We start from the raw sequence: 57671 nt of genomic DNA on the forward strand, positions 1-57671 counted from the left end.
GCGGCAAGAATACGTAAAACCGCGGTCACAATACCTTGTGCGCCGCCGATCATTAGAGAAACGGTGTCGGTCAGTGAAACACCACCAATCACACCGCCGATAAGAGCGCCAATGATCATGCCGTACGCGGGTGGGACTTTTTTCAGTATGAGCGCAATGGCAACCACTAAGGCAGCTAAGGCTCCGAGGGTAGAGACTTCAATCATGTTCCATTTCCATATTATTGATAAGAGTATTTTTTGCTCGAATATAGAGATGGAATCTGATCGGGTCTTTAGTCGTTACAACAAATTTCACCCAGCTGACTGCTTTATTTTTTGTACATCTGCACAATTTCTTTGTTTTGAGGAGAACAACTCTAGCGCGATATAGAGTTGGAAGGTGTTATTTAAGTTGTTGAAATTTAGTGAGGTTATATCTTCAATCCTTTCAATTCGATAGCGGAGGGTATTACGATGGATATGAAGCACTTGGCAAGTTCGACATGCATCACAGTTCTGAGCAAAATATGCGGTGAGGGTTTTGAGTAGCACGCCTTTGCTGTCTTTTTTTTGCAGTTTCAGTAATGGATCCTGCAATTGTTCGGCTTTCCAAGGTTGTGAAAGGAGATCGCTCATCAACACAGGTAGCTTATGATCTTGGTAGAAGAAAACCGTGCCAGATTGCTCAGCCATCAATTGCATGGTGAGTTTGGCGGTTTCAAAAGATTGGGCTAATCCTGCCAATCCCTCAAAGTAGTCTCCGAGCGCAATTTTGATGGAAAAGTTTCCTTCTTTATTTACCCGTTTCAGTAATTGGTTGATGCGTTTAGTTTCCACTTCTTTGGACCAACCGTGGTCTGTGAGACTTATTGGTTTTAACACCACCACTTCGTTATTGGAAACGGATAAAATGCCTACAAGGTTATCACGCTCAGGATACTCAAGTAGGTGAACGATCTGCTGTAAGTGCTCTAACGAGAGCGAGGTTTGTTTGTCGGGAAAGACCTTTACCACAGCAGCAATTCTTGGCTCACTCAAATTTAAGCCAAGTCGCTCAGCGATGGAATTCAACTGGTTGTCATTCAGCGTCGCGCCAGAGATAAGCTGCAGAACCAGCTCTTCCCTGTGTCGCTTATTCCATTGCACTTGAGACATGAGGGCTGCTTGCTCAACGATGAGCTCTGCGGTCATCTTAACCAGTTCACCATAATGCTTCACTTCGTCTGGTGCGCCGGATACGCCAATGACGCCAATGACTTGTTCTAGAAAAAGGATCGGTAAGTTGATCCCAGGCTTAACCCCTTTAAGATGGCTAGCGGTGGCTTTATCGATCTCAACCACTCGACACTCCGTAATTGCGAGCACGGCACCTTCATGTTTTTGTTGCAGTCGCGATGCATCCCCCGAACCAATAATCCTTCCTTGATCGTCCATCACATTGACGGAATAGGGGATGATCTTCATGGTGCGTTCGACAATTTGCCGTGCAATAGTTTCGTTCAGTTTCATGCTTGAGAGTGGAGTCCAAGTGAGAATTTGTCGATAATAGTACCTGATCTCGTTATCAATAGAGAAAAACATGGATTACGAATTTAAGAAAAACATCCTAGATGGTCACTATTACTGCCATTGCTCAATGGACCATGAAATTGTTGGCCGTTGGGTTCAAGAAGAAATCGGCAAAGAGAGCACTAAAATCGCCCAAGTGCTGGCTTTAATTGCCGCCGCAAGAAGTAACCCGACAGAAGAGCTTTGCTTAAATGGCACCGAAATCAGCTTGATGATTTGTGGCGACGAAGTCACCGTGCAAGACAATGCACTGCTGCACAGTTACGAGCTTGAGGCAGAGAGCGAGTTCGAACTGTATGACTGTGAGAGTGTCGCATGTTGTGGTTTAGAAGACTTTGAACAGCTCATTCAGCAGTGGCAGTTGTTCGTTCGTCGTTGATGGATAGCTTGTTGCACGTTTATTGAACACTTGCTTTATATTTGTGAATGGAGCGCACTATTATGGTGCGCTCCATTTTTATTTTTGTAATTTTTAAAATTAATTTCATTTAAAAACAATAGGATAAAAAGTTGGCACGTTGCTTGGATTATCTAAAGCGTTACAGGATGAACGCTTTCAGAGAGGATGCAATGAAACTAATTAACGCCATTATCAAACCTTTTAAGCTCGATGATGTTCGAGAAGCGCTGGCGGATGTCGGTATTGAAGGCATGACCGTTTCCGAGGTCAAAGGCTTTGGTCGTCAAAAAGGTCACACTGAACTTTACCGTGGTGCGGAATATCAAGTGGACTTTCTACCTAAAGTCAAACTGGAGATCGCAACGCAGGCTGAGAATGTTGACCGTGTGATTGAAGCGATCACCAAAGCAGCCCACACCGGAAAAATCGGTGACGGTAAAATCTTTGTTTACGACTTGAGCCATGCCGTACGTATTCGTACTGGTGAAACTGACGTTGAAGCACTTTAACGATTCAAAGGATTGGAGAGATACATTATGGAATTAACAACAACAGTCTCGGAACTACGCTACGCGCTCGATACCTTTTTCTTCCTTATTTCTGGGGCGCTGGTGATGTGGATGGCAGCAGGTTTCGCCATGCTGGAAGCGGGGTTGGTTCGTTCAAAGAACACCACGGAAATCTTAACTAAAAACTTCTGCCTATACGCGATTGCGTGCACCACGTATTTAGTCGTGGGCTACAACATTATGTACGTGGATAACAGTGAAGGCGGTTGGTTGCCTTCGATTGGCGCATTAATTGGTAGCCAAGCAGAAGGGGCCGATCACTCACTTGAGTCCGATTTCTTCTTCCAAGTGGTGTTTGTGGCAACGGCGATGTCAGTGGTATCTGGCGCGGTAGCAGAGCGTATGAAGCTTTGGTCTTTCCTACTGTTCTCTGCCATTTTGACTGCCTTTATCTATCCGGTAGAAGGTTATTGGACTTGGGGTGGCGGCTTCTTGTCAGCGGTGGGTTTTAGTGACTTCGCAGGTTCGGGTATTGTGCACATGGCCGGCGCTGCGGCGGCTTTAGCTGGTGTACTGCTGTTGGGAGCGCGCAAAGGTAAATATGGCAAAAATGGCGAAGTATATCCAATCCCTGGTTCAAACATGCCATTGGCAACGTTAGGTACCTTTATTCTGTGGTTCGGCTGGTTTGGTTTTAATGGTGGCTCACAGCTAATGGTGTCTGACTTTGAAAACGCGACGGCGGTTGGGCAAATTTTCCTTAACACGAATGCTGCAGCTGCAGCGGGTGCTATTACCGCGCTATTGGTGTGTAAAACAACTTGGGGCAAAGCCGATTTAACCATGATTCTCAACGGCGCGCTTGCTGGTTTAGTTGCGATTACTGCGGACCCTCTTTCACCATCACCTTTGTATGCGGTGGCGATTGGTGCGGTAGCGGGTGCCTTGGTTGTGTTCAGTATCGTTGGTCTCGATAAGCTAAAAATTGATGATCCAGTGGGTGCGATCTCGGTTCACGGTGTGTGTGGCTTCTTTGGTCTCATGGTCGTACCAATCAGCAACGGTGATGCGAGTTTTCTTTCGCAACTATTTGGCGCAGCAGTGATTTTTGCTTGGGTATTTGGTGCAAGCCTTGCGGTTTGGGCAGTACTCAAAGCCACCATCGGCATCCGAGTATCGGAAGATGAAGAGATGGAAGGAATGGACATGCACGACTGTGGTGTTGGTGCGTACCCAGAATTCGTTACGGTAAAATAAGTTAATTAAGACATACTTTTTTACAAATAAAAATATCAAAAACCTGCTCATACCAGCAGGTTTTTTTGTTTTCCGTCATTGTTTTCTAAACTATGATGAATATAATAACGCTACTGATAAACGTTATCATTACGAATCTAAAGGATTGAATCAATGAAAAAGCTGCTTACTCTTTCTGCGCTTGCATGTGCGACGCTTGCTCCTACAGCAATGGCTGCTGAAGAGGTCAATGTTTACTCTTACCGTCAACCTTTCCTTGTTGAGCCAATGTTCAATGAGTTCACAAAGGAAACCGGCATCAAAGTAAACGTGATGTTTGCAAAAACTGGTATTGCAGAAAAACTCGCGCAAGAAGGCGAATACAGCCCTGCTGACGTAATTCTAACCGTAGATATCAGCCGCCTTGCAGAGCTAACAGACAAAGGTCTTGTTCAGCCAGTCAACAGCGAAATCATTGAAGCCAATGTTCCTGCTCAATACCAAGACAAAGAAAACGAGTGGTTTGCACTAACGACTCGTACTCGTAGCGTTTATTCTTCTCGTGATCGCGTTGGTAAGTTAGGCGATGCTTTCACTTATGAAGATCTTGCTAAGCCAGAATTCAAAGGCAAAATCTGTACTCGTAGCGGTAAGCACCCTTACAACATTTCGCTGGTCTCTGCGATGATTGCACACCACGGCGAAGCTGAAACCAAGAAATGGTTGGAAGGCGTAAAAGCAAACCTAGCTCGCAAACCTCAAGGTAACGACCGTGGTCAAGTGAAGGCAATTAAAGAAGGCCTTTGTGATGTTTCTCTAGGTAACAGCTACTACCTAGGTGCAATGGTTAACGATAAAGAGCAGAAAGCGTGGGCGGATGCGGTTTACATTAACTTCCCTAACCAGCAAACCACGGGTACGCACGTGAATATTTCTGGTATGGCGATGGCGAAATACGCACCAAATAAAGCCAATGCGCAGAAGCTAATGGAATTCCTAACAGGCGACAAAGCACAGCACATGTATGCGGAAGTGAACTACGAATACCCAGTGAAAGCGGGTGTGGAGCGTTCTGAACTTGTGGCTTCTTGGGGCGATTTCAAAGCAGACACCATTTCTCTAGATGACATCGCATCACATCACGCAGCAGCAATCAAACTGATTGATGAAGTGAAATTTGACCTTTAAATGAAACTAGGGGTATAACTATACCCCTATTTATTAAAGTGATATGAGATGTATTTGCAAACGCATCTGTGTTTCATACGCCCGTGCAGTTATTAGGCGATGAAAGAAAAAAAATACACATGGAAAACCAGTAGTGGGGCATTGGCTTTACTGCTGGTTTTGCCGATTTTGGCGATCTTCTATACCGCTGTCGGATACAGTGATGAGCTGTTTGCTCATTTGATGTCGACGGTGATGCCATCTTACATATTGAATACCATTCTTTTGACGACGGGCGTGTTAGTTGTCTCTCTCATTTTGGGTATTCCTAGTGCGTGGTTCATGGCCATGTGCAAACTTCCCACTGAAAAATGGTTGCAATGGGCCTTAGTACTGCCATTGGCTATGCCGGGGTACATCATAGGTTATATTTTTACCGATTGGTTTGATTTTGCTGGCCCTGTACAGATTTTACTGCGAGATCTCACAGGGTGGGGGCCAGGAGACTATTGGTTTCCTGATATTCGAACGGTAGCAGGGGCTACCTTCGTGCTGTCGCTCGTGCTCTATCCATATGTTTATTTACTCTGCCGCGCTGCTTTTATGGAGCAAAACGTCTCTTTACTGCAAAGTGCGCGACTCTTGAAGTGCAGTGCATGGGAGAGTTTTTGGCGTATTTCTATGCCACTTGCTCGTCCTTCGATTGCGGTGGGTTTGTCGCTGGTGGCGATGGAGACCATTGGTGACTTCGGCACTGTGAGCTATTTTGCCGTCAACACGCTCACCACTGCGGTGTATGACACTTGGCTTGGTTACTCCAACTTAAACGCGGCGGCAAAAATTTCAGCCTTAATGCTACTGATTGTCATCTTATTACTCAGTGCGGAGCGTTATAGCCGACGTAAGCAAAAGCTCTTCCAAGCGCAGTTCAATAGCCACGAAGATTTCCGCTATGAACTCAAAGGCTGGAAAATGTGGGCAGCACTGATTTGGTGTTGGGGTTTGGTCGCCATTGCCTTTATTTTCCCGTTGTTGCAGTTGGTGGACTACTCGATTACCTATTTTGAACAAAGTTGGACCAATGAATTTCGTCGCTTTGCCATGAATAGCCTTAAAGTCTCGATTGCAGCGGCCATCGTTGCGGTGATTGTCGCATTGATCGTCAATTTCAATCATCGTTTACACAATCAGAAAACCAGCTTGGCGTGCATTCGTTTATCGTCATTGGGGTATGCGGTGCCAGGCACCGTATTGGCGATTGGCATCATGGTGCCAGTATTGTCTATGGATCACTTGGTCAATGATGTTGCGAAATACATGGGATGGGGCAGACCAGGTCTGATTTTCTCAGGTACCATTTTTGCGATCATTTTTGCTATGGTCGTGCGTTTTTCTGCGGTGGCGATTGGCAGCATTGAAAGCAGCTTGAACAAAATCTCCCCTTCGCTTGATATGGCATCACGTACTATGGGCTGCCATGCCAATGCCATGTTGTGGCGTGTGCACTTCCCGCTGATCAAACGCGGCATGCTGATTGCTGGATTGTTGGTGTTTATTGAGTCGATGAAAGAGTTGAACGCTGCGCTGCTACTGCGCCCATTCAACTTTGAAACCTTGGCCACCTATGTATACAACTACGCCTCCGACGAGCGTTTGGAACTGGCTGCATTGCCGGCGGTGTTGTTGGTGTTGGTTGGATTGATCCCCCTTGTTATCGTTAACCGTTCACTGGAGCAGAGTCACTAATGAGTTGCGCACTATCGATTAAAAACCTGACTTGTCAATACGATGCTCAAACGGTGCTTGAGTCACTCTCTCTGGAAGTGGAACAAGGGCAGATTGTTTGTTTACTTGGGGCCAGTGGTTGCGGAAAAACCACTTTATTGAAAGCCATTGCAGGGCTGCTGCCTCTCTCTTCGGGAGAGATGAGTTTAAACTGCATGATGATCGATAATGGTGAGCATTGGGTGCCACCTGAGCAGCGTAATATCGGCATGATTTTCCAAGATTATGCGTTGTTTCCTCACCTGACTGTGGTAGAGAATGTGGCGTTTGGTTTGCGCGGTTGGAGCAGTGAAGCTCGCCAAAGCAAAGTCAAAGAAATGCTAGAGTTGGTGCATTTGTCTCCTTTTGCCGATCGTTACCCGCATCAGCTCTCGGGGGGCCAACAGCAACGAGTGGCGATTGCGCGTTCGTTGGCGTACAAGCCAGATTTGCTTCTGCTCGATGAACCGTTCTCGAACATCGACACACAAGTACGCCATGAACTGATTGCTGAGATTCGTAAAATCTTTAAGCAGCAAGGCGTAACAGCAATTTTCGTTACGCACAGCCGTGAAGAAGCGTTCGCTTTTGCCGATAAAATGGCGGTAATGAATCACGGTGTGATTGAACAATATGGCACGGCGTCTGAGTTATATTACAAACCGTCGAGCAAGTTTGTCGCGGATTTCCTTGGCGGCGGCAGTTACCTCCCAGCTAAGCGTTTATCGGAATCCGAGTTTGAAACCCATTTGGGCGTCGTTGAAGCCACTGCGCAGCAATCGATTTTGATTAATGATCCGTGTGAGTTGTTGTTGCGTCCTCAGCATATTCAAATCAGTGCCGCAGAGGAAAGCAGTATCCGTATTATGGAGCAGCAATTTATGGGTGATCACTGCCGCTATGTGATCGAAGCCAATGGCAATAAATTGTTAGCCAGTTCGGCGGAAGCGCTCAATATCGGACAAATGGTCTCGGTGAAAGTTGATACCCAAGGCATCTTGGCGTTTTAAACGAAAAAAGCCCGACCTAGGGTCGGGCAAATGGTACGTCATGTGAACAACCGTGAGGTTGCGTTTAAAGAGCCAGAAACTCTTTAAACTGATGAACGACCAGTTCGGCAGTCTCTTTATCCTGCATCTCAGCAAAAATGCGCAGCAGTGGCTCAGTACCGGAGAAGCGAGCAATGACCCAGCCTCCGTTTTTGAAGTACACTTTCGCCCCATCGTCATAACTGACTTTTTCGATCTCAAAGCCAAATTCAGGCAACTGTTTTTTGACATAAATTTTGTCGTACAGCGATTGTTTGGCCGCTGGTTTGAACTTGCAATCACCTTCTGCCATGTAGGCATAGCCGTACTTGCTGTAGATCTCTTCTAATAGCTCAGAAAGCTTTTTGCCCGTCACGGAAATCATTTCAACTAATAGGCTCGATGCAAACACGCCATCTTTGCCTTTGATATGACCACGAATGGTTAAGCCACCCGAACTCTCACCACCGATCAAAGAGTCGTCCGCTTCCATCTGTGAACTGATGTGTTTAAAGCCTACAGGCACTTCAAAACACTTCTCACCATGATCGGCAGCGATTTTATCCAACAGGTGCGTGGTGGCGATGTTGCGAACCACAGAACCTGTCCAGCCTTTGTATTTGAGTAGGTAGTAATACAATAGGATCAACACTTCGTTCGGATGAATGAAGTTGCCTTTTTCATCGATAATGCCCAAACGGTCTGCATCGCCATCGGTACCAATGCCGATGTCGTAGCCTTGTGCCGACACAAGGTGTTTCAGACGATAAAGAGTCGCTGCGCTTGGGGATGGCATTAAGCCGCCAAAGTCAGGGTTCTTGCCATCGTTGATCACGTCGACATCACAGCGTCCATTGATCAACACCGTTTGCAGGGCGTTCTTCGCTACACCAAACATAGGATCGATCAACACGCGTAGGTTGGCCTTTTTGATTGCTTCGATGTCGATGAAGTTGATGATGGAATCGACAAACTCGTTCATCGGGTTGATGATGACAATTTGTTTGTCTTCTACCGCTTGTTCGAAATCGACACTTTGCACTTGATCCAAGGTCAGATGAGCAATTTGCGCTTCGATTTTCTGCGTGATCACTTCGTCCGCATCACGGCCACCTTCAATGAACACTTTCACGCCATTGTAGTCGGCAGGGTTGTGAGAAGCGGTAATGCACGCCGAGTATGCGCAGCCCATTTCTTTGGCTTTGAACATGACGATAGGCGTTGGGACAAACTTGTTGATGAAGCTCACCACAATGCCATTCGCGGCAAGGACTTCGGCAAACCAAGCGCCGGCTTTATCCGATAGAAAGCGACGGTCATAGCCAATCACGAAACCGCGTTCAGCAACTTGTTCGTTATTGATGATGTTGGCTAGGGCCTGTGCGACCAAGCGAACGTTATCTTTGGTGAACTCTTCGCCAATAAAAGCGCGCCAGCCACCGGTTCCAAATTTGATCATAATTCGATCTCCCTTAGGAAATGGCCCGTGGGCCATTTCCCAAACTATTTGCTAGCGATAACGTGATGGGATTAACCCAAAACGACCATAACCTCATTCACGGTGCCTTCTGCCTGCGCAGGAACGGCACCTTCGATCGCTTGACCATTTAACGTGATGGATTTAACGCCCTTAGAAACACCTTGTGGGTTTTCTACTTTGATTTGGTAAGTCGCGCCACGCCATTGACGAGTCACTTCAAAACCAGGCCACGCTGTTGGAATACATGGGTCGATCTCAAGTGAATCAAAACCAGTACGCACACCGAGAATGAAGTTGGTGGTCGCGTAGTAAGCCCAACCTGAGGTTCCCGTTAACCAAGGGTGGTTTGCACGACCATGGTCTTGGTGGTCACGGCCCATGATGAACTGAACGTACGAGTACGGTTCTGCCATGCGCGTTTCAATGATGTCGTTTTGGTTGTATGGGTTGAGTGAGTCGTAAAGCTCCATTGCGCGATCACCACGGCCCAGTTTCGCTTCCGCTACCCAAGCCCATGGGTTTGGATGCGAGAAGATAGCGCCGTTTTCTTTCACGCCTTGGTAAACGCGAGTGACGAAACCAATATCATCGTTTGGTGTCGCGAACGATGGTGCGTTTAGGTGTAGGCCGTATTTCGAGAACAGGTACTCGTATACCGCATCCATCGCCTTGATGCCACGCTCGTGGCTGACTGCGCCAGACAGTACTGCCAGCGAGTTTGATTCAAGGTGCACTTTGCCTTCCACTTGGTCGAAGGTACCGATCTTGTCGCCATCTTTGGTCAAACCACGGATGTACCATTCGCCTTTCTCATCCCACAAATGAGTTTCACACGCTTCACGAACGCCGCTTGCCATCGCTTGGTATTTGTCTGTCGCCGCTTCGTCATTACGGAAGCGAGAAAGCTCTAGGAAGGCTTCCAGTGCCCAGAAATGCAGGAATGACACCATGGAAGACTCACCACCACCTAGGTTTAGACAGTCGTTCCAGTCTGCGCGTAGACCTTTACAGATACCCGTTTGACCAACGTATTCTGCGGAGAAATCCAACGCCGCCATCATGTGCTCATACACAGTCGCGTTGCCGCCGTCTGCATAAGGAATCACTTCATCAATAAAGCCGATATCGCCCGTCTCTTTCACATAGTTCAAGATGGTTGGCACGATCCATAGGTGGTCGTCTGAACAGGTGTCTTTGATACCGTGGATCTTGTCATCGTCAGATGGTGTTGGGACAACGGTTGGTGATTTTGATGGTTTGACATCGGCTTTTTCTGGATCGAACCAATCTGGATCAAATAGGTGCAAACCGTAACCCGCTTTCACTTGGCCGCGAAGCAGATCAACTAAACGCTTACGCGTCATCGCTGGGTTGGTGTGAGGAACCGAAATTGCGTCTTGCGCGGTATCGCGGTAACCCAAGCCTGTGCGGCCACCCACTTCAATGAAAGAGGCAAAACGAGACCACACCACACACGTTTCTGCTTGGTATAGAGTCCATGCGTTGATCATGGTATCCAAACCTGCGTTTGGTGATTTCACTTGGAACTTCTCACAACGCTCATCCCAGTGTGCTTTGATACCAGCAAAGGCCTGATCGACTTTAGCAAGATCTTGGTATTTCTCGCGCAGTTTCGCGCCGTTCCCTTTACCAACACCAAGAATTACAGCAAAGCGGACTTTTTCGCCTGGTTGTAGAACGAATTGTTTGTGCAAAGCGCCACAGTGGTTGTAACAGGTTTGTGCAGTGTTAGAACATTTGCCTTGTGCCACAGCGATTGGGTTTGCTTCGTCACGGTACATACCTAGGAAGACATCGCGTTGGCCGTCGTAGCTGTCAGCATCAAACGTGGCTGTTAGGTAGTAGAAACCTAAGAAGTCGTCGGTGTTGTAGTATAGATCGTACTCAATCACGCCATCTTTGTACTCGGTACCTGCAGAGTACAAGGACATCTGATGGTTTTGGTTATCCGACTTAATGTGGCTGAAAGAAAACTCTACGTAGTTGAAGGCACTGATGGTGCGCACTTCGTCAGAGGTGTTCTCGATTTCAACGTCCCAAACTTCCGCGTCTTCACCTTTTGGTACAAACAGGGTTTTGTTGGCAACGATGCCATTGTATTCACATTTGAATTTTGAGTAAGACAAGCCATGACGTACTTCGTACTTAGCTTGTTCCAGGCTTTTCGCCACTGGCTGCCATGAAATTGACCAGTAATCACCCGTTGCATCATCGCGCAGGTAGACATAGTGCCCCGGACGATCTTGAGTAAAGTTTGGACGGAACTTGGTCACACGGTTGTACTCAGGAGAGTGATAGAAAGAGTATCCCCCTGCGTTGTGTGAAATAACGGTACAGAATTTTTCGGTACCTAAGTAGTTGGTCCATGGTGCCGGTACATCCGGGCGAGTGATGACGTATTCACGATTGTCATTATCGAAATAGCCGTATTTCATTGTCATTTCCTTTTCAACAAACTGCTTGGTAAGGCAGTCAAAAACTAAAGCTAGTGAAAACTTAGGAAAGCGAGGCTTTCATTCGGTTGTTCATTTCCATGGCTGGCGATACTTGATGCCCTGTTTGTCCAGTAGCGGCAAGTGACCTTTCAGCCTTGATAAAAAGTCGTTCCAATCACGATGTTCTTTCTGTGTCCAACACGCTTCGGCGAGTGCAATAATGCGTGGGAAGACCATGTAGTCCATTCGCTCAGGGTTATTGATGATTTCGCACCAAAGAGCCGTTTGGATTCCCCAAATTCGCTTATGAATTGGGTCGTCAGCCGGAATATTGGCAAGCGGCTCGTAGTTGTAGGCTTTTTCGAGTGGCAGTGGATTGGCCCAATCTACCCCCGGCTCTTCCGGTGCGTAATCTTGTGTCATATCGAGATAAGTGGTTTGAGCGGGTTGAAGTACCACATCAAAGCCTTGACGGGCGCAGTTCACCGCCGCTTCTTCACTTAACCACGAGTAAATCACGGTGTCCTTACTCACTTTGTCACCGTGTTGTGCTTCTTCCCATCCCAACATTCGTTTGCCAAGACTGCGCAGCTTTTGCTCGGCGTGACGCAGTAAGTGACCTTGCAGCTCCTTGTAATCCTGATAGCCATGTTGCTTCATCAAGGCTTGACAGCTTGGGCTGTTTGACCAAACCCCGTGAGGTACTTCGTCGGCACCAATATGAACGTAGGGTGCCGGGAACAGTTGGGCGATTTCTTCCAGCACACCATCTAAAAATTGATAGGTGGTGCTTAAGCCGGGATTAAGAACGTTATCGGAGTAATTTTGAATACTGCGATAGACGGTGTCGTCTTCTGCTTCGACCAGCATTTCCGGCAGCGATTTAATCGCTGCGCGACAGTGACCAGGAACGTCAATTTCAGGAATGACCATGATGCTGCGCTGCGCGGCATAGGCGACCACTTCTTTGATCTCTTCTTGGCTATAGAACCCGCCATAACGCTGCGAAATATGGGTATATTGGGGCTCAATCGCTTCATCGACACCACGCCAAGCACCAACCTCTGTTAATGCTGGGAATGCTTTGATTTCAACGCGCCAGCCTTCATCGTCCGTTAAATGCCAATGAAAGGTATTGAACTTATAGTGGGCGAGGAGATTAATTAGACGCTTGACTTGCTCAACCGAGTGGAAGTGGCGAGAGCAATCCAACATCATGCCGCGATAGCGAAAACGTGGGCTGTCAGAAATTGAACAGCAAGCCAACTGGGCCTCTTGCGTGAGCGAGTTGTAATCAAGCAGTTGTAACAGGCTAGCGGTAGCGTGGACAAAGCCAGAGCTAGAGCCCGCTTCAACGCGTACTTGCTCTTGGCTAATTTTGAGTTGATAAGCTCCTTCATCCAGAGTTGGGTTGCTGCGGTAAATGATTTCTCCCACTTCGCTGGTGGCAAGTTTAAACTGATGCAAACGCGCCATTTCGTCCATGAGCCAAGTCACCGCGGAGTCTGCCAATGCGGATTGGCAAGTGATGGCTGACGATGGTGTGAGAGAAAAATGCCCAGCATCAACATGCAACGCATTTGATTTAGGTAATAGTGAATAGGCGCTGGCTAACGTAGGAGCGATGGTTTCGCGTTCACGGTAGGGTGAAGCAAGAACGATCGGGGTGACATCGACGTTAGAGCGCACCCGCTCACCTTCATGGTGATACTCGACAAAAGCTTCATTCAATCCATCGGAATAAAAACGGAATGGATTGGTCAGTACGGTGAACTCACAATAGAAGTGATGATTGGCCGGTAGCACCAAGCTATCTGGTGTTAACTGACAGAAACTCCCAATTTGCGTTAAGGTGCCATGCGAAATGCTGCCTGGCTGAATAAAACGAGTAAAGGCAAAGGTTAAAGACCAGTTGGGTAAGTCTTGATCGCTGAGGTTATGCAGCGTCATACCAAAACGGCAGTTTTGCTTTTGTTCTGAAAGGACAACCAGGTCGATACGATATTCCATAAACGATTCCTAATTTGTTGCCACAGCATAGAGGTTATGTTCGCTTTTACCTGCAAACATGAGTGCGCCCTCTATGGCGTCATACTGAGCTTCAACGATCCACTGTTGTACTGGTGGAGAGAGCCACTTAACAATACGCTCGGCAATGCTGCCCATTAGACAGATGCGTGTTGCCCCGCGTTTATTTAAGGCAATCAGGAACATTTCAATGTCTTGCGCTGTTTGTTTTAGCATCTCGATCGCCAGTGCGTCGCCTTGTTCGGCATGCTGGAAGATCGCAGGAGAAAATTGGCCATAATCACGAGGTAAAGCGGTTTTTGACCACTCAACAATGGCATCCACGTCATGATGGAAATGCGTCATAACATGCTCACATAACGGTGTGTTTTCGCGGATCCCATCTTGAGCTAGGAGTACTTGTTGAATAAGGCGAAGGCCCATGACAGCGCCGCCCCCTTGATCCGAAATAGGGAATTCGCGGCCGCCTACCACGTGTTGAGTGGTGCCTTGCAGATAGATGCCACATGAACCCGTACCTGCAATCATGATGGCACCATCTTGACCATTATGTGCACCAATACAGGCGCCGTAAGCGTCGGTATTGAGTGTCATGCTGGCAAACGGATGTGTTTGTTGCATAAAGCTTTGCCAAGAGGCTTTATGTTCTGCTCCGGCTAAAGCCAATCCTACATGCATGCGAGAAAAATCTTGTGTGGATAAACCGCCTTGTGTGGCCGCGTCTTGAATGGCAGAAAGAATCGATTCCATTGCCACAGAGGCGCCCAGCATAATGTTGGCACTGCCGCTTTTGGCTTCACCAATAAAGTGCCCTTGAGCATCTTTGATGCGTGCTCGGCAAGAAGTGCCGCCCCCATCGATTCCTACGTATAAATGCGTCATGTTATTTTCCTAGCGTGGCTGAGTTGTAGTGTGTCTGGCTCATGATCGCGAGAAGATACCAAGCCCCATGAGGGATCCATTGCTCTCCCCAGCGCCAGTTTTGTAATAAGTCGTCTTTTTGTTTTTCAGGATTAAAGGCAATGTCGTTTTCATCATCAAAGCCTGAAGTGATGCCGTTACAGACGCCCCCTTTGGCGTTGAAGAAACCGAATTGAGGCAAATAGTCAGGATTGTTACGACCATGCCCATCCAGCATACACATATCGTAAGGGTTGAGACCCAATACCCAATCGAGTGAGCGCTGAGCCAATACGGCCATCTCATGACTGAGGCGAGCATCTTGCAGATGAGGTTGCACCAAGTAAGCCATTGAGGCGATGGAGCCTAAACGCGCATTCTCACCTTGCCACCAGTACCCAGACTCATTGTTTTGGGCGACAAAAAACGCATCACGCTTATTTTCGTTTACGCCTTTGACATATTGTCTTGGGTAGCTAAATGGGTTATTCACTTTATGAGTAATGTTTAGCTCAAATTCACATGCTTGGTGCACGACTTCTCGCGCTTGTTCCATTAGTTCAGAGTTGTGTTCAATCGAGAGGTATTCGCACAGGGCAATAACAGGTAGGCCTGCTTCCGCTGCGTGGAAATAGGGACGAGAACCATCCAGATTGGCAGACCAATAATGGGCAAACTGCTCATCACTTTGCTGTCGAGTACACAAGCGTGATGCCCAAATTCGGCTTTCCGCGAGATAACGCTCTTCTTGAGTGGCACGATAGAGCTCAACAACAGCGAGCAGAGCGCAATACTCATCAATGATGTTTTCTTGACCATCGTTGAGGTATTGAGGGTTGTACTCTTTGAGATGCCAGTAACCATTCTCTGCAGCATTGAGGTATTTTTGTTGGTCAAATTCACCGTGTACATCGAGACGAGAGGCGGCCGCTAGAGCTGCGATGCTGACGCCGCCGCCTTGACGAAACCCAGCTTGATAGTCATCAGATTTATGACCTTGCTGAGTTTCGTAAGAGCAGATCTCGCGTTGTTTGATGTCTTTACTCCACTTATCGAACACCGTGGTATAGAAGAAGCCTTGGCTGTCTTGCATTCTGACGAGGAAATCCGCGCCATGCAGCGCTTCTTCTTTCAAACGTACTTGGCTGAAGGCGGGTAGGATCTCATGACCAGAGAGCAGTTCTAGCCCTTTAAGCATGTTCCAAACCACCATCGGCGTTTGCTGTGGGTTGAGATAATTGGCATACGAAAGATGGCTGAGGTATTTGCTCACGTCGCCAGATGCGTCGTACCAACCGCCGTGTACATCGACGGTTTTATTACTGTTTAACAGTGGTGCGTTGCGATCTTGCAGGTCAAAAATGCCGCCACAGCGCTGTGATTTAAAGTAATGCAGTACATCGGAAAAAGTTTGCTGCATCAACAGCGATTGGCCGATAGTGAAGTTTGCTGAACGATGATTATCAAAACGAATATAGAACTCGCCGACTTGGTCGAAGTCTGAAAAATCAATCGTGTAAAAGTAACCTTGGTGCCAATTGGCGACTTTGCCTACTTTTTCGATTTCTAATGATGCCACGGTCTGATGGCCATTGGCGCACACCAATAAGGCAGCATAAGACGACAAACGCGACTTATTACTTTGAATGACCGCATGTTTGGGTCCACTCAGTTCGTAGCCTAGGTGATTGGTGAGTAGCAGCATTACAAATCTCCGACATGTCGCAAAATAATAGGTAGTAACAGTGAGAGCCAAGGCAACGCCTTGGCTCAATTAGGTTTAGTTTTCGAATAGGTAACAACGAACAAAGTGGTTTTCAGACAGTTGAGTTACTTCAGGCAGCTTCTCACGACATTTCTCTGTTGCGTGTTCACAGCGGCCAGCGAAAGGACAGCCAACGGAATCTGGAGTCCAAAGTGGAATTTCCCCTTTGTTGCCTTTGAGTTTTTCATGAATCGATTTCGATGGATCTGGCACCGCAGAAACCAACAACTGCGTGTATGGGTGTTGAGGATCGTGAATGATCTCATCGGTATCACCCCATTCCACCATGTGTCCCACATACATTACCGCCAGATCTTCCGCGATGTAACGAGCCGTTGCGATGTCGTGCGTGATGTAAAGAAGAGACATCTGTTTTTCGAACTTCATCTCTTCCATCAAGTTAAGGACACCAGCACGAATCGATACGTCCAGCATTGAGGTCGGTTCGTCGGCAAGCACCACTTCTGCGCCTACAGCAATGTTACGCGCCAAGTTGACACGCTGACGCTGACCACCAGAAAGCTGATGCGGAAACTTTTCTGCAGTGGCTTTCGGTGGAATCAAGCCCACTTGTTCAAGCAGGTCGTATACGCGTTCTTCCAACTCTTTCTTGTTGCCCGGTGCGACCTTTTTGTGGATCAGTAGCGGGCGCGCAATATGATGGAAGATATTGTGTGTTGGGTTGAGTGAACCAAATGGGTCTTGCCACACCATTTGGATCCCTTCGCGATAGGTCATGAGATCTTTCTTTGATGTGATCTCTTGAATATCACGCCCTTTGTACTCAATGACGCCATTCGTTGGGGCGTACATCTTGGCAATCATTTTGGCTGTCGTGGATTTGCCTGAGCCAGATTCACCCACGACAGACAGACCACGTGCTTTGTACATTTTGAACGACACGTCGTTGATCGCACGCATCTTGGTTTGTTTTAGAGCATTACTGTTGAGGGGAAAGTCTTTGACGACATTTTTACCTTCAATCAGTAGCTCGCCATATTCTTTGCTCATAATTGTCTCCAGTCTTCTTACTGCTTATTTCGTTGTGTTACAGCTTGTTTTGAGCAATCGGTTCGCCATAAAGGTGGCAGTTTGAGAAACGGCCTGGCTCGATTTGTCTTAAGCTAGTAGCGACTTTGGTACAGGTGTCATGCACTCGATCACAACGTGCCTGGAAACGGCAGCCCTGAGGAACCTCTAGTAAGTTAAGAGGGTTACCTGGGATACCTGTTAACTTGGTTTTTGGACCCGTTAACGGAGGGAAAGAGCTACCCAACCCTTTGGTGTAAGGGTGGTAAGGACTTTCCAAAATTTGTTTAGCGGGAGCGACTTCAATCAGTTCACCGGAATACATGATGCCAATGCGGTCTGAAAACTCGACCATCAACGACAAGTCATGGGTAATGAACAGAATCGAGAAGCCGAACTCTTCTTTCAATGCGTAGATTTTTTGCAAAATCTCACGCTGTACAACCACGTCTAGTGCTGTGGTTGGCTCATCCATGATGATCATTTTCGGATTGAGAGCCAACGCGATTGCAATTACCAAGCGCTGACGCATGCCACCAGAGAACTGGTGAGGGTAGTCATGCAAACGGCTTGGGTGAATGTCCACGATCTCCAGCAAACCTTCTGCGCGGCGTTTTGCCTGCTCACGCGTCATATTGGTGTGGCGCATGATGACGTCACAGAATTGATCTTCCATCGTCAGCACTGGGTTCAGCGCGTTCATTGCACTTTGGAAAACCATCGACATTTCGCTCCAGCGGAATGCCTGCATGCGCTCATCACTGTATTGCAAGATGTTTTCACCATTGAAGATGACTTCCCCGCCAGTGATAAACGCTGGCGGCTTGTGTAGACGCATCAATGAGAACGCAACGGTGGATTTGCCACAGCCTGATTCGCCCGCTAGGCCAAATACTTCGCCTGGTGCAATATCAAAGCTAACGTTGTTACAAGCGCGGACATCGCCCGCGTCTGTGATGTAGTCAACGCAAAGGTTGCGGATTGAAATAAGTGGTTCGGTCATGATTATTTATCTCCGCTCCAAAGTGCATTTTGCGGTGCCATTTCAGGCTCACGCTCTTTCTTGTCTTCTTTCGCTAGCTTCTGCCAGCGCTTCATTCCTTTGTGAGAACGAAGTTGTGGGTTCGCAATCTCATCGACCGCAAAGTTCAGTAATGCAAGGCCAGTGACGAGTAGTGTCAGTGCGATACACGGAGCAAGCAGTTCCCACCATGCGCCAATCAGCATTGAAGAGGAGGTCTGTACGTTGTACAGCATGATGCCCCAACTGATGGTGTTTGGATCGCCCAGACCAAGGAAGGAAATGATCGATTCCATGGTGATGGCGTACATTACCGAGCCGATGAAACTCGCACCCACAATTGGAATCAGGTTTGGCAGAATCTCAACAAAGATGATGCGCCATGAAGATTCGCCCAGTACTTCTGCGGCTTTAACAAATTCTTTTTCACGTAGTGCAAGGGTTTGAGAGCGGACAACCCGCGCCCCCCAGGCCCAGGAGGTACAGCCGATGATAATGGCAATGGTCATTGGCCCTGCTTCACCGATAAAGGCGGCAAGAACGAACAGCAATGGATACTGAGGAATAACCAGCATGATGTTCATCGCAGCGGTGAGAATGTCATCAACACGACCACCAAAGTAACCCGCTGAGATACCAATAACGGTTGCGAGGAAACACACGGTGATACCCGCACCAAAACCAACCGCAAGTGACACTCGTGCACCGTAAGCTAGTTGTGACCATACGTCACGCCCCATACGAGAAGTACCCAGTACGTGATCGGCTTTCTTCGACAGAAGAAGAGTACGACGGTCATCGGCAAGGTTGGTAGCAATCCAACCATTTGGATCTGCTTGCGCGGCTTTGACGACGAAACTTGGGTATTCGTGTGGGTTACCAGTACGTTTATCTGGAGCATGTTTGGTGATCAGTGGCGCTGCGACCGCCATAAAGATAAACAGACAAACAATGACCAAACCAACGCGAGCAATCGCATTACCTAGAATCAGCTTAAATAAGTTGTTCATGATTATTTGCCTCCCTTGCGTAGGCGAGGATCGAGTACGACATACAGCATGTCGGCAATCAGGTTAAATGACAGCATAAACAGAGTCATGATTAACAATTGGCCTTGTAGTACTTGGTAGTCACGTGCATTGATCGCATCAAGCAGGACTTTACCCAAACCTGGGTAGTTGAAGATGATTTCAACAATCAGCTGACCACCGATGGCCATACCGAGTGACATGGATAGAGCAGTCACACTTGGTAGCAGTGCGTTACGAGCTGCGTAGTTGAACACCACGCGGTTTTCGCTTAAGCCTTTGCCTTTCGCCATAGTGATGTAGTCTTCTGCTAGCAGGTTGATCATGTTGTTACGCATGTTCACCAAGAAGCCACCAATTTGAACGATAGACGCACAGAAGAGAGGTAGGACGGCGTGATAAGCAACATCCTTGAAGTAGGCCCAGCTCGTCCAATCTGGAATGGTACCAGGCGTGTATGCATAGCCCGTCGGGAACCAACCAAGACCGATTGCAAAGATAAATAGGGCTAGCATTGCGATAACCACCTGAGGTACAGCTTGAATAATCAACATACCTGGTGTGATGAATGCATCGTATTTACTACCACGACGCCATGCTGCGAAAATACCCAGAATAGAGCCGATTGAGAATGAAAGAATAACCGCAGTACCAGCTAGGAAGAGGGACCAACCAAATGCGCTGCCTAATAGGTCATTAACACTCAGTGGGTAGAATTTAATAGAAGTACCAAGTTCCCAGCTTAGAATGCTCTTAATGTAAGTGAAATACTGAACATAAAGGGGACCATCGACAAAACCTAGCAGTTTCTTCATTGCCTCAATACGTTCTGGCGTTACCTGTGTGGTTGCATTCGCAAACATCATGGTAACTGGATCGCCAGGCATTGCTCGAGGAATAATAAAGTTTAATGTTGCCGCGACTAGCAGCGCGACCATATAGAACGACAAACGTCTTAAAAAATAACCCATAACTCACACCTTACTCACCCAGACTTTTTCCCTGTTTCTGGTTTCAGGTCGCTCGTGACCAAATTCAGAGCGAAAAATCCCCTGACGACTGGCGCCATAAACAAACTAGGTCTGAGAGGGATTTTATAGCGGCGCACGGGATGCGCGCCGCGGGAGATGAACTTCTACTTATTTAACTGGTTTTAGGTCCAGTACGTGTAGTAGACGCTCTGGGATGCCTGCCCAAATGTTTGGACGGCCCTTCGGATTTTCTTCTGTCCACCAACCAGTGAAGCGCTTGGTGTTGTATTGGTACATGTAAGCACCAGACATTACAGGGATAGTAACTTGATCCGCTGCGATGATTTGCTGGATGCCATGAGCAATGGATAGCTGCTCTTTCTTGTCAGCCGTTTTGTAGAAGCTGTCAAGTAGGTTGTCCAGTTTGTCATTGGTGTAGAAGTGCATCGCGAAGCGTGGCATGCCTTCACCTTTCTGTAGTGCAGAGTTGTATGCACTGTTCCAGTATAGGTGTGGATCCGCACCGTGGAAGTAGTTGGTGTACGCCACGTCGTAAGTACCATCAAGCATTGCTTGGTTGTACACTGCGAACTCAGGAGTACGAGCACGTGCTTTAATACCTACTTCAGCAAGCTGCTCAACCGCTAGTTGAACTGTGTTGTTGAAGTCAGTCCAACCGTTTGGAGATTGGATGAGTAGCTCAAATGGTTTGCCAGATGGAGTATCAACGAAACCGTCTTTGTTCACATCTTTAAAGCCAGCTTTCGCTAGAAGCTTCTTCGCGCCTTCAACGTTGTAGGTGTTGTAGCCTTTGTACTTGTTGTGAGTCTTTTCGTCAGACCACGCTTCGAATGCATAGCCAAGGCCAGATGCGAAGTCGTTCACTGTACCGCCACCGTAGAATGCGATGTCGATGATAGTTTGACGGTCAAGAGCCATTGAGAATGCACGACGGAAATCAACGTTAGTCAGAGCTTCGTTCTTCGCTGCATCTGGGTTCTTGAAGTTCACAACGAACGCTTGAGTACCTGATGGTGGGTACCAGTACTGATGGTTAGGGCTCGCTGCTGCGTAAGTACGGTCAATATCTGGAATGAAAGAAGAAGTCCAGTCTAGCTCAGAGTTAACGATTTTACCCAATAACTGGTCGTTGTTTGCGATCTGAGGTACACGCAGACAGTCAACTTCTAGGTTCGCAGAATCCCAGTAGTTAGGGTTACGACACTGAATGTATAGCTGAGGAGTGAAGGTGTCGATAACCGTAAATGGACCAGTACCTACAGGGTTTTCGTTCGTGAATGTTGTTGGATCTTTCACTTCTTTCCATACGTGCTCAGCAACGATAGGAACAAGAGAAATTTCGTAAGGTACGTTTGAGTTAGCTTCGCTTAGACGGAAACGAACTTGGTAGTCATTCAGTTTCTCTACGCTAGTTACCCACTTGTTGATACCACGTTGGTCAAGTTCTGGTTTGTTCTTAAGTAGAGCATAAGAGAACACAACGTCGTCAGCATTGAATGCTTGACCGTCAGACCATTTAACACCTTTACGGATGTCAAACGTTACGCTCATTAGGTCATCAGACATGCGGAAGTCTTCAGCAAGACGCATAACTGGCGTGTTGCCGTGCATCTCATTGAAAACAACTAGTGGCTCATAGATGAAGTCCGTTGTTGTGCGAAGGTTAGTCGCCAAGTACGGGTTAAAGTTACGTACCATTGTAGGGTAAAAATCAGGTACGATGGTCAGCTCACTACGAGCTGCCGCTGGTGCTGAAATGCTGGTCGCTGCTGCGGCGATAACTGCAGTTGCTAGAGCTGTCTTTTTAATATTGGCAAGCATAGCTGTTCCTTACTATTTTGCTTTCATTTCACAATGTTTGGAATGTCATCAATTGATAAACACTCTCCAAGACCTACCTCTGATAATCATTTACCAAAGTGGCCTGTAGGCCTTAGGCAAGGCTAAGAAAACACCTTAGCGAGAAAATAATCAAATAGCATTCCCGTTAAAAACGTTAAAACTCCCAATAACTCCGTTATAAACGTCATTTTTTTTATCTGAGTTGGTTTTTTGAGCAAAAAATGGACATTGATGTGTGTCGCATTGTTCTTAATGTAGGTAGGTGCTTGTTAGTGGTTACTTACTTCTTTGGCTCTTTGTACTATGGATATTAGGCTTCTAGGTCTAAATGAGGATCTCGCTCACACAGCAAAATGACGTTAATTAATCGACAAAAATTTAATCTGCCGTTCTGTTGTGATTGATCTCGCAATATGGTTTAAAAGTCCCCACTTTAGGCGAGAGTAATGGTTTGCATGATGAAAAAATGGCATTTTTTTCGCACTGAGTGATGGTTATTTTTAACTGAGAATAAAGTGCGTATTGGGCATATCTGCGTGGTTTTTATTCGCACATCATTAGCGGTGTTTACCACTTCATTTCTGCCTCTAAGGTGACAAGCAAAGGCAAAACACAACGCGCAGATATCCCGCCTATATGGATGTGAGAGCGGTTTACCCTGCAATAACCGCAGGCGAGCAAGCGTTTCCTATAATCGTAAAGACATCCCCTAGCGCGTTTGCGCTTTAAGAGTAGTAGAGAGGCTCGAAATATCGTCAAGGACGTGTTGCGCTGTCTGATGACGGTAGAGCATGCTCATCAACACTGGAGTTGATATTGCTTGCTCAGAGGGGAAGTACGCAAGTATCTGAAAAGTTGGGCAAATGAAAAGCCCGACTCTTTCGAATCGGGCTGAAGTTAACGATAGACGCCCAACATTATTAGCTGGTGAGCAGGCGTTGTAATTTATCTCGCTGCATCTCAATGTAAGTACGCTCAGGGCTTTGCTCTTTACAGTGGTCCAGAATGTACTCAATAGAACTCAACACGGTTCTCCAACGCGGCGTTTTTGGCAAGGTTTCAATTCGCATGTATTTATCAAGTGTGCGAGTTTGTAGCGTGCTGCGGTCGAGATAAACACGCCATAAACCACTTTGTTCAGCAAAGGTAAATTTGTTTTCACCTGTCACTGACTCCCAATAATCGAGTGCATGCGTCATCAAATCCACGAGGACTTCACGCATCAGCTCTTGCTTATTCTTATTGGTACCCAGCGCTTTGTCGGCCAGGCGAGTAAATTCTCCCCCTAGCTCTTTGAGGCTCTGTAAGCGCTCTTTGTCACCATCAAAGGCATAGCTTGAAAGGACTTCCACGGCGGTTTCTAGGTTGTGCACACGAGAAGCAGCTGCGCCTCCCCCGACATTAAAGATAAACATCGCATCAAGGCCAGACCCTTCTGGTAGTTTAAGGATATCCGTTTCAATATGCTGTCGAACATCGTCGACATAGATATCGATATTGCCGCAATAATGCTGCTGTTTGACGGTTAAATATTTGGGTGCAATAAGTTCTTCTGCGTTTGAGCGCTTGAGTTGCTCTAAGCTGCGTTTGAACAGTTTACAGGCCGCGTCATTGGCAAAGCGAATACGCTTATCTTCACGAATACAGATAATGGCTTCTGGGGCCGATTCCAATTGTTCTAATAAACGCCCTTGTGTTTCCAGTAAGCTTGCTTCCACCATTGCACGTTGGCGAAGCTCTGCTTCAAGGCGATTGTTTTCCAAGCGACGAGCTTCTGCTTTACTTGCCATTAAATGTGCTTTGATTCGGGCCGCAAGCTCTTGCTTATTAAATGGTTTGGTTAAGTAATCATTGGCCCCAGCTTCGAATCCTCGCACGCGATCTTCGCTCTGACTCAACGCCGTTAGCATGATAATAGGCAACTCTGCCATGTCGTATTGCTGTCGGAGTTGATGGCAAACTTGATAACCGCTCATGCCCGGCATCATGATGTCGAGCAACAGCAAGGCGGGTTTTTCATGTTCAATGAGTTCGAGAGTGTCTGGGCCATCTGAGGCCGTTTGCACTCGGTACCCTTCGATGCGTAGGAAACTTTCAAGCACGCGTAAGTTGACGGGTTCATCATCGGCCACAATCAGTAGCGGACCATTGGGATTTTCTGGCAGTGATGAATTATCTAATGAGATCAATTCATTGCTATCTGGCGCTTGGAAGTGATGTTGATTTTGCATGACTTCCGTGGCACTGATTTCGTCTGCGCTGGCCAATGGCAAGGTGAAGCTAAAGGTGGTGCCAACCATGGGTTGACTGCTGACGTAGAGCGAGCCTCCCATTAACTCGATCAGCTGACGGCTAATGGAAAGTCCCAGACCGGCACCTTGGCGATAACGACCAGAGTCGCGACCAGCTTGAATAAGCGGTTCGAAAATATGCTCTAACTGTTCTGCGGGAATGCCTTGGCCGGTATCGACGACTTGCACTCGAACTTTATCGTCAACCACATTGGCGGAAATGACGATTTTACCTTCAGTGGTGTATTTGATCGCGTTACCAATAAGGTTATACAGCACCTGTTCTAATCGCTGTGGATCGGCAGATACCGGCGCAACATCGTTAGAAACCTGATTAATGATGCGCAGAGTTTTGTTGCCCAATAAATGGTGAGAGAGCTCTAATACCAGTCGAGTTGCACTGGCCAAATTGACGGCGGACTTTTGAATATCCAAACTGCCATAGCGCATTTTGTGGTAGTCAAGCAAGTCATCCACAAGCGTAGCTAAGCGCTGGCCACTCTTAATAATAATGTCCAGTTGATAGCGCTGGTTGGAGGGCAGTGGGCCGTTTGCCCCTGAGATGAGGGTTTCTGCAATACCAATCATACCATGCAGTGGAGTGCGTAGCTCATGAGAGGTAGTTGCCAAAAATTCATCTTTGAGCTTATCGGCCAATTGCAATTCGTCATTTTGCTTTTGAATCAGTTGTAGATTTTTCTCTAGCTCCGCATTTTGCGTTTTAATGAGCTGAATTTTATCGCGAATAGAGCGTTGCATTCGTTCAAAACTGATCGCTAAACGGCCAATTTCGTCTTTGCGCTCGGTATTAATCATGTTTTCATCGAGATCACCTGCAGAAACGCGCTCTGCAGCCCAAGTGAGTTTGAGTAGTGGTGAGGTGATGAAATTCGATAAGTAGTGAGATGAGATAAACACCAGCACGATTGCAATCAACATAGCGATGACGAACAGTTTTTCTAACTGATGAATACGTGCAAACGCTTCTTTCTCCGGCAACTGAACCACTAAAGCCCAGGTTTGACCCTTGAATGAAATTGGCGCATAGGCGGCGATGGTCGCCTCACCGCTGCTGTTGATATAAGTCCCCACATCCGTCAGTCCCGCGAGTGCCTTATCGACCACTTCAATACTGCTTTCGATATCGGTTTGCTTTGTGGTCATCGTGCGAGGTAAGTGGTCACTTCCAACCAGCAAAGTGTGGATAGCTGCATCTTTATTGATGTCTGCAATCAGTTTGGTGATGCCATTGTTGGGTAGCCTGAACATGGCGTAGCTGTGCAGATAGCCTTGCTGGATGATCGGTGCACCCAACCAAGCGACTTGTTTGCCATCTTCAACCGAGAAGTCGGAAATATAGACGGGGGTATAGTCTTCGTTTTGCTTGCGTTTTTCGCTGACGTCATTGGCCAACTGACGAAAGCTTTTACCGAGCATGCTCTCTTTAAAAGGCCCCTCAATTAAGTTTGTGCCAAAGTTTTCATTTTTGTAGATGGAGTAGGTGACGTTGCCATCGAGATCCACCAACAAAATATCGTCAAAATCGGAGCGCTTCAAAAGCTCCAAATAGGCCCAGTGATAGCGCTTATGCAGTAAACGGTAGCGTTCACTACCAACAAAAGAGCTGGATTCCGGCAAAATCGACGTTTTTATTTGATCGCCAGACCCCTGAATATAGCGCTGTTGAGCGTTTTCTCGAGCCTGTTCCATATCCACGCCTAAGCTTTTGAAGGCGTTGACAAGCCCGTAAAATCGGCCACCACTCGCGTAAGCCAACTCTGAACGGACAAATCCCATCACTTCCGTTTCTTGTGCTTGGAAATAATCCAGGATCTGTTGTTGTTTGGTGTCTCGAACAGAAAGCAGGTGAGAAGTGCTCTGCTCTTGGAGATCTTTACTGTGTGATTGCAAAAAGAAAATCGCTGTGATGGTTAATGGCGTGATACTCAGCACCAAAAACGCAGTCATCAGAGTGCTTTGAAGGCGTTTAAACTTCTGTTTGCGATAAAACTTAAACATACAATTTCGTCAAGGTTGTGAAGACAAGGTTTCGAATCAAAGTTGTGAATGCATGAATTTACTCTCGTTCAAAGCCAGTTTTGCGGAGATAAGAGTAAAAGGATTCAAATTTAACGAAATTAACGAGTTTTTTTACTTTGACAAGTAAGTTGTCATCAATTCGTGGAGAGTGGCGCAAAAATATCGAATGGGTGATGGAAATTGAGCAAAAGCAGCACAGTTAGACGCTGTGCTGCAGAAGAATCGTTATTTGCTGGCGTGGTATATCGAGAACTTATTGGTCTTATTTAGAGTCGCGCAATTACTGAATGCTTGCTCAATAATAGGTGGGTATTTGAGGAAGCTGTTTGCTACGATGATCAATTCGCCTTGCTTGTTCAAATACTTTGGCGCTTGGCCTAATAGTGTTTCAGCCGCGTTGTAATTGGTGTCCAAACCACTATGAAATGGAGGGTTAGAGATGATAAAACGATAGTCATCAGCAGTATCGGAGTAGATGTCTGAAGCGAAAACGCGGCCTTGCAAACCATTGGCTGCCAGAGTTGCCTCACTTGACGCTAACGCGTATGCATTGATGTCACACATCTCGAGTTCGATAGTTGGGTTGCGCTTGGCCATGAATGCGCCAATAACACCAGCACCACAACCAAAATCCAACACCTTGCCACTTAAAGAGGGAAGCGTTTCCAGCAGTAATTGACTGCCTAAATCAAACTCGCCATGGCTAAAGACACCCGGTAGGCTTTGAATCTCTAATTGTTGTCCGTGAATATTGATGGAGTAATGACGGAACCAATCGGCTTGATTAAAGGCGTTTGGTTGCGTGTTGCATTGCCCCCAATAAAAGGAGCAGCGACGAGCTGAATCGTACTTGTTGACGGTGCCATACGCTTGGAACATTTTTTCGATGCTTTTAACACCCGAGCGATTCTCTCCCACCACGACAATGTCGCAGCCAGAACCCAACTTAGCCAGCAGCATGGCGAGGAGATATTCCGCCTCTGCTTTTGCCTTTGGCCAGTAAAGCAGTAAGAGATCAGCTTGGCTATCTGCCTCAAGTTGCGAGCCAAAGTAGCTGGTGATCGTTGAATGGGCGCGAATTTGACGGAAATAGCTGTAATTCGACGTGAACACACTCACCGATTCACAGTGTTCAGCCAGTTCGAGTGGAAACAAATCTTCAACTTCCCCTGCGACGAGCACGTGCTTTCCGTTGAAATAGTCGAGTTGTCGTTGGGCAATTTGGCTAGGAGCAGTATAGGCAGACATGAAGTGGCGTCAGTTAGAAAAAAGTGGGCAGATTTTCTCATAATCTGCCCAGGACTTGAAGTAGTGGTGTTGGTTAGCTGTTGTCTTGCTGGTCAAGGAAGCCCTTAAACTCTTCCTCGTAAATATTAAATAGCACCATAGTGATAGCAAAAATCAGTGGACCGTAGATCAGACCTATCAGTCCAAATAACTGAATCCCTCCCAATAGGGAGAAGAAGATCAGCAAGGTGTTCATTCCGGCACTGCCTTGCATTAAAAATGGTCTTAGTAAGTTATCGATCGAGCCAACTATGGCGATGCTCCAAATGGCAAGGAAGATAGCCCAACCAGTATCACCGGTTAAGAACAAGTAGATGGTGGCTGGGATCCAAATAAGCGCGGTACCGACAACGGGAATGAAGGAAGCAAAGCCCATCATGGTGCCCCAGAAGAGCCCTGGGAAGCCCGCAAGCCACATCCCTAAACCACCAGCAATCCCTTGTGCAATCGCGGTGAGAAAAGAGCCCATTACCGCAGACTTAGAGACATTTTCAATCTCACTCAGCAGCTTATCTTCTTGGCTACGCGATAATGGCAGAATATGACGAATCGCACTGATGATTTTGTCGTGATCGCGCAATAAGAAAAAGAGCACAAACAGCATCAAGAAAAAATCCATCAGGAAGTTGGTCGCGTCACCGAGTATTTTTGCACTGATGGCAACCAAGTTTGAACCAAATGATGTGGCGAGTTGGCCAATTTTTTCTGCAATGGATTTGGCGTCAATATTGTCAAAAGGTAAGTACTCATTAACCAGCTTTAGACCTTTAACAATCCACGGATGACCAAGCACTTGCTGGATACCGCCATGCGTCACCCACTGGTAGGTATTTTGCGAGAAAACAGACCCTTGCTGAACAATAGCAGCAAAAACAAACAACAAAGGCACAACGATAATAAAGGTTAAAACAACGCAAGAGAGCAAGGACGCCATATTGCGATGTTTGGGCATTTTGCTTTCAAACCAGTCGTGAATGGGAAACATCAATAGGGAAATGATGAACGCCATGATAATCGAGTTTATATAAGGCTCGACCAACAGGTAGCACGCAGTCCCTGCGGCTAACAACGCGACGATCAGCACCCAGTGGCTTGAGCTGATTTTAATTTTTTCTGGCACGGTAACAGTCCAATTAGTTGCAGTCTGTGGCTATAATGACCTGAAACTCGAAGCTTATCAACGCAATGGGGCGATTATGGGTTGTTGTAATAATGAGAAAGGCTGTGAAGCGAGAAAAACATCACGACGTATTCCTTGGTTCGCGGTGACCATTGGTGTGCTCGCGCTGTTGGTGATATTTAATTGGCAATGAAAAAGGATCGCTGACTGCGATCCTTTTCTTATTTTTGTCGTTGAGCGTTGGCAATCTTACTTGCTTTCTGCTGCCAAAATCGCAAAACAACGATCTGCCGCTTCCAATGTCGCCTCAATCTCTTTGCTGCCGTGAGCTAATGAGGTGAAGCTGGCTTCAAAGGCAGAAGGCGCCAAATAAACACCGTGATCAATCATGAGGTGGAAGAAGCGTTTGAAGCGTTCAATATCGCACTTAGTGACATCTTCATAGCAAGTGATCTGCTCTTGCTCAGTAAAGAAGAAGCCAAACATGCCGCCCACTTGGTTGACCACAAGTGGAATACCATGTTGTGCTGCAAGAGATTTAAAGCCATCGGCCAGATGTTTGGTTTTTGATGCCAGGCGCTTTTCATTGCCTTCTTCACGCAGCAACGTTAAACAAGCGTAGCCCGCCGCCATGGCTACAGGGTTACCTGATAATGTTCCAGCTTGGTAAACAGGACCGGTTGGAGCAATATATTGCATGACTTCTTTACGGCCACCAAACGCACCAACTGGCATGCCACCACCAATGACCTTACCAAGTGTGGTCAAGTCTGGCTTGATGTTGTAGTGAGCTTGTGCACCACCAAGTGCCACACGGAAGCCGGTCATCACTTCATCAAAAATCAGCAGTGCGCCTTCTTGATCGCAGATCTCGCGTAGCCCCTCGTGGAAGCCTTCCACTGGCGGAATACAGTTCATGTTGCCCGCCACCGGTTCAACGATGATACAGGCGATTTCACCCTTGTTTGCTGCAAACAGTTCTCGTACTGAATCGAGATCGTTAAATGTAGCGGTTAGGGTATGTTTTGCGAAATCGGCAGGCACACCTGGAGAACTTGGTTGACCTAGAGTCAAGGCACCAGAGCCCGCTTTAACAAGCAAGCTGTCTGCGTGGCCGTGATAACAACCTTCAAACTTTAGAATTTTATCTCGGCCAGTGAAGCCGCGCGCTAGGCGGATTGCACTCATGGTCGCTTCAGTACCTGAACTGACCATGCGTAGTTGCTCCATCGAAGGAACGAGCTCGGAAACCAATTCAGCCATTTTGATTTCCATTTCGGTCGGAGCACCAAAGCTGAGGCCACGTTGCGCAGCTTCAATCACCGCTTCACGAATCACTGCGTGGTTATGGCCCAAAATCATCGGACCCCATGAACCTACGTAATCGATGTAGGCTTTGCCATCCGCATCAAAAATGAAGGCGCCATCGGCTCTTTCGACGAAAATTGGCGAACCGCCAACGCCGTTGAACGCACGAACGGGTGAGTTAACGCCACCAGGAATGGTTTGCTGGGCTTTTTGATACAGCTCGGCTGATTTGGTCATGGGTTTATCCTCTTCTGATTGCTCGGACCAAGTGGCGGGCATTGTACCTCTCTCAACGGCAGTTAGAAATATTTTGCTTCGGTTTATGACTCTATTCACGGGATTTATAAAAATGTTCTGTTTAGATAATGAGTATTTGGCGAAACATTGTAGACAATACAGTGGTGAATACTTGAACGTATTGGTCAGGTATTGGATAATCTCGCGATAGCTAAAACAATACCATCGTCAGCGGCCTCTAAATATCGAGATTGTCTGGCGGGAATACACGAGTGAGAGAGGTCGTCGTGAGCGATATTAATCTACCATTATCATTTTCTGATGCAGCAGCAGCACGAGTTAAGATGTTGATTGCTGAAGAAGAAAACCCAGCGCTTAAATTGCGTGTTTACATTACTGGCGGTGGTTGTAGCGGCTTCCAGTACGGTTTTACTTTTGATGAAAGCGTCAATGAAGGCGATACCACTATCGAAAACAGTGGTGTTACGTTAGTTGTTGACCCAATGAGTCTGCAGTATTTAATTGGCGGCGTTGTCGATTACACAGAAGGGTTGGAAGGCTCACGCTTTTTCGTCAACAACCCAAATGCAACAACCACGTGTGGTTGTGGTGCATCATTCAGCGTGTAATCTCACCAACAGCTGATTATCAGGTGGTTGGCAAAACCAACCACCTCAGTTTTACGTATTAGGATGTCACGTAAAACTTGCTCCAGATTCCGTCTTGCTGAGCACAAAAATAAAAAGGACTTTCTATGTCTATCAAACAACAAGGCCGCCAGTTTATTCAGCGTCCGTGGCTAGTATCTCTTCTTATTATTCTCATCTTAGGTGCATGGCTCGGCTTTGGCAGTAGCAAAGCCGATGAAACATCGTCCACCAAAGCCGCGCAAGAAATTCCATTAGCGAAAGTCGTGTATCAAACATTCCTGGCTCAGCCAACGGCACGCAGTATTGATCTTTATGGTCGAACCGCGCCCAACCGCCAAGCTCGTTTAGGTGCAGAGATTGCGGGAAAAATCGTGCGTTTAGAAGTCGAGAAAGGCCAAGCGGTACGTAAAGGTCAGGTGATTGCGATAATCGATAAGCGTGATTTGGATTATCGCTTACAGCGCGCGAAAGCCATGCTTGAAGTGAAGCTGAAAGAGTTTAAGGCAGCGCAATCCTTGAAAAGTCGCGGTTTACAAGGCGAAGTCGCGTTTGCAACAGCAGAAGCCGCTTTGGTTGATGCAAAAGCCAATCTTAGCAATGTGGAAACCGAGCTGAGCAATACGGAGGTTCGGGCTCCTTTTGATGGCATCCTTGATAGCCGTTTTGTCGAAGTGGGGGATTTCGTTGGTATTGGCGATCCGGTGGCGACCGTGATCGATCTACAAAAATTGGTGATTGAAGCCGACGTCAGCGAAAGACATGTTCAGCATCTGGCGGCTAAACAGATGGCGCAAGTGCGTTTGATTGGCGGGCAGTTATTGCAAGGTGCTATTCGTTATGTTGGGCAAGTCTCTTCTCCTTCAACCAATACCTTTCCCATTGAAATTGAAGTCGACAACAGCCAGCATCGCATTCCTGCTGGTGTCAGCGCAGAAGTGCAATTAACCCTAGATCAGACATCCGCGATTAAAGTGACGCCAGCGATGTTGGCTCTTGATGAGCGTGGTAATTTAGGCGTCAAAACAGTGCAGAATCAGCATGTGCGCTTTGTTCCCATTCAATTGGTAAAAGCAGAACAAGATGGCGTGTGGCTGTCTGGCTTGGGAGAACAGGTTGACATTATCGTGCTGGGGCAAGGTTTTGTTCGAGATGGAGATTTGGTTGATGCGACACCACAAACTGAACTCGTAACCAATTGAGGAGAGTGCCATGTTATCTGTGATAGATGCGGTTCTTTCCCGCTCTCGTACCATGATGACGCTGCTGGTGATGATTTTGCTGGCAGGCATTGGTACTTACATGACGATTCCCAAAGAATCGAGTCCAGACATCACCATTCCGATTATTTACGTTTCCGTTGGCCACCAAGGCATCTCTCCAACGGATGCGGAGCGTTTGCTTGTACGTCCGATAGAGCAAGAGCTGCGTTCTATCGAAGGGGTCAAAGAGATGACGTCGACGGCATCGGAAGGGCATGCTTCGGTTATGTTGGAGTTTACTGTGGGGGTAGACCTGGCAAAGGCGATGGCGGATGTTCGTGATGCCGTGGATCTCGCCAAGCCGAAATTGCCAGCAGACAGTGATGAACCAACAGTAAATGAGGTCACGCTGGCTTCAGAAGAGCCTGTGCTGTCTGTTGTGCTCTACGGTACGTTACCAGAGCGCACGATTGTTCAAGTCGCTCGTCAACTTCGAGACAAACTCGAAAGCTATCGCCAAGTTCTTGAAGTTGATATTGCGGGTGACCGTGAAGATATCGTCGAAATCATCGTCGATCCCTTATTGATGGAAAGTTATGGTCTCGATCAAGGTGACATATACAACCTGATCGCGTTGAACAACCGAGTGGTCGCGGCGGGTTTTGTCGACACGGGTTATGGCCGTTTCTCGGTCAAAGTGCCTTCGGTGTTTGATTCATTAAAGGATGTCTTAGAGCTACCAATCAAAGTGGATGGTAAGCAGGTCATTACGTTTGCCGATGTGGCGACAGTACGGAGAGCCTTTCGCGATCCGGAGTCTTTTGCTCGTCTAGATGGTAAACCGGCCGTGGTACTCGATGTAAAAAAACGCGCCGGTGAAAATATCATCGAAACCGTTGAGTTGGTTAAACGAGTGATCGAAGAAGGTCAAAAGCGGGCAGATTGGCCAGACAACTTGCTGGTGAAATACACCTGGGATCAGTCGGAAGATGTTGAGTTGATGCTCAATGATCTGCAAAACAACATCTTATCCGCGATCATTTTAGTGGTCATCGTCATTATTGCCATTTTGGGTGTTCGAACTGCGTTGCTTGTGGGGATCTCGATTCCGGGCTCCTTCCTCACTGGCTTATTGGTTTTGGCCGTGTTCGGTCTGACCGTTAATATCGTGGTGCTCTTTTCTCTGATCATGGCAGTAGGCATGCTGGTGGATGGAGCTATTGTGGTCACCGAGTTTGCCGATCGCCGCATGCAGGAAGGGGGCGAACGCAAACAGGCTTATCGTGACGCAGCCAAACGTATGGCGTGGCCGATTACCGCATCAACAGCGACGACGTTAGCTGCGTTTGCACCACTGCTTTTCTGGCCCGATATTACGGGCGAATTCATGAAGTATTTGCCTTTGACCTTAATTGCGACGTTAGCAGCGTCTCTCATCATGGCACTGTTGTTTGTGCCGGTATTAGGGGGGCTGATTGGCAAGCCACAAAATGTCTCAAGTGAGAATCAGCGTCGTATGGTGGCTTTACACAACGGTGAATTCGACAAAGCAACGGGTATCACCAAGCTTTACTACCATACTTTGGCGATTGCCGTTCGACACCCATTGAAGATCTTGTTAAGCGCGATCCTAATGGCGGGTGGTGTTGGATTTGCCTATAACAAAGCTGGGTTAGGGGCGGAGTTTTTCCCTGAAGTCGATCCTCCTTTCTTTACGGTTAAAGTTCGTTCTTACGGTGACTTGTCGATTTTTGAGAAGGACGTCGTGATGCGCAACATCGAACAAGTGATGCTTGGGCATGATGAGTTTGAAAGTGTCTATACCCGAACCGGTGGTGATGACGAAATTGGCCAGATCCAAATTACGCCAGTGGATTGGCAATATCGGCGTAAAGTCAAAGAGATTATTGATGAGTTAAAACAAACTACATCCACGTTCTCTGGGGTTGAGATCGAATATAAATTTCCCGATGCAGGGCCACCAGTGGAGCATGATTTGGTGATCGAGATGTCATCTCGTATCCCTGAGCACCTCGATGATGCAGCTAAAGTGGTGCGACATTGGGCGGACAATAATCCTGCACTGACCAACTTGAGTGATACTTCCAGTAAGGAAGGGATCGATTGGCAAATCGACATCCGACGTGACGATGCATCGCGTTTTGCAGCTGACGCGACTTTGGTTGGCAATACGGTCCAGTTTGTCACTAATGGTTTGAAAATTGGTGATTACTTACCGGATGACGCCAATGAAGAAGTAGACATTTTGGTACGCTATCCGGAAGAAAAACGCGACATTGGCCGCTTTGATCAGTTAAGAGTGAAAACACCCGCTGGGCTTGTGCCGATTACCAACTTTGCGCAGATCAAACCTGAGCCCAAACAAGACACGATCAAACGGATTGATGGGCAGCGCGTGATCAACGTCATGGCGGATATGGTAGAGGGTTACAACTTAGCGCTTGAACTGCCAAAGATTGAGCAAGCGCTCAGTGAGCTTGGCTTGCCTGAGGGCGTGGAGTTTCGGATTCGAGGGCAAAATGAAGAGCAGGAGCATTCATCCGCGTTCTTACAAAACGCCTTTATGATCGCACTGGCGGTGATGGCACTTATCTTGATCACTCAGTTTAATAGTTTCTATCAAGCGTTTTTGATCCTCAGTGCTGTGCTCTTCTCTACGGTCGGGGTTTTTGCTGGGCTGTTGATTTTCCAAAAGCCGTTTGGCGTTATTATGTCGGGTATCGGTGTTATTGCCTTGGCAGGTATTGTGGTGAACAACAATATTGTATTGATCGACACTTATAACCAATTACGCCAACGTGGTTTAGACAAGGAAGAAGCGATCTTGCGCACTGGGGTTCAGCGTTTAAGGCCGGTGATGCTCACCACGGTGACGACCATCCTTGGGTTATTGCCGATGGTATTGGAAATGAATATCGACTTGATCAACCAAAAAATTGAATTCGGTGCACCAAGTACCCAGTGGTGGTCACAGTTGGCAACCGCTGTGGCGGGTGGTTTGGCGTTTGCGACGGTATTAACTTTAGTATTAACGCCATGTTTATTGATGTTGGGGCGAGAACATAGAAGTGTGAAAGAAGACGATGACGTCGAAGAAGATCTCATCGACGACGTTCATACTGACATTCCACCAGCAGCAAGCTCTGAATCTGGAAAAGTCGTCGGCTTGTAATCTCCAAACCCTATTAAGCAAAAGAGAGGCAAACCTTGCCTCTCTTTTTGCTTTTCGTGTGCTGACGCAGGGTTAGTTCATTGCCAGTAACTTACTGTAGCGCTCTAATTTATCGAGACGCAGTTTAGAATTGGCGATGAAGGTCTCTTTTGCTTGTCCGCTCAACGATTGAGCTTGAGGTAAGCTGACCGTTCTGGGGTTTTTGTGAACCCCGTTGACCAAAAATTCATAATGCAGGTGAGGGCCTGTCACACGGCCTGTCCCGCCTAAAGTACCAATACTTTGACCTTGTTTGACTCGTTGTCCGGTCTTGACCAATTTCTTTTGTAGATGCAAATACTTAGTCAGATAAGTGTTGCTGTGGCGGATAAACACGTAGTTACCGTTAAATTGGTTGTACCCCGCTTGTTGTACGACACCATCGCCTGCAGCCCAAATTGGTGTACCAACGGGCGCGACGTAATCGGTACCTCGGTGTGCTTTGACTTGTCCGGTAACGGGATGCAGTCGACGCGGATTAAAGTTAGAGCTTACGCGTCGGAAATCGATAGGTGCCCGCAAGAACGCTTTCTTCATTGCTCGCCCATTCTCGTCGTAATAGTTGCCTGTTTTGTCATCATAGATGGCGGTGAAGGTATCGCCTTGGTTACGGAAAATAGCAGCAATAATACGGCCACGACCGATGACTTCTCCTTCTACAACCTGTTCTTGATAAAGCACGCGAAAGCTGTCTCGTTCACGAATATCTTGTGCAAAGTCGATGTCCCAGCCAAAAATCCCGGCGAGTTCCATTATTTGATTAGCCGTCAATCCAGCGCTGATGGCGGCATTCCAAAAGTTTGAAGTAATGGACGCTTCGGCATACGCGTACTGGTAGTTCACTTCCTTATTATTAAGCTGAGAGCGGTAGCCAGTATCACTTCGAGTAATTTCAAAGGTTTCGAAGGCATTCACCTGGCGTTTGAGTTTGACTAATTGATCCTGTGCATCAAAGCCAAATTGCAGCATGTCACCAGGTTTAAGGCGAGAAAGTTGAGTTTTGATGTCATCGTTGGTGGTGATCAACTGGTGTAATAAGGAAGCCGATAAGCCAATGCGTTGGAATAAGATAGCGGCGCTTTCCCCATCCTTCACGCGATAGCGTTCCCAACGATGCACTGAGGATTCGGCAGATAACACGGGATTGATTGACAGTCGCTGCATCTCGATGCCAATAGGGTAGTGGCGTCCTACTTCTAAACGGTTCTCTTTTGGGCGCAGTTCATTAGCATCAGGCAAAAGAAACAGAGCGACAAAAATCATCGCACTAAAAAAGCCGATCAGCACTTTGTGCAATATGGGAAGACGGGCAAAAATTGAAAGCATATCGGGTTTATACGGTTTATGAAGACAAAATTAACAACGGAATAGTCTAACTTGTTTCAAAAATCATCGCTATTCAAGTAAGATGTCCAGCTATTATATTTTGCCAAATTTGTGGGAGTGAACAAGCATGGCGAGCATTGAAGCCGCTTTAGCCGAGATTAAGCGCGGTGTTGAAGAGCTGATTCCAGAAGAAGAGTTAATCGCAAAACTAAAAGAAGGTCGTCCTCTTCGCATTAAATTGGGTGCCGATCCAACTGCGCCTGATATTCACTTAGGTCATACCGTCATTTTGAACAAGCTGCGTGCGTTTCAAGATCTTGGCCATGATGTGACATTTTTGATTGGTGACTTTACTGGTATGGTCGGTGACCCAACTGGTAAAAACTCGACGCGCCCACCGTTGACTCGTGAAGATGTGCTACGCAATGCTGAAACCTATAAGCAGCAAGTGTTCAAAATTCTCGATCCTGCGAAAACAAAAATTCAGTTTAACTCTGAATGGTTGTCTGAGCTTGGTGCTGAAGGCATGATTCGTCTTGCGGCAAACCAGACCGTTGCACGTATGCTAGAGCGTGATGATTTCAAAAAACGCTATGCAGGTGGCCAGCCAATCGCTATTCATGAGTTTATGTACCCACTTCTGCAAGGCTATGACTCTGTGGCGATGGAAACCGACGTAGAGCTCGGTGGTACTGACCAGAAGTTTAACTTGCTAATGGGCCGTGAACTGCAAAAAGCGAACGGACAAAAACCGCAAGTGGTATTGATGATGCCTCTTCTTGTTGGCCTAGACGGCGAGAAGAAAATGTCAAAATCAGCCAACAACTACATTGGTGTTAGCGAAGCGCCAAGCGAGATGTTTGGTAAGATCATGTCCATCTCAGATGATCTGATGTGGAGCTACTACGAGTTGCTTTCTTTCCGTCCATTGGAAGAGTTAGCTCAGTTCAAAGCGGATGTTGCAGCAGGTAAAAACCCACGTGATATCAAAGTACTGTTAGCAAAAGAGATCATTGCCCGTTTCCATAGTGAAGCCGATGCGGATGCGGCAGAGCAAGAGTTCGTTAACCGTTTTGCGAAAAATCAGATCCCTGATGAAATGCCAGAGTTTACTTTTGCCGCAGGCACACCAATGGCGAACTTGCTAAAAGAAGCAGAGCTATGTTCATCAACATCGGAAGCGATGCGTATGGTGAAGCAAGGCGCGGCTAAGATGGACGGTGAAAAAGTAGAAGATGCCAAAGCAGAACCAGCCGTTGGCACCTATGTGTTCCAAGTAGGTAAACGTAAGTTTGCTCGAATCACCATTGCGTAAGACGATCTTTTAGGTCATCTCAACTGTTATTGAAAAGCGCCTTCTTAAAGGCGCTTTTTTTCTGCTTGTTGATAGGTTTTGAAACGTAATATAAACCAAGTTTCAAAGAGGAGAAGTGACAAAATGGCGTACTGCCAATGCGTACCGTAAGCCACAAAAAATAATACGCTGAGCATGGATACCCAAATCAACAGCAAAGAGTGAATTTTTTCTCGCCTCGTTAAACCTTGTTTCTTGTTAAGGCGCTGTGCTAAAGGGCCAAGCTTAGGATGGTTGAGTAGCCACTGTTGAAAAACAGGGGAAGATTTCCCGAAACAGTAAAGTGCCAATAGGATAAAGGGCACCGTGGGTAACAGTGGCACTGTGATGCCAATCGTGCCTAGAATGACACACGTCCAGCCAATGCAGTTGTAACCTTTACGGCGAAAGGCTTCTTTGTCTTTTATTGGGTGATGTTTCATGATGATATTCCCCAGCCAAATATCAACAAGTATGGCTGGGGTTTAGCTTAAATGGCAACTTGTGCTGTTTTTCGTCAGTTGTGTTTTACTTGTGTAAACTCAACTAAGTCTCGATAAAACTCACGCTCGAAGCGTGTGATAGGTGCAACATTGCCACTCTCTTCACTTTTATCAGGATAGTAATCGGTAATAAATTGAATGAAGGCGGCGCTTGGCTGTCCATTCTGATCTAAAACAAATCCTGCCATGTTATAGCTGCCATAAAGTGAGCCGCTTTTAGCGACGATCTGCCCTTTAACTGGATCACTGCGCATGCTTTGGCGGTACTTGAGGGTGCCGGACTCTCCGGATTTGGGCATCAATGCCACTAAGCCGAGCTCTTTGTCGTGTTGCCAGATGTATTTCAAGATCGACATCATATCCATAGGATTGATCCGATTATTACGCGACAAGCCCGAACCGTCGGCGAGTTGAGCGCGAGAAAGATCGATTCCCGCTTTGGAATAAAGGATCTGTTTCACCGCTTCAGTGCCATTGGCAAAGCTACCGGGTTGCAAGTAAAAGCGAGCCCCAATCGCTTTGGTAAGGTTGTCGGCAATAAGATTATCAGAGTCCTTTAGCATAGTGTCTAATAACTCTGGCAAGGTAGCTGAAGAGTGGCTGGCAATGACATTGGCTTTATTTGGCATGACACCAATTTTAATTTCTCCACCAAGTTCAATTTTGAGCTGTCTCAACAAGGTATATAAGGTTCGACTCGTGTATTGAGTTGAGTCTTGAATCGCGAACTTAAGGGGCAACGGTTTGTCTCTCTCAACCAGACAGCCTTGCAATTGATATTGGTTGTTATCCCCCGTCAACAGCTCTAAGTCGCAATGATTACTCTGCTGGATCGCTTTAGAGACGGTTTTCGCATTGGTTGTGACGTGAATCGGGTACTGCTCTGGCACGTAAACTCGAGTATTGCCATCGGCCAATGTGTAAATAGAGGCCTGAGCGCAGTTCTCATCTAATGTGATGGCACTTGAAGGGGCGCTGTAGCAAACGCCCAAAATATCCCAAGGCCAACCCACAGCGCGCTCATAGCCTGTAAACACCGAGTTGTCGAGCCAAAGGTCTCCACGAATGTTCGCGCCATTCTGCTGCTTGTAGGCTTCTAAAAGCTGTTTTAAATGTGTGGTTTTAAGCGTGGGATCGCCAGAGAAACGAATGCTGATGTCACGGCCATTGCTTAACAGTTCGGTGGTGAAGGCAAAGTCGTCTTCAAGTTCCAGTTTGGCCGCTAGGGCGGTGGCCAGTTTGAGTGTGCTTGCTGGAGGGAAAAAGCGGGTATTTTGCGCTAAGGTTTGCCAAGAGGTTTGGTTTTGTAAGTCTTCTACCCAAATACTGCTTCTACTGCCATCTGGGAGGTTGCTTAGCGGTGAGTATTCTTCTGCCTGAATGGTGGAAGAAGTAGCAAGCAAGAAGCAAAAGCTCGATGTGAAAAGTGAAGCGAGAAAACGCATAGTGACAACCCAATCTATCTAGAATGGCTTGATTATAGCGAGGATAAAAAACGCCCGCTAGTTGCGGGCGTTTGCGATTCAGTTAATGCTGAAATTAGAAGTCGTAACGTAGACCTAGTGCTAGCTCGTCTTCTGCATCAATCTTAGAAGCTGTAGTGTTGCCACCAACTTGACCTAGTTTATCGCCAGAGTCGATTAGGTTGAAGTTGTAAGAAACGTAACCACGGAAGTTAGGTTTGAAGTAGTACGTCGCGTCAACGGCGAAGTTATCAGCAGAAGTTTGGCTGTTCGTTTCTGCGTTGTTGTACGTAGTGGTGAACACGGTTTGACCCATAGTGTACTTAGCTGCTAGCTCGTAACCAGTGTAATCGCCGTCTTTCTTCGCTTTTTCGCCATCTGTGTAGATACCTGCAAAGTATAGATCGCCCATAGTGTAAGACGCCGCTAGCATGTATTCATTTTGCTCGTCTTGATCAGCGTAACCACCACCAAGCGTTAGGCCAGTTTGGCCGATAGCGTAGATAGCAGATAGAGAGTAACCATCTTGACCGTTATCTACATATTTACCATCGTTTGCGCCAGTGCCTTCTGAACGGTCAGCAAAACGGTAGCTTGCTTTCACGCTAAGTGCGTCGAATTGGCCTTTGTAAGCGATCATGTTGTCTACGCGGTCAGCAACAGCGATTTTATCTGCCGCAGAGTTACCGTGGTAAGCCATGATATCGGTGAAGTCGGTGATTACGCCTAGTGCGCCATCGTTTTTACCGTAAGTCACTTCACCGAACTTGCCACCTAGACCCGCGTAAGTGTAACGATTGTCTAGGTTGTTGTTGGTTTTGTTTTCGCCTTCATCTGCAGTAGTGAATTCACCTTCGTAGAAACCAACGCCGTATAGGCCGTCTTGGATTTCTACTTTACCTAGGAAGTTAAGACGGATACGAGAGTTGTCTGCAACTTTACCATCTTTCATAGATAGGCGAGCTTCAGCACGGCCACCCATGTCTAGAGAAGTACCATCTTGGTTGTAAAGTTCAGCAGCGTTAACACCAGTTGCCACTGCAGCAGCAGATACAGAAAGTGCGATTAATGTCTTTTTCATTGTTTTGTTGTCCTAGTTTAGCTGTCCATAATCTTTTTGTTGTGAGACGAATATCTCACAGATTATCACTATGATTCCAGATTCATAAATGAGATGCATCTCAAATACTTGGCCAGAGTTATTGGTTGACGTCCAATGTTGTACAGCCAAAGTTCCATGATGGGTTAGTAAAATTATATAAATTCAACTTATGAACACTGTTCGATTGTGTGGTTGTTTTTGTTAACTTGTTGTTTTTAAGTGTATTTACATTGATTTACATGCCTCTGACATTGATGATTTTTTATGGTTTTTTATCTATTTGTCGATATTTTGCTCGCATTTTTCACGGTGATGTTGATGTGAAAATTGTCAAAATTGATAGGTGGTTTCGGCTTTTTGGCTTGGGTAAACGCAAGAATGAAATTAAGGTGATTTAGGCTCAAAGTTTGTTTACACTAGGCGAAATTAATCCGTTCCGTGACTACCTGATCATTCGGTCAGGTAGGTTTTTTTTGTCCAAAGATGACTTTGGCATTGAGGTTGAAAATGGAAAAAGTTCCAATGACGGCTCGCGGCGAGCAATTGCTGCGTAAAGAATTAGAAAGACTTTTAAAAAGACGTCCACTGATCACTGAAGCGATCGCTGAAGCTCGTGAATTGGGTGACTTGAAAGAAAACGCAGAATATCACGCCGCTCGTGAAGAGCAGGGCATCTGTGAAGCTCAAATTCGTGACATCGAATATAAACTTTCTGTCGCTCAAGTGATTGATGTGAGCAAAATGGAAAATAACGGCAAAGTTATTTTCGGTGCAACGGTTACTTTGATTGACTGTGATACCGAAGAAGAAAAAACCTACCAAATCGTGGGTGATGATGAAGCGGACATTAAATCTGGCCGTATCTCTGTCAATTCACCGATAGCTCGTGGCCTTATTGGCAAGATGGAAGGCGACGAAGTGGCGATTTCAACGCCGGGTGGTATGAAAGACTTTGAAATTGATAGCGTTGAATACCGATAATTTCCTATCAATCGCACATCAAAAAGGTCGCCAATGGCGACCTTTCTTTTGTGACTAGAAGAAGCACTTAACTTACTTACGAGGAAGTTCAATCTTGCGCTCTTCAGATTGGCGATAAAGTACAAGTGTCTTACCAATTACTTGCACTTTCTCTGCGCCAGTTTCACGCACAATGGCATCAACAATCAGCAATTTTGTTTCACGATCTTCAGATGAGATCTTTACTTTGATCAGCTCGTGAAAGTTCAATGCGATTTCGATTTCGGCTAGCACGGCTTCAGTAAGTCCATTTGCGCCCATTAGCACAACAGGTTTTAAACTGTGAGCCAGGCCTTTTAGGTGCTGCTTTTGTTTGGTGCTTAGGTTCATTACGCCGCCATTTTTATTTAAACTAAGGGTTGAAAAAACCTATTTTAACGCCATCTATTGCTGAAGACTATAATTTATTAATTAATAGGAATGACCTATTAAATTGATAACTCTGCAACTGGCTTTGTTGAGACTAGAATGAGTAAACAAAAACATTCAGCGAGCTCTAGCCGCTGGTTAAAAGAACACTTTGACGACAAGTATGCGAATGAAGCCAGACGAAAAGGTTACCGTTCTCGTGCTATCTTTAAACTTGAAGAAATTCAACAAAAAGACAAATTGCTAAAACCAGGTATGACGGTTGTTGATCTGGGGGCAGCTCCGGGTGGTTGGTCGCAATACGCCATTGGAGTGGTTGGTGATAGTGGTCGTGTGATTGCTTGTGATATTTTGCCGATGGATTCCATCGCTGGTGTTTCCTTCCTTCAAGGCGATTTTCGTGAAGATGCTGTTTTGGAAGCGCTGCTTGAACGTATTCAACCTGACATGGTTGATGTTGTGATGTCAGATATGGCGCCAAATATTGCCGGTAACAACTCAGTCGATCAGCCAAGGGCAATGTATTTAGTTGAATTAGCTTTAGATATGTGTCGACAAGTTCTTGCACCTAATGGTAGCTTTGTCGTAAAGGTTTTCCAGGGTGAAGGCTTCGATGAATACGTCAAAGAAGTCCGAAACATGTTTAAAGTCGTAAAAATCAGAAAACCAGATTCATCGCGAGCTCGCTCACGAGAAGTCTTTGTTGTAGCCACTGGTTACAAAGGTTAACTATTTGCCCTCACAGGTAAAAGTTAACACTATAGATACAGGTTACAAACTGTAGTACCCTACCTTTAATTACAATTAGTTATCGAGAGGCTGACACCTTGAGTGACATGGCAAAAAATTTAATTCTGTGGCTGGTTATCGCTGTCGTGTTAATGTCGGTATTTCAGAGCTTTGGCCCTGGAGAAAGTAACGGCAGAGCAGTGGATTACACCACATTCGTACAGGAAGTTGGTCAAGGCCAGATTCAAGAAGCAACGTTTAAAGACGGTGAAATTACCTTCGTTAGACGTGGCGGCGGCGGTAAGTTTGTAACTTACATGCCGGTATACGATCAGAAATTGCTGGACGACCTGATCAACCAAAACGTTAAAGTACAAGGTACGCCTCCAGAAGAGCAAAGCTTGCTCGGTACTATCTTTATTTCCTGGTTCCCAATGATTCTACTCATTGGTGTGTGGATATTCTTCATGCGTCAAATGCAAGGTGGCGGTGGCAAAGGTGCCATGTCATTTGGTAAGAGCAAAGCTCGCATGATGAGTGAAGAGCAGATCAAAACGACGTTTGGTGATGTCGCAGGTTGTGACGAAGCCAAAGAAGACGTTAAAGAGCTAGTGGATTATCTACGTGACCCAAGTCGTTTCCAAAAGCTGGGTGGTAAGATTCCAACTGGTGTTTTGATGGTAGGTCCTCCAGGTACGGGTAAAACCTTATTGGCAAAAGCCATTGCTGGTGAGGCGAAAGTCCCATTTTTCACTATCTCTGGTTCTGACTTCGTTGAAATGTTTGTTGGTGTTGGTGCTTCGCGTGTTCGTGATATGTTCGAACAGGCCAAAAAAGCCTCACCATGTATCATCTTCATTGATGAAATCGATGCCGTAGGTCGCCAGCGTGGTGCAGGTGTTGGTGGTGGTCATGATGAACGTGAGCAAACACTAAACCAAATGCTAGTAGAAATGGATGGTTTCGAAGGTAACGAAGGCATTATCGTTATTGCGGCAACCAACCGTCCAGATGTTTTGGATCCTGCACTACTGCGTCCTGGTCGTTTTGACCGTCAAGTTGTGGTCGGTCTGCCGGATGTACGTGGTCGTGAACAGATCCTGAAAGTGCATATGCGTAAAGTACCGCTAGCCGGTGACGTTGAGCCTTCTCTTATTGCGCGTGGTACACCTGGTTTCTCGGGTGCTGATTTAGCCAACCTAGTTAACGAAGCGGCGCTATTTGCTGCGCGTGGTAATAAACGCAACGTCTCTATGGTTGAATTTGAACTGGCAAAAGACAAAATCATGATGGGTGCAGAACGTCGCTCTATGGTGATGTCTGAAGAAATCAAAGAGTCAACGGCATACCATGAAGCGGGCCATGCGATCGTTGGTCGCCTTGTGCCTGAGCATGATCCTGTTTACAAAGTGTCGATTATTCCTCGCGGGCGTGCACTTGGTGTAACCATGTACTTGCCAGAGCAAGACCGAGTCAGTATGTCTCGTCAGCACTTAGAGTCTATGATTTCAAGCCTATATGGCGGTCGTTTAGCTGAAGAACTGATTTACGGTGTAGATCGTGTATCAACAGGGGCTTCAAACGATATTGAACGTGCAACTGATATTGCTCGTAAGATGGTGACACAATGGGGCTTCTCTGAAAAACTTGGTCCGATGCTTTATGCGGAGGAAGAAGGTGAAGTTTTCTTAGGTCGTAGTGTGACACAAACTAAACATATGTCAGACGACACCGCAAAACTGATTGATGATGAAGTTCGTAAGTTGATTGACCGCAACTATGAGCGTGCAAGACAAATCCTAATCGATAACATGGATATCATGCACGCAATGAAAGATGCGTTAATGAAATACGAAACCATCGATGCTGGTCAAATTGATGATCTGATGGCTCGCAAAGAGACTATTCGTGAACCAGCGGGTTGGGGTGATCAAGCGGCGACGGAGAAAACGGAAAAATCAGAAGCAAAAGCTGAAGAGAAAACCGCAGAGCCGGAAGTGACTGCTCAGTCTCAACCAGATGAAGTTCAGCAACCTACTGACAAAAAAGATGCAGAATAGGTTTTAATTAATAAGGAAACCCCGAGGCAACTCGGGGTTTTTGTATTTCTACTATGATTCTACGTTCCCAAAAAAAATCCTTAGATCTTTCATTCCCTGTTGTGATGGGAATTCTTAATGTCACACCTGACTCGTTTTCCGATGGAGGCCAATTTAATGCGCTTGATGCGGCATTGGCCCAAGCCGAGCGAATGATTGCTGCAGGTGTGAGTATCATTGATATCGGTGGTGAGTCAACACGTCCAGGTGCGCCAGAAGTCTCATTGGAAGAAGAGTTGAAGCGCGTTATTCCTGCAATTCAAGCCATTCGGCAAAAGCACGATGTTTGGATCTCTATTGATACCAGCAAAGCGGAAGTGATGAAGCAAGCCATTGAAGCCGGTGCGGATCTCATCAATGATGTTCGCGCATTGCTGGAGCCTGGGGCCTTGGCAGTTGCCGCGAAAGCCCAAGTTCCGATTTGTCTGATGCACATGCAAGGCCAACCTCGAAGCATGCAGCATAACCCAAGCTATCAAGATGTGTTAAAAGAGGTCGGCGAATTTTTGGAAGAGCGTGTTGCAGCCTGTGAAGAAGCCGGTATTGCTAAAGAGCTGCTTATTCTTGACCCCGGATTTGGTTTTGGCAAAACCATCGAACACAATTATCATCTGTTAGCGCATTTAGAGGCATTTCATCAATTAGGTTTGCCGATTTTGGCGGGCATGTCTCGTAAATCGATGGTTTTTAAATTACTGAACAAAAAGCCTGCAGAGTGCATGGTGGCTAGTGTAACATGTGCGACGATTGCTGCTATGAAAGGCGCTCAGATCATTCGCGTTCATGATGTCGAAGAAACCGTTGAAGCGATGCGAGTCATTCAAATGATGCATAAAAATATCTGAGTAAAAAAGAATATAAGAAGGAATAAACATGTCGGATAAAAGACGTTATTTTGGTACAGATGGTGTTCGTGGGAAAGTAGGTCAGTATCCTATTACTCCCGATTTTGTACTAAAACTTGGCTGGGCTGCAGGTCGTGTATTAGCGAAGCAAGGAACGAAAAAAGTTATTATCGGCAAAGATACGCGTATTTCAGGTTATATGCTTGAGTCTGCTTTAGAGGCGGGTCTTGCGGCTGCGGGTTTAAAGGCGACTTTTACTGGGCCGATGCCAACACCTGCTGTGGCGTACTTGACACAAACATTCCGTGCTGAAGCTGGTATTGTGATCTCGGCTTCTCACAATCCATACTATGACAATGGCATTAAATTTTTCTCTTCTGAAGGGACAAAATTACCCGATGATATTGAGTTAGCCATTGAAGCTGAGTTGGATAAAGAAATCGAATGCGTAGAGTCTGCAGAATTAGGTAAAGCGACACGTCTCAACGACGCGGCTGGTCGTTATATTGAATTTTGTAAAAGTACGTTCCCTTCCGAGTTGAGCCTAGCAAAACTTAAAATCGTTGTAGATTGTGCCAATGGTGCAACGTATCACATTGCGCCAAATGTGTTTACTGAACTGGGTGCCGATGTTATTGCTATGGGCGTAACGCCAAACGGCACCAATATTAACCATGAAGTAGGCGCAACCGATGTGCGTGCTCTACAACAACGTGTTGTTGAAGAGCAAGCGGATTTAGGATTGGCGTTTGACGGTGATGGTGACCGAATTATCATGGTCGATCACTTAGGTAATAAAGTCGACGGCGACCAAATTGCCTATATTATTGCGCGAGATGCATTGCGTCGTGGTGAACTTAAAGGGGGCGTAGTGGGCACCCTTATGACTAACCTTGGTATGGAAAATGGCCTCAAGCAACTGGGTATTCCATTTGTACGCGCTGCGGTTGGCGATCGCTATGTGATGGAAAAACTGTTAGAGAAAGGTTGGAAGATCGGCGCTGAAAACTCTGGACACGTAATTCTGCTGGATAAAGTAACTACTGGCGATGCCATTGTTGCCGCATTGCAGGTGTTGGCATCTGTTGTGGGCAGTGAACTATCACTAAATGAGCTTTCAAAAGGCATGACACTTTACCCACAAGTGCTCGAAAACGTGCGCTTTGCTGGACAAGGTAATCCACTAGAAGCCGAAGCCGTTAAAAAAACCGTGGAAGACGTTGAAGCCGATTTGGGCAGTAAAGGCCGAGTTCTGTTGCGTAAATCAGGCACCGAGCCATTAATTCGTGTGATGGTAGAAGGCGAAGATGGTGAACTTGTACAAAACAGTGCACTTAAAATAGCACAAGCAGTGAAAGACAACTGCTAAATTATCACAAGCTTATCTTCTAGGATGTGAAAGGAGCTACTTTGAAAGTAGCTCTTTTTTTCGGTTAAAATTGATATTTTGCCCCTTTTTTAACCGTTCAGTGCATTGTGTTCTTTTTTTTGTATTTTTCGCTTGTCATGAATGACACCTTTCGTTAGTATTGCTCGGCCTTCAGTTAGGAGGATGCTAGCCTTGTTCTTGCTTGCGTAACGCAAGTCAGAGAATGGCGCTGGCTCAACAATTTGGAACATAGGTGGAAAAATGTTTAGCGTTCTACTTGTGATTTACCTGTTGGCAGCGCTTGGTGTAATTGGCCTTGTGTTGATTCAGCAAGGTAAAGGCGCAGATATGGGAGCCTCGTTCGGTGCAGGCGCATCAAATACTGTTTTTGGTGCCAGCGGCTCAGGTAATTTCCTTACCCGAACAACTGCTATTTTAGCAACAGTATTTTTTATCGTGAGCTTAACGCTTGGTCGCATGTCGACCCATAAAGCAGAGTCTCAATGGGTTGACCCAACACAAGGTCAAGTTGTTGAACAAGTTCAAGATAATGTGAGTGAAGCTCCTGCTAAGTCAGATGAGATTCCTCAATAAGCGAAAGCTTTAAAATTGCCGAGATGGTGAAATTGGTAGACACACTAGCATGAGGTGCTAGCGCCTATGGTGTGAGGGTTCGAGTCCCTCTCTCGGCACCATTGATTTTACAAACTTGTAAATAACTGTGTTGAGCGTATAATGCTCAGCTAGTCGGACGCGGGGTGGAGCAGCTTGGTAGCTCGTCGGGCTCATAACCCGAAGGTCGTCGGTTCAAATCCGGCCCCCGCAACCAATTTTCGATTGGATGCAAGTTTGGTAGTGCTAACCACACTACAAGTTAAGCAACATCGGTTGTTTAACGTATCAGGGTCCAGCAACAAAAAACCCCGACTAATCGGGGTTTTTTGTTATCTGTACTTCTCGCTGGTGCGAGTTTTGTACAGATAGTGCTTGGTTTTTATATTGGGCTCTGAGCCCTTTTTTTATTTCTGGAGTGGTTTGAATGACTGGTTTAGAAAGACAACTGACAGAGATGCTTGAATCGGCAGTCGTTGCATCTGGTTATGAGTTAGTTGGATTAGAATTTATTCGTGCGGGTGAACACTCGACATTGCGTATTTACATCGATCATGAAAATGGCATTACCGTTGAAGACTGTGCAGAAGTAAGTCATCAAGTAAGTGCTGTGCTTGATGTTGAAGATCCAATTTCAGTGGCGTATAGCCTAGAAGTTTCTTCACCAGGTTTGGACAGACCACTTTTTAAACCTGCACATTATGAGCAGTTTATTGGTCAAGAAGTCAACGTTGTATTGAAAATGGCTGTAGCCAACCGTCGTAAATGGAAAGGTGAAATCCATTCTGTTGATGGTGAGGCCATTACACTGACGGTTGATGGTCAGCAAGAAGAATTCGCTTTGAGCAACATTTCCAAAGCTAACCTTATCCCTAAATTTTAGTTCCTGAACAAGTTTTCAGATTAGAGGCTAATTAAATGAGTAAAGAAATTTTAGCGGTAGCAGAAGCGGTATCGAACGAGAAAGCGGTACCTCGTGAGCGTATCTTTGAAGCTTTGGAGATTGCTTTAGCGACTTCGACTAAGAAAAAATACGAAATCGAAATCGATGTGCGTGTTGCTATCGACCGTAAAACAGGCGAATTCGTGACATTCCGTCGTTGGTTGGTGGTTGATGAAGTAGAAAACCCAACGAAAGAAATTTCGTTCGAAGCTGCTAACTACGACGATGAATCTGTTCAGCTTGGTGATTTCATTGAAGAAGAGATCGAGTCAGTAACGTTTGACCGTATCACTACTCAAACAGCAAAACAGGTTATTGTACAAAAAGTTCGCGAAGCAGAGCGTGCACAAATCGTTGAGCAGTTTATTGATAACGAAGGTGACCTAGTTACTGGTGTTGTGAAAAAAGTAAACCGTGAAACAGTTGTTCTTGATCTAGGTAACAACGCGGAAGCGGTAATTCTGCGCGATGACCAACTACCTCGTGAAAACTTCCGTCCGGGTGACCGTGTACGTGGTCTTCTATATAAAGTTGCACCAGAAGCACGTGGCTTCCAATTGTTCATCACGCGTTCTAAACCTGAAATGCTTGCTGAACTATTCCGCGTTGAAGTTCCTGAAATCGCTGAAGAAATCATTGAGCTTAAAGGCGCTGCACGCGATCCTGGTTCTCGTGCCAAAATCGCAGTGAAAACCAATGACAGACGTATCGATCCTGTCGGTGCGTGTGTCGGCATGCGTGGTGCGCGTGTTCAAGCGGTTTCTGGTGAGCTTGGTGGCGAGCGTATTGACATTGTGCTTTGGGACGATAACCCAGCTCAGTTCGTTATCAACGCGATGGCGCCAGCGGATGTTGCATCCATCATCGTTGATGAAGATGCCCACTCAATGGATATTGCTGTTGAAGCGGGTAACTTGGCGCAAGCTATCGGCCGTAACGGTCAAAACGTACGTCTAGCGTCTCAACTAACGGGTTGGGAACTGAACGTAATGACGGTTGAAGATCTGCAGAAGAAACACGCAGAAGAGTCTCAAGCGTCAATTGACAACTTTATGAAATATCTAGATATCGAAGAAGACTTCGCTCAACTGCTTGTTGAAGAAGGTTTCTCAACACTAGAAGAAGTGGCTTACGTGCCAGTCAACGAACTGCTAGAAGTTGAAGGTCTGGATGAAGATCTGATCGAAGAACTACGTAGCCGTGCGAAAGATGCACTAACCACGATCGCATTAGCTCGTGAAGAGTCATTCGAGGGTGTAGAGCCAGCAGAAGATCTACTAAATCTAGAAGGTCTTGAGCGTGAAATGGCATTCAAATTGGCTGCGAAAGGTGTTGCATCACTAGAAGATCTAGCAGACCAAGGCATCGATGATTTAGAAGGTATCGACGGTCTAACGGAAGAGCGTGCAGGTCAGTTGATCATGGCTGCACGTAATATCTGTTGGTTCGGAGAAGAAGCATAATATTCAGCAAGGGGAGGAAGCGGCATGACACAACTTACAGTTAAAGCACTGAGTGAAGAAATTGGTACGCCAGTTGACCGCTTATTAGAGCAACTTGCTGATGCTGGCATGAAAAAATCGAGTTCAGATCAAGTTTCAGATGAAGAGAAGCAAAAACTGCTGACGCATCTGAAAAAAGAGCACGGCGACACTAGTGGTGACACCGAGCCAACTCGTTTGACTCTACAGCGTAAAACACGCAGCACGCTAAGTGTTAATGCTGGCGGTGGTAAGAGTAAAGATGTTCAGATTGAAGTGCGCAAAAAGCGTACCTACGTAAAACGTAGTGCAATCGAAGACGAAGCAAAACGCGAAGCTGAAGAAGCGGCGCAACGTGAAGCTGAAGAAGCAGCAAAACGTGCAGCCGAAGAAGCGGCGAAACGTGAAGCTGAAGAAGCAGCGAAACGTGAAGCTGAAGAAAAAGCGAAACGTGAAGCTGAAGAAGCCGCAAAACGTGAAGCTGAGAAGTCGGTTGATCGTGATGCAGAAGAGAAAGCGAAACGTGATGCTGAAGGTAAAGCAAAACGTGACGCTGAAGAAAAAGTTAAGCAAGAAGCAGCGCGAAAAGAGGCCGAAGAGCTAAAACGTCGTCAGGAAGAAGAAGCTAAGCGTAAGGCTGAAGAGGAAAGTCAGCGCAAGCTTGAAGAAGCTCGCGAGATGGCTGAAAAGAATAAAGAGCGTTGGTCTGCTGCAGAAGAGAATAAGGGTGATATGGAAGATACAGATTACCATGTAACGACTTCACAATATGCACGTGAAGCCGAAGATGAAGCAGATCGTAAAGAAGAAGAAGCTCGTCGCCGTAAGAAGAAGACCAAATCTTCTGCTAAAGCGAGCGAAAATGACGAACGTGGCGGTCCACGTGTACAACGTGGTGGAAAGGGTGGCCGTAAAGGCAAACTTTCTAAGCCTAAGTCAATGCAACACGGTTTTGATAAGAGCGCAGTTGTTGCGAAATCAGACGTTGTGATTGGTGAGACGATCGTTGTTTCTGAACTTGCGAACAAAATGTCGGTTAAAGCGACCGAAGTTATCAAGATCATGATGAAGATGGGCGCTATGGCAACCATCAACCAAGTTATCGACCAAGAAACAGCGCAGCTTGTTGCTGAGGAAATGGGTCACAAAGTTGTTCTACGCAAAGAAAACGAGCTTGAAGAAGCGGTACTTTCTGATCGTGACAACATGTTTGAAGCGGTACCTCGTGCTCCTGTCGTAACCATCATGGGCCACGTAGACCACGGTAAAACGTCAACGCTTGACTACATTCGTCGTACTCACGTTGCCTCTGGTGAAGCGGGCGGTATTACGCAGCACATCGGTGCATACCACGTTGAAACTGAGAACGGCATGATCACCTTCCTGGATACTCCTGGACACGCGGCGTTTACCGCAATGCGTGCTCGTGGTGCTCAAGCGACGGATATCGTTGTTCTTGTTGTTGCAGCAGATGATGGCGTAATGCCACAAACTGTGGAAGCAATTCAGCACGCGAAAGCTGCTGGTGTTCCACTGATTGTTGCAGTGAACAAGATCGATAAAGAAGAAGCGAACCCAGACAACGTTAAGAACGAGCTATCTCAGTACAACGTAATGCCTGAAGAGTGGGGCGGTGAGAACATGTTTGTTCACATCTCTGCGAAACAAGGTACTAACATTGATCAACTACTTGAGACAATCCTTCTTCAAGCTGAAGTTCTAGAACTAACAGCAGTGAAAGACGGTATGGCTTCTGGTGTGGTTGTTGAGTCTCGTCTTGATAAAGGTCGCGGTCCGGTTGCAACTGTACTTGTTCAATCTGGTACGCTACGTAAAGGCGATATCGTTCTTTGTGGTCAAGAATATGGCCGTGTACGTGCGATGCGTGATGAAATCGGTAACGAAGTTAACGAAGCTGGTCCATCAATCCCTGTAGAGATCCTAGGTCTTTCTGGCGTTCCAGCTGCGGGTGATGAAGCGACAGTTGTTCGTGATGAGCGTAAAGCACGTGAAGTTGCTAACTACCGTGCAGGTAAGTTCCGCGAAGTGAAACTGGCTCGTCAGCAGAAGTCTAAACTAGAGAACATGTTCTCTAACATGGCGGCTGGTGATGTTGCAGAACTTAACATCGTACTGAAAGCAGACGTACAAGGCTCTGTTGAAGCTATCGCAGACTCACTAACAAAACTTTCAACTGAAGAAGTGAAAGTGAACATTGTGGGTTCTGGTGTTGGTGGTATCACAGAAACTGACGCAGTACTTGCTGAAGCTTCTAACGCAATCATCCTGGGCTTTAACGTTCGTGCTGATGCCTCTGCGCGTCGTGCTATCGAAGCGGCAAGCATTGATCTACGTTACTACTCAATCATTTACCAATTGATCGACGAAGTGAAACAAGCGATGAGCGGTATGCTTGCGCCTGAATTCAAACAAGAGATCATTGGTCTTGCTGAAGTTCGTGACGTGTTTAAGTCACCTAAGCTGGGCGCAATCGCAGGCTGTATGGTTACTGAAGGTCTGATCAAGCGTAACGCACCTATCCGTGTACTTCGCGATAACGTTGTAATCTACGAAGGTGAGCTTGAGTCACTACGTCGCTTTAAAGACGACGTTGCAGAAGTTAAGAATGGCTACGAGTGTGGTATCGGCGTTAAGAACTACAATGATGTTCGCGTTGGTGACCAAATCGAAGTATTCGAAACAATTGAGATCAAGCGTACGATCGATTAATTGACTAAAATTGCCGATAACTCTGGCAATTGTAGGTTGTTGAATACGCCATGGGGGGTTGGGATATCCACCCCCCATTCTTTCTATATAAGAGAAAAGATATGTCAAAAGATTTTAGCCGCACGCAGCGTGTTTCACAGCAGCTGCAAAAAGAACTTGCGATGATCCTTCAACGTGAAGTTCGTGATTCTCGTTTGGGTATGGTGACGATTTCCGATGTGGAAGTGTCACGTGACCTCGCTTATGCGAAAGTCTTTGTTACCTTCCTTTGCGTTGGTGAACAAACACCAGAATCTTGTCTAGCCGCGCTACGTGAGCACGAAGTACATATTCGTATGATGCTGGGTAAACGCATTCGTCTTCGTTTGACGCCTGAAGTTCGCTTCTATTACGACAATACTTTGGTTGAAGGTATGCGCATGTCAAACCTTGTCACCGAAGTGGTCAACAAAGACAAAATCAAGCAAAAAGATGCAGGTCGTGAGGACGAAGAGTAATGGCTCGTCGTCGTAAAGGTCGCCCGATTGATGGTGTTATCTTATTAGATAAACCAACAGGAATGTCATCTAACGATGCTTTGCAAAAAGTAAAACGTCTTTACTTCGCTGAAAAAGCCGGCCATACAGGCGCGCTTGACCCTTTGGCGACGGGTATGTTGCCAATCTGCCTTGGTGAAGCGACAAAGTTTTCTCAGTTCTTGCTCGACTCAGACAAACGCTATCGAGTGATTGCCAAGCTAGGTGAGCGCACCGACACTTCAGATTCTGACGGTGACGTAGTGGAAACTCGCCCTGTTAACGTGACGCTTGAGACCCTAGAAGCGTGTATTGAGAAATTCCGTGGCGAATCTGATCAAGTACCCTCGATGTTCTCAGCATTGAAATATCAAGGTAAGCCTTTATATGAATATGCACGTAAAGGCATTGAGGTGCCACGTGAGTCTCGTAAGATAACCGTCTATGAGATCACTCTTCACCGCTTTGAAGGTGAGGAAGTGGAAATGGAAGTGCATTGCTCAAAAGGTACTTACATTCGCACAATCGTCGACGATCTAGGTGAAATGCTTGGCTGTGGTGCCCACGTAACGATGCTACGTCGTACAGGTGTTGCAAAATACCCTTATGAAAACATGGTGACCTTAGAGCAGCTTAATGAATTGGTTGATAACGCCAATCGTGATGGTGTTGCACCACGTGAGGTGTTGGATCCACTGCTGATGCCGATGGATACCGCAGTTGAAGATTTGCCAGAAGTGAATCTGATCGCGGATCTAGCCGATATGGTGATGCATGGCCAAGCTGTTCAAGTCTTGGGTGCGCCTACAGAAGGCCAACTCAGACTGACCATGGGTGAAGAAAGACGCTTTATCGGTGTCGGTGAAATGAATCGCGATGGCAAAATTGCACCAAAACGTTTGGTGGTTTTTCGCGACGAAGAGTAGCGAAACAGAGCATAAATAAAAATACCGGCACAGAGGCCGGTATTTTTGTATTGCTCAAAGGGAGAATATTCCCTATAATTCGCGCTCCTCGTGTCGGCTGAATCAGAGATTGGCTGGCACAAATATTAACCTACTCTTATTAGGAGAGAATTATGTCTCTGAATGCAGAAACTAAAGCAGCAATCGTTGCTGATTACGCACGTGGCGAAGGCGACACTGGTTCACCAGAAGTACAAGTAGCACTACTAACTGCTTCTATCAACCACCTACAAGGTCACTTCCAAGCGCACAAAGGCGATCACCACAGCCGTCGTGGTCTTCTACGCATGGTTTCTCGTCGTCGTAAGCTTCTAGACTACCTAAAAGGTAAAGATCTAGCTCGCTACCAAGACCTAATCAAACGTCTAGGCCTACGTCGCTAATTAGTGGCTGCATAGTACAGTTTGTTGAAAAAGGGGCTATATGCCCCTTTTTTGTATCTGCAAATCACCATCACCTTCATCGCTTTTTTCTCTCTTTACCGTTTTTGTTTCTTCATTTTTATATTGTTTCTTCTGACATTAGCGTTCCGCCAATTTCCTAACTGACTCGCAGAGCGGAAACCTCACAGTGCAAAACGCTCAGAATCTTATTGTTGATGTTTTACACACCAATATGTTGTGTGCAAAATTTCGGCAATTCTGTAATGCCGTCAATGAGATACAAGATCATGTCAAAACCTGCAGCCACGATAGGTCATAATCATCTTTGTCCCAAAAAGACTGGGAAGATTCCTCACGTGGGAGGGCCGATCACGACAGGTTCAAGTAATGTCATGATCAACGGTGTGCCAGCAGCAAGAAAGGGAGATTCCATGGTTTGTGTGGGGCCTCCTGATAGCATAAAACAAGGCTCATCTTCCGTATTCATTAATGGTAAGCCAGCGGCTCGAATGTTTGACTCTACCAATCATGGCGGTGTCATTATTGGCGGTAGCCCTAATGTGTTTATTGGTGATGCTGGGTGCTATCCTGACTCACAAGACTCTGCAGTTGCAAGTAGCGACTCTCGTCCGCAAAGCAATGAAGATAAACAAGTAGCGCCACCAACAAAGCAAAGTAATTCTCTCTCAAACGAGCCTCAAGCTTCACCCTCATCTACGTCACATACGCCAGCGAATGGTTCCTCGACATCATCGGCTGTAGATAGCAATACCGTATATCCGGGTCTGTCGACAGATCAGAATCGTGAGCCGAAAACATTTTCCATTGTTCCTATTCGTTATGCGATTGATATGGAAAGGCAGACGCCTGAATCGGTACTAGGCCGCGGGCCTCTGTCAATATCGACACCCTACGTGCTACGTCAGTTGCGCGATGGATGGCTTTATATTTATGACGACCTCACTCAAGAGATAACGGAGTATAAAGTAGAGGGCGCATCACTTGCTGGCGATGCAAACATCTATCTTGAAGGCACAACCCTGCATATCGCTTTCTCATTAATACAATGGACAAAGCGTATTGTTGATACCCTCAAACAAGATTCGAGTTTAAGACATCGATGGATGCGTCGAGTGGTTTGTATTGAAGGAGAACAGTGGCATGTTGGTGATGAATCGACGCTTGAACATGTTTCGGATATGAATACGTGTCCACACGATTTTATAATGAGCTCGGTTTCATTACGAGAGCCGCCTAAAGTAGATTCTGGAGATGAGGTCGAGAGTAACCCGACAGCAGACGCTATTATGAGTCAGCTCGTAACCAGCAAACCCACTTTTTCCGCAGGTGAGTGGCTAGGAAATGCTCAGGGGGACGTAACGTTAGTTGTGGCGTTGGATGATGTGCTTTCTGATGTACTTGATCTCACTATCCCATTAAATGTGCCAATTATTGAAAACCTTTCAATAACGAAAGATGAAGACGAATTTCATAAGCTTGAGATGGCACGTATCGCGCGAAGTTTGGCGCGAGTGCAAGTGCCTGAATCGAAGTGGAGTTCAAACATCAATAAATCAACCTATCCTTATTTTGAAGCTGATTTACATGCCTATTTTAAGGAGCGCGAGGCGAATGTTACTGAATTAGTCGCAAAGCAACAAAAACAAAGTTATGTGAGCCTGAATACTAAGGAGCACTCTACACACGGCTCCAAAGGGCTAAAAATATTACGAGAACGCTGGGACTATGTGCCAGATGAACTTGATCATAAGCTCTGGTTTGAAAGACGAAAATACGTCGATGAAGTCAATTGGAAAAAACTGGATCGATTCAGTAACGAGATGGAATCCAAGTTGGGAGAGGCAGAGACGAAGATCGACCTCTATATGCGTGAGTTATACTCAGGTTTACAGGGGGCTGACGTCGTCGACCCTATGCGTTATGGCATAGATCTCTACACACAAGAGGGTATGAATCACTACATTGTCCTCACCCATGAAATCTTTACCACCATGCAACTAGCGGTGCAAAACCGTGAACGAGAACTTAAAAAGTTAAATGAGTTTTTAGCGGGACGAAATATTCTCTCCTTTGCCCCCTATGGCGGCAGTGAATCCCTTAGCTTTGCGGTAACGCGAGAGCTGGATAATACCGAATCAATAAATCTAGTTCCCCACTATACCAATATCGTTGGGGCATTTGATAAATTAAAAGATCTGATGCAACACGGTACAGGACGTGATGCGATATGGCTACGAGAACTAACCGAAGAAGCTCGCGCAGTACTCGATATATTGGGCAAAACTTTGAAAGGAGAGCTGAGTG

Annotated in this window: 44 protein-coding genes and 2 tRNA genes (2 of these 46 cut by a window edge); 25 read left to right on the forward strand and 21 right to left on the reverse strand. The window is 46.4% G+C overall.

Annotated features, from left to right (window positions below; all coding sequences use genetic code 11):
* A protein-coding gene (locus PQQ36_RS07045; protein WP_011079576.1) for a GntP family permease crosses the window boundary here: on the reverse strand, nucleotides 1-206 show its beginning. The gene continues 1060 nt to the left of window position 1, outside the view; only the first 206 of its 1266 coding nucleotides appear in the window; the start codon lies at nucleotides 204-206; the stop codon falls past the left edge of the window.
* An 87-nt stretch (nucleotides 207-293) separates the two neighbouring features.
* The gene (locus PQQ36_RS07050; protein ID WP_273660613.1) at nucleotides 294-1490 is read right to left on the reverse strand and encodes a sugar diacid recognition domain-containing protein; all 1197 of its coding nucleotides are present in this window, start codon (nucleotides 1488-1490) and stop codon (nucleotides 294-296) included.
* A 70-nt stretch (nucleotides 1491-1560) separates the two neighbouring features.
* Here PQQ36_RS07050 and PQQ36_RS07055 point away from each other — a divergent pair, with 70 nt between their 5' ends.
* The 6 genes from PQQ36_RS07055 to PQQ36_RS07080 all read left to right on the forward strand — a co-directional run bounded on the left by PQQ36_RS07055 (nucleotide 1561) and on the right by PQQ36_RS07080 (nucleotide 7636).
* On the forward strand, nucleotides 1561-1929 hold the full coding sequence (locus PQQ36_RS07055; protein WP_045596828.1) for a YacL family protein: 369 nt from the start codon (nucleotides 1561-1563) through the stop codon (nucleotides 1927-1929).
* A gap of 191 nt (nucleotides 1930-2120) precedes the next feature.
* On the forward strand, nucleotides 2121-2459 hold the full coding sequence (gene glnK / locus PQQ36_RS07060) for a P-II family nitrogen regulator (RefSeq protein WP_013571157.1): 339 nt from the start codon (nucleotides 2121-2123) through the stop codon (nucleotides 2457-2459).
* 27 nt (nucleotides 2460-2486) lie between these two features.
* Complete coding sequence (locus PQQ36_RS07065; RefSeq protein ID WP_273660614.1) at nucleotides 2487-3716, forward strand: ammonium transporter; 1230 nt, start codon at nucleotides 2487-2489, stop codon at nucleotides 3714-3716.
* Nucleotides 3717-3869: 153 nt separating this feature from the next.
* Complete coding sequence (locus PQQ36_RS07070; RefSeq protein ID WP_011151105.1) at nucleotides 3870-4883, forward strand: Fe(3+) ABC transporter substrate-binding protein; 1014 nt, start codon at nucleotides 3870-3872, stop codon at nucleotides 4881-4883.
* A gap of 99 nt (nucleotides 4884-4982) precedes the next feature.
* Nucleotides 4983-6608, forward strand: coding sequence for an ABC transporter permease (locus tag PQQ36_RS07075; protein ID WP_011079582.1), 1626 nt, complete (start codon nucleotides 4983-4985; stop codon nucleotides 6606-6608).
* On the forward strand, nucleotides 6608-7636 hold the full coding sequence (locus PQQ36_RS07080; RefSeq protein WP_273660615.1) for an ABC transporter ATP-binding protein: 1029 nt from the start codon (nucleotides 6608-6610) through the stop codon (nucleotides 7634-7636). Before PQQ36_RS07075 ends, PQQ36_RS07080 begins: the two co-directional genes overlap by 1 nt.
* A 64-nt stretch (nucleotides 7637-7700) precedes the next feature.
* On the opposite strand, the gene PQQ36_RS07085 is transcribed toward PQQ36_RS07080, so the two are convergent.
* The 14 genes from PQQ36_RS07085 to hemL all read right to left on the reverse strand — a co-directional run bounded on the left by PQQ36_RS07085 (nucleotide 7701) and on the right by hemL (nucleotide 30478).
* Nucleotides 7701-9113: a phosphoglucomutase/phosphomannomutase family protein gene (locus PQQ36_RS07085; protein ID WP_172571914.1), complete on the reverse strand. Its 1413-nt coding sequence runs from the start codon at nucleotides 9111-9113 to the stop codon at nucleotides 7701-7703.
* A gap of 71 nt (nucleotides 9114-9184) precedes the next feature.
* Nucleotides 9185-11590, reverse strand: coding sequence for a GH36-type glycosyl hydrolase domain-containing protein (locus tag PQQ36_RS07090; RefSeq protein WP_085761326.1), 2406 nt, complete (start codon nucleotides 11588-11590; stop codon nucleotides 9185-9187).
* Nucleotides 11591-11680: 90 nt separating this feature from the next.
* A complete protein-coding gene (locus PQQ36_RS07095) occupies nucleotides 11681-13600 on the reverse strand; it encodes a beta-N-acetylhexosaminidase (RefSeq protein ID WP_273660616.1) in 1920 nt (639 codons plus the stop codon).
* 9 nt (nucleotides 13601-13609) lie between these two features.
* The gene (locus PQQ36_RS07100) at nucleotides 13610-14500 is read right to left on the reverse strand and encodes an N-acetylglucosamine kinase (RefSeq protein ID WP_045618647.1); all 891 of its coding nucleotides are present in this window, start codon (nucleotides 14498-14500) and stop codon (nucleotides 13610-13612) included.
* A 1-nt stretch (nucleotide 14501) separates the two neighbouring features.
* Nucleotides 14502-16223, reverse strand: a complete 1722-nt coding sequence (locus tag PQQ36_RS07105; protein ID WP_039554570.1) for a glycoside hydrolase family 9 protein — start codon at nucleotides 16221-16223, stop codon at nucleotides 14502-14504.
* A gap of 75 nt (nucleotides 16224-16298) precedes the next feature.
* Nucleotides 16299-17294: an ABC transporter ATP-binding protein gene (locus PQQ36_RS07110; RefSeq protein ID WP_011079589.1), complete on the reverse strand. Its 996-nt coding sequence runs from the start codon at nucleotides 17292-17294 to the stop codon at nucleotides 16299-16301.
* 37 nt (nucleotides 17295-17331) lie between these two features.
* Complete coding sequence (locus PQQ36_RS07115) at nucleotides 17332-18315, reverse strand: ABC transporter ATP-binding protein (protein WP_011151098.1); 984 nt, start codon at nucleotides 18313-18315, stop codon at nucleotides 17332-17334.
* Between the two features lie 2 nt (nucleotides 18316-18317).
* Nucleotides 18318-19343: an ABC transporter permease gene (locus tag PQQ36_RS07120; RefSeq protein WP_011079591.1), complete on the reverse strand. Its 1026-nt coding sequence runs from the start codon at nucleotides 19341-19343 to the stop codon at nucleotides 18318-18320.
* A 2-nt stretch (nucleotides 19344-19345) separates the two neighbouring features.
* A complete protein-coding gene (locus tag PQQ36_RS07125) occupies nucleotides 19346-20332 on the reverse strand; it encodes an ABC transporter permease (protein WP_011079592.1) in 987 nt (328 codons plus the stop codon).
* 168 nt (nucleotides 20333-20500) lie between these two features.
* The gene (locus PQQ36_RS07130) at nucleotides 20501-22174 is read right to left on the reverse strand and encodes an ABC transporter substrate-binding protein (RefSeq protein ID WP_011079593.1); all 1674 of its coding nucleotides are present in this window, start codon (nucleotides 22172-22174) and stop codon (nucleotides 20501-20503) included.
* Between the two features lie 941 nt (nucleotides 22175-23115).
* Nucleotides 23116-26505 carry a response regulator gene (locus tag PQQ36_RS07135; protein WP_011151097.1) on the reverse strand — a complete coding sequence of 1130 codons (3390 nt, stop codon included), beginning with the start codon at nucleotides 26503-26505 and terminating at the stop codon, nucleotides 23116-23118.
* Nucleotides 26506-26751: 246 nt separating this feature from the next.
* Nucleotides 26752-27774, reverse strand: a complete 1023-nt coding sequence (gene rsmC, locus PQQ36_RS07140; protein WP_263216905.1) for a 16S rRNA (guanine(1207)-N(2))-methyltransferase RsmC — start codon at nucleotides 27772-27774, stop codon at nucleotides 26752-26754.
* Between the two features lie 73 nt (nucleotides 27775-27847).
* Complete coding sequence (locus tag PQQ36_RS07145; protein ID WP_013571166.1) at nucleotides 27848-28933, reverse strand: AI-2E family transporter; 1086 nt, start codon at nucleotides 28931-28933, stop codon at nucleotides 27848-27850.
* Between the two features lie 249 nt (nucleotides 28934-29182).
* Complete coding sequence (hemL, locus tag PQQ36_RS07150) at nucleotides 29183-30478, reverse strand: glutamate-1-semialdehyde 2,1-aminomutase (protein WP_011079597.1); 1296 nt, start codon at nucleotides 30476-30478, stop codon at nucleotides 29183-29185.
* A gap of 287 nt (nucleotides 30479-30765) precedes the next feature.
* On the opposite strand from hemL, the gene erpA reads away from it, so the two are divergent.
* The 3 genes from erpA to PQQ36_RS07165 all read left to right on the forward strand — a co-directional run bounded on the left by erpA (nucleotide 30766) and on the right by PQQ36_RS07165 (nucleotide 35520).
* Nucleotides 30766-31107, forward strand: coding sequence for an iron-sulfur cluster insertion protein ErpA (erpA, locus tag PQQ36_RS07155; protein ID WP_011079598.1), 342 nt, complete (start codon nucleotides 30766-30768; stop codon nucleotides 31105-31107).
* Nucleotides 31108-31232: 125 nt separating this feature from the next.
* Entirely contained in the window at nucleotides 31233-32327 is a 1095-nt protein-coding gene (locus PQQ36_RS07160) for an efflux RND transporter periplasmic adaptor subunit (RefSeq protein WP_011079599.1), read from the forward strand.
* Nucleotides 32328-32337: 10 nt separating this feature from the next.
* Nucleotides 32338-35520 (forward strand): efflux RND transporter permease subunit, encoded by a 3183-nt coding sequence (locus tag PQQ36_RS07165; RefSeq protein ID WP_065090114.1) that lies wholly within the window; start codon nucleotides 32338-32340, stop codon nucleotides 35518-35520.
* A 72-nt stretch (nucleotides 35521-35592) separates the two neighbouring features.
* Here PQQ36_RS07165 and PQQ36_RS07170 read toward each other — a convergent pair whose 3' ends face one another.
* Complete coding sequence (locus PQQ36_RS07170) at nucleotides 35593-36885, reverse strand: peptidoglycan DD-metalloendopeptidase family protein (protein ID WP_013571172.1); 1293 nt, start codon at nucleotides 36883-36885, stop codon at nucleotides 35593-35595.
* A gap of 127 nt (nucleotides 36886-37012) precedes the next feature.
* On the opposite strand from PQQ36_RS07170, the gene tyrS reads away from it, so the two are divergent.
* A complete protein-coding gene (tyrS, locus tag PQQ36_RS07175; protein WP_011079602.1) occupies nucleotides 37013-38200 on the forward strand; it encodes a tyrosine--tRNA ligase in 1188 nt (395 codons plus the stop codon).
* 44 nt (nucleotides 38201-38244) lie between these two features.
* Here tyrS and PQQ36_RS07180 read toward each other — a convergent pair whose 3' ends face one another.
* The 3 genes from PQQ36_RS07180 to PQQ36_RS07190 form a co-directional block, all read right to left on the reverse strand.
* Nucleotides 38245-38661 carry a YbaN family protein gene (locus tag PQQ36_RS07180; protein ID WP_011079603.1) on the reverse strand — a complete coding sequence of 139 codons (417 nt, stop codon included), beginning with the start codon at nucleotides 38659-38661 and terminating at the stop codon, nucleotides 38245-38247.
* A 74-nt stretch (nucleotides 38662-38735) separates the two neighbouring features.
* A complete protein-coding gene (gene dacB, locus PQQ36_RS07185) occupies nucleotides 38736-40166 on the reverse strand; it encodes a serine-type D-Ala-D-Ala carboxypeptidase (RefSeq protein ID WP_045618653.1) in 1431 nt (476 codons plus the stop codon).
* Nucleotides 40167-40260: 94 nt separating this feature from the next.
* Complete coding sequence (locus tag PQQ36_RS07190) at nucleotides 40261-41265, reverse strand: porin (RefSeq protein ID WP_011151087.1); 1005 nt, start codon at nucleotides 41263-41265, stop codon at nucleotides 40261-40263.
* 528 nt (nucleotides 41266-41793) lie between these two features.
* Here PQQ36_RS07190 and greA point away from each other — a divergent pair.
* Complete coding sequence (greA, locus tag PQQ36_RS07195; protein WP_011079607.1) at nucleotides 41794-42267, forward strand: transcription elongation factor GreA; 474 nt, start codon at nucleotides 41794-41796, stop codon at nucleotides 42265-42267.
* Nucleotides 42268-42339: 72 nt separating this feature from the next.
* Here greA and yhbY read toward each other — a convergent pair whose 3' ends face one another.
* On the reverse strand, nucleotides 42340-42636 hold the full coding sequence (gene yhbY / locus PQQ36_RS07200; protein ID WP_039554561.1) for a ribosome assembly RNA-binding protein YhbY: 297 nt from the start codon (nucleotides 42634-42636) through the stop codon (nucleotides 42340-42342).
* 138 nt (nucleotides 42637-42774) lie between these two features.
* On the opposite strand from yhbY, the gene rlmE reads away from it, so the two are divergent.
* From rlmE to PQQ36_RS07270, 14 genes are all read left to right on the forward strand, one after another.
* Nucleotides 42775-43404, forward strand: coding sequence for a 23S rRNA (uridine(2552)-2'-O)-methyltransferase RlmE (gene rlmE, locus PQQ36_RS07205; RefSeq protein ID WP_011079609.1), 630 nt, complete (start codon nucleotides 42775-42777; stop codon nucleotides 43402-43404).
* A 107-nt stretch (nucleotides 43405-43511) separates the two neighbouring features.
* A complete protein-coding gene (ftsH, locus tag PQQ36_RS07210) occupies nucleotides 43512-45464 on the forward strand; it encodes an ATP-dependent zinc metalloprotease FtsH (protein ID WP_039468633.1) in 1953 nt (650 codons plus the stop codon).
* 53 nt (nucleotides 45465-45517) lie between these two features.
* Nucleotides 45518-46348: a dihydropteroate synthase gene (gene folP / locus PQQ36_RS07215; protein WP_011151083.1), complete on the forward strand. Its 831-nt coding sequence runs from the start codon at nucleotides 45518-45520 to the stop codon at nucleotides 46346-46348.
* 28 nt (nucleotides 46349-46376) lie between these two features.
* Nucleotides 46377-47717: a phosphoglucosamine mutase gene (glmM, locus tag PQQ36_RS07220; RefSeq protein ID WP_011079612.1), complete on the forward strand. Its 1341-nt coding sequence runs from the start codon at nucleotides 46377-46379 to the stop codon at nucleotides 47715-47717.
* Nucleotides 47718-47978: 261 nt separating this feature from the next.
* The gene (secG, locus tag PQQ36_RS07225) at nucleotides 47979-48311 is read left to right on the forward strand and encodes a preprotein translocase subunit SecG (protein ID WP_011079613.1); all 333 of its coding nucleotides are present in this window, start codon (nucleotides 47979-47981) and stop codon (nucleotides 48309-48311) included.
* A 17-nt stretch (nucleotides 48312-48328) separates the two neighbouring features.
* Nucleotides 48329-48412 (forward strand) — tRNA-Leu (locus PQQ36_RS07230).
* Nucleotides 48413-48469: 57 nt separating this feature from the next.
* A tRNA-Met gene (locus tag PQQ36_RS07235) sits at nucleotides 48470-48546 on the forward strand.
* Between the two features lie 210 nt (nucleotides 48547-48756).
* Nucleotides 48757-49212 (forward strand): ribosome maturation factor RimP, encoded by a 456-nt coding sequence (gene rimP, locus PQQ36_RS07240; RefSeq protein ID WP_011079614.1) that lies wholly within the window; start codon nucleotides 48757-48759, stop codon nucleotides 49210-49212.
* Nucleotides 49213-49247: 35 nt separating this feature from the next.
* Nucleotides 49248-50735: a transcription termination factor NusA gene (gene nusA, locus PQQ36_RS07245; protein ID WP_011079615.1), complete on the forward strand. Its 1488-nt coding sequence runs from the start codon at nucleotides 49248-49250 to the stop codon at nucleotides 50733-50735.
* Between the two features lie 24 nt (nucleotides 50736-50759).
* Nucleotides 50760-53483, forward strand: coding sequence for a translation initiation factor IF-2 (infB, locus tag PQQ36_RS07250; protein ID WP_017789913.1), 2724 nt, complete (start codon nucleotides 50760-50762; stop codon nucleotides 53481-53483).
* A gap of 101 nt (nucleotides 53484-53584) precedes the next feature.
* On the forward strand, nucleotides 53585-53980 hold the full coding sequence (rbfA, locus tag PQQ36_RS07255) for a 30S ribosome-binding factor RbfA (RefSeq protein ID WP_011079617.1): 396 nt from the start codon (nucleotides 53585-53587) through the stop codon (nucleotides 53978-53980).
* The gene (gene truB, locus PQQ36_RS07260) at nucleotides 53980-54924 is read left to right on the forward strand and encodes a tRNA pseudouridine(55) synthase TruB (protein ID WP_011079618.1); all 945 of its coding nucleotides are present in this window, start codon (nucleotides 53980-53982) and stop codon (nucleotides 54922-54924) included. Before rbfA ends, truB begins: the two co-directional genes overlap by 1 nt.
* A 152-nt stretch (nucleotides 54925-55076) precedes the next feature.
* Nucleotides 55077-55346: a 30S ribosomal protein S15 gene (gene rpsO / locus PQQ36_RS07265; protein WP_011079620.1), complete on the forward strand. Its 270-nt coding sequence runs from the start codon at nucleotides 55077-55079 to the stop codon at nucleotides 55344-55346.
* Between the two features lie 392 nt (nucleotides 55347-55738).
* Nucleotides 55739-57671: the 5' portion of a toxin VasX gene (locus tag PQQ36_RS07270; protein WP_238814362.1), read on the forward strand. 1505 nt of this gene lie beyond the right edge of the window; 1933 of the gene's 3438 nt are visible here — the first part of the coding sequence; the start codon lies at nucleotides 55739-55741; its stop codon lies beyond the right edge, outside the window.

This window comes from Vibrio sp. CCUG 15886, from assembly GCF_028570825.1.
Classification (GTDB): Bacteria; Pseudomonadota; Gammaproteobacteria; order Enterobacterales; family Vibrionaceae; genus Vibrio; species Vibrio vulnificus_B.

Bases quoted from the DNA above. Each gene is read 5' to 3' on its own strand.
- folP (WP_011151083.1), top strand. From the start codon at position 45,518: ATGATTCTACGTTCCCAAAAAAAATCCTTAGATCTTTCATTCCCTGTT.
- PQQ36_RS07190 (WP_011151087.1), bottom strand. From the start codon at position 41,265: ATGAAAAAGACATTAATCGCACTTTCTGTATCTGCTGCTGCAGTGGCA.
- nusA (WP_011079615.1), top strand. From the start codon at position 49,248: ATGAGTAAAGAAATTTTAGCGGTAGCAGAAGCGGTATCGAACGAGAAA.
- PQQ36_RS07065 (WP_273660614.1), top strand. From the start codon at position 2,487: ATGGAATTAACAACAACAGTCTCGGAACTACGCTACGCGCTCGATACC.
- PQQ36_RS07110 (WP_011079589.1), bottom strand. From the start codon at position 17,294: ATGAGCAAAGAATATGGCGAGCTACTGATTGAAGGTAAAAATGTCGTC.
- PQQ36_RS07070 (WP_011151105.1), top strand. From the start codon at position 3,870: ATGAAAAAGCTGCTTACTCTTTCTGCGCTTGCATGTGCGACGCTTGCT.
- dacB (WP_045618653.1), bottom strand. From the start codon at position 40,166: ATGCGTTTTCTCGCTTCACTTTTCACATCGAGCTTTTGCTTCTTGCTT.
- greA (WP_011079607.1), top strand. From the start codon at position 41,794: ATGGAAAAAGTTCCAATGACGGCTCGCGGCGAGCAATTGCTGCGTAAA.
- PQQ36_RS07135 (WP_011151097.1), bottom strand. From the start codon at position 26,505: ATGTTTAAGTTTTATCGCAAACAGAAGTTTAAACGCCTTCAAAGCACT.
- PQQ36_RS07180 (WP_011079603.1), bottom strand. From the start codon at position 38,661: ATGAAACATCACCCAATAAAAGACAAAGAAGCCTTTCGCCGTAAAGGT.
- glmM (WP_011079612.1), top strand. From the start codon at position 46,377: ATGTCGGATAAAAGACGTTATTTTGGTACAGATGGTGTTCGTGGGAAA.
- PQQ36_RS07085 (WP_172571914.1), bottom strand. From the start codon at position 9,113: ATGATCAAATTTGGAACCGGTGGCTGGCGCGCTTTTATTGGCGAAGAG.
- rlmE (WP_011079609.1), top strand. From the start codon at position 42,775: ATGAGTAAACAAAAACATTCAGCGAGCTCTAGCCGCTGGTTAAAAGAA.
- PQQ36_RS07125 (WP_011079592.1), bottom strand. From the start codon at position 20,332: ATGGGTTATTTTTTAAGACGTTTGTCGTTCTATATGGTCGCGCTGCTA.
- PQQ36_RS07075 (WP_011079582.1), top strand. From the start codon at position 4,983: ATGAAAGAAAAAAAATACACATGGAAAACCAGTAGTGGGGCATTGGCT.
- tyrS (WP_011079602.1), top strand. From the start codon at position 37,013: ATGGCGAGCATTGAAGCCGCTTTAGCCGAGATTAAGCGCGGTGTTGAA.
- PQQ36_RS07080 (WP_273660615.1), top strand. From the start codon at position 6,608: ATGAGTTGCGCACTATCGATTAAAAACCTGACTTGTCAATACGATGCT.
- PQQ36_RS07165 (WP_065090114.1), top strand. From the start codon at position 32,338: ATGTTATCTGTGATAGATGCGGTTCTTTCCCGCTCTCGTACCATGATG.
- PQQ36_RS07095 (WP_273660616.1), bottom strand. From the start codon at position 13,600: ATGGAATATCGTATCGACCTGGTTGTCCTTTCAGAACAAAAGCAAAAC.
- rbfA (WP_011079617.1), top strand. From the start codon at position 53,585: ATGTCAAAAGATTTTAGCCGCACGCAGCGTGTTTCACAGCAGCTGCAA.
- PQQ36_RS07160 (WP_011079599.1), top strand. From the start codon at position 31,233: ATGTCTATCAAACAACAAGGCCGCCAGTTTATTCAGCGTCCGTGGCTA.
- PQQ36_RS07120 (WP_011079591.1), bottom strand. From the start codon at position 19,343: ATGAACAACTTATTTAAGCTGATTCTAGGTAATGCGATTGCTCGCGTT.
- rsmC (WP_263216905.1), bottom strand. From the start codon at position 27,774: ATGTCTGCCTATACTGCTCCTAGCCAAATTGCCCAACGACAACTCGAC.
- PQQ36_RS07090 (WP_085761326.1), bottom strand. From the start codon at position 11,590: ATGAAATACGGCTATTTCGATAATGACAATCGTGAATACGTCATCACT.
- rimP (WP_011079614.1), top strand. From the start codon at position 48,757: ATGACTGGTTTAGAAAGACAACTGACAGAGATGCTTGAATCGGCAGTC.
- infB (WP_017789913.1), top strand. From the start codon at position 50,760: ATGACACAACTTACAGTTAAAGCACTGAGTGAAGAAATTGGTACGCCA.
- PQQ36_RS07115 (WP_011151098.1), bottom strand. From the start codon at position 18,315: ATGACCGAACCACTTATTTCAATCCGCAACCTTTGCGTTGACTACATC.
- PQQ36_RS07050 (WP_273660613.1), bottom strand. From the start codon at position 1,490: ATGAAACTGAACGAAACTATTGCACGGCAAATTGTCGAACGCACCATG.
- glnK (WP_013571157.1), top strand. From the start codon at position 2,121: ATGAAACTAATTAACGCCATTATCAAACCTTTTAAGCTCGATGATGTT.
- secG (WP_011079613.1), top strand. From the start codon at position 47,979: ATGTTTAGCGTTCTACTTGTGATTTACCTGTTGGCAGCGCTTGGTGTA.
- yhbY (WP_039554561.1), bottom strand. From the start codon at position 42,636: ATGAACCTAAGCACCAAACAAAAGCAGCACCTAAAAGGCCTGGCTCAC.
- rpsO (WP_011079620.1), top strand. From the start codon at position 55,077: ATGTCTCTGAATGCAGAAACTAAAGCAGCAATCGTTGCTGATTACGCA.
- PQQ36_RS07130 (WP_011079593.1), bottom strand. From the start codon at position 22,174: ATGCTTGCCAATATTAAAAAGACAGCTCTAGCAACTGCAGTTATCGCC.
- hemL (WP_011079597.1), bottom strand. From the start codon at position 30,478: ATGACCAAATCAGCCGAGCTGTATCAAAAAGCCCAGCAAACCATTCCT.
- PQQ36_RS07170 (WP_013571172.1), bottom strand. From the start codon at position 36,885: ATGCTTTCAATTTTTGCCCGTCTTCCCATATTGCACAAAGTGCTGATC.
- ftsH (WP_039468633.1), top strand. From the start codon at position 43,512: ATGGCAAAAAATTTAATTCTGTGGCTGGTTATCGCTGTCGTGTTAATG.
- PQQ36_RS07100 (WP_045618647.1), bottom strand. From the start codon at position 14,500: ATGACGCATTTATACGTAGGAATCGATGGGGGCGGCACTTCTTGCCGA.
- truB (WP_011079618.1), top strand. From the start codon at position 53,980: ATGGCTCGTCGTCGTAAAGGTCGCCCGATTGATGGTGTTATCTTATTA.
- PQQ36_RS07105 (WP_039554570.1), bottom strand. From the start codon at position 16,223: ATGCTGCTACTCACCAATCACCTAGGCTACGAACTGAGTGGACCCAAA.
- PQQ36_RS07055 (WP_045596828.1), top strand. From the start codon at position 1,561: ATGGATTACGAATTTAAGAAAAACATCCTAGATGGTCACTATTACTGC.